This window comes from Pseudomonas sp. CM25 (assembly GCF_013179705.1).
GTDB lineage: Bacteria > Pseudomonadota > Gammaproteobacteria > Pseudomonadales > Pseudomonadaceae > Aquipseudomonas.
Genome location: NZ_JABMCW010000001.1, coordinates 1 through 55,441, shown reverse-complemented (window position 1 = coordinate 55,441; position 55,441 = coordinate 1). Strand labels below are relative to the sequence as shown.

52 protein-coding genes and 1 pseudogene are annotated in these 55,441 nt (G+C 64.2%); 31 read left to right on the top strand and 22 right to left on the bottom strand.

Translation table 11 applies throughout. The annotated features are described in order from the left end of the window. A partial coding sequence (locus tag HP546_RS00265; protein ID WP_172218536.1) for a CsiV family protein occupies positions 1–446 on the bottom strand: 446 nt, incomplete at its 3' end. Positions 447–455: 9 nt separating this feature from the next. Then, positions 456–3,905 (bottom strand): transcription-repair coupling factor, encoded by a 3,450-nt coding sequence (gene mfd / locus HP546_RS00260; protein WP_172218534.1) that lies wholly within the window; start codon positions 3,903–3,905, stop codon positions 456–458. A gap of 167 nt (positions 3,906–4,072) precedes the next feature. On the opposite strand from mfd, the gene HP546_RS00255 reads away from it, so the two are divergent. From HP546_RS00255 to sthA, 3 genes are all read left to right on the top strand, one after another. Continuing rightward, entirely contained in the window at positions 4,073–5,536 is a 1,464-nt protein-coding gene (locus HP546_RS00255; RefSeq protein ID WP_172218532.1) for a glyceraldehyde-3-phosphate dehydrogenase, read from the top strand. A gap of 209 nt (positions 5,537–5,745) precedes the next feature. Further along, positions 5,746–6,744, top strand: coding sequence for an FAD:protein FMN transferase (locus HP546_RS00250; RefSeq protein ID WP_172218530.1), 999 nt, complete (start codon positions 5,746–5,748; stop codon positions 6,742–6,744). A 204-nt stretch (positions 6,745–6,948) separates the two neighbouring features. Further along, positions 6,949–8,343 (top strand): Si-specific NAD(P)(+) transhydrogenase, encoded by a 1,395-nt coding sequence (sthA, locus tag HP546_RS00245; protein ID WP_172218528.1) that lies wholly within the window; start codon positions 6,949–6,951, stop codon positions 8,341–8,343. 48 nt (positions 8,344–8,391) lie between these two features. Here the strand turns inward: sthA and HP546_RS00240 are convergent, their stop codons facing one another. Further along, positions 8,392–9,108: a glycerophosphodiester phosphodiesterase gene (locus tag HP546_RS00240; protein WP_172218526.1), complete on the bottom strand. Its 717-nt coding sequence runs from the start codon at positions 9,106–9,108 to the stop codon at positions 8,392–8,394. A gap of 31 nt (positions 9,109–9,139) precedes the next feature. Further along, on the bottom strand, positions 9,140–9,724 hold the full coding sequence (locus tag HP546_RS00235; RefSeq protein WP_172218524.1) for a PilZ domain-containing protein: 585 nt from the start codon (positions 9,722–9,724) through the stop codon (positions 9,140–9,142). Between the two features lie 93 nt (positions 9,725–9,817). On the opposite strand from HP546_RS00235, the gene HP546_RS00230 reads away from it, so the two are divergent. Genes HP546_RS00230 through HP546_RS00220 form a run of 3 tightly spaced genes read left to right on the top strand, consistent with a single transcriptional unit; the run spans position 9,818 to position 13,061 of the window. Then, positions 9,818–11,068 carry a lipoprotein-releasing ABC transporter permease subunit gene (locus tag HP546_RS00230; protein WP_172218522.1) on the top strand — a complete coding sequence of 417 codons (1,251 nt, stop codon included), beginning with the start codon at positions 9,818–9,820 and terminating at the stop codon, positions 11,066–11,068. A 7-nt stretch (positions 11,069–11,075) separates the two neighbouring features. Next, on the top strand, positions 11,076–11,759 hold the full coding sequence (gene lolD, locus HP546_RS00225; protein ID WP_172218520.1) for a lipoprotein-releasing ABC transporter ATP-binding protein LolD: 684 nt from the start codon (positions 11,076–11,078) through the stop codon (positions 11,757–11,759). A gap of 60 nt (positions 11,760–11,819) precedes the next feature. Then, entirely contained in the window at positions 11,820–13,061 is a 1,242-nt protein-coding gene (locus HP546_RS00220; protein WP_172218518.1) for a lipoprotein-releasing ABC transporter permease subunit, read from the top strand. Positions 13,062–13,201: 140 nt separating this feature from the next. On the opposite strand, the gene HP546_RS00215 is transcribed toward HP546_RS00220, so the two are convergent. Together HP546_RS00215 and cinR are read right to left on the bottom strand one after the other, a co-directional pair. Next, the gene (locus HP546_RS00215) at positions 13,202–14,551 is read right to left on the bottom strand and encodes a heavy metal sensor histidine kinase (protein ID WP_172218516.1); all 1,350 of its coding nucleotides are present in this window, start codon (positions 14,549–14,551) and stop codon (positions 13,202–13,204) included. Continuing rightward, complete coding sequence (gene cinR / locus HP546_RS00210) at positions 14,548–15,228, bottom strand: two-component system response regulator CinR (RefSeq protein WP_172218514.1); 681 nt, start codon at positions 15,226–15,228, stop codon at positions 14,548–14,550. Before cinR ends, HP546_RS00215 begins: the two co-directional genes overlap by 4 nt. 174 nt (positions 15,229–15,402) lie before the next feature. Between cinR and HP546_RS00205 the strand changes: the two genes are divergently transcribed. Together HP546_RS00205 and queF are read left to right on the top strand one after the other, a co-directional pair. Next, positions 15,403–15,909 carry a plastocyanin/azurin family copper-binding protein gene (locus HP546_RS00205; protein WP_172218512.1) on the top strand — a complete coding sequence of 169 codons (507 nt, stop codon included), beginning with the start codon at positions 15,403–15,405 and terminating at the stop codon, positions 15,907–15,909. Between the two features lie 68 nt (positions 15,910–15,977). After that, positions 15,978–16,808: an NADPH-dependent 7-cyano-7-deazaguanine reductase QueF gene (gene queF / locus HP546_RS00200; protein ID WP_172218510.1), complete on the top strand. Its 831-nt coding sequence runs from the start codon at positions 15,978–15,980 to the stop codon at positions 16,806–16,808. 103 nt (positions 16,809–16,911) lie between these two features. Here the strand turns inward: queF and HP546_RS00195 are convergent, their stop codons facing one another. Together HP546_RS00195 and HP546_RS00190 are read right to left on the bottom strand one after the other, a co-directional pair. After that, on the bottom strand, positions 16,912–17,175 hold the full coding sequence (locus tag HP546_RS00195; protein WP_172218508.1) for a DUF4404 family protein: 264 nt from the start codon (positions 17,173–17,175) through the stop codon (positions 16,912–16,914). Positions 17,176–17,297: 122 nt separating this feature from the next. Next, entirely contained in the window at positions 17,298–17,861 is a 564-nt protein-coding gene (locus tag HP546_RS00190; protein WP_172218506.1) for a phosphonoacetaldehyde phosphonohydrolase-related protein, read from the bottom strand. Positions 17,862–18,062: 201 nt separating this feature from the next. Here HP546_RS00190 and HP546_RS00185 point away from each other — a divergent pair, with 201 nt between their 5' ends. After that, entirely contained in the window at positions 18,063–18,770 is a 708-nt protein-coding gene (locus tag HP546_RS00185; RefSeq protein WP_172218504.1) for a VacJ family lipoprotein, read from the top strand. A gap of 29 nt (positions 18,771–18,799) precedes the next feature. Here HP546_RS00185 and HP546_RS00180 read toward each other — a convergent pair whose 3' ends face one another. Beyond that, entirely contained in the window at positions 18,800–19,099 is a 300-nt protein-coding gene (locus tag HP546_RS00180) for a PilZ domain-containing protein (RefSeq protein ID WP_172218503.1), read from the bottom strand. Positions 19,100–19,369: 270 nt separating this feature from the next. Between HP546_RS00180 and rssB the strand changes: the two genes are divergently transcribed. Together rssB and rssC are read left to right on the top strand one after the other, a co-directional pair. Further along, positions 19,370–20,551: a two-component system response regulator RssB gene (rssB, locus tag HP546_RS00175; RefSeq protein WP_172218540.1), complete on the top strand. Its 1,182-nt coding sequence runs from the start codon at positions 19,370–19,372 to the stop codon at positions 20,549–20,551. Further along, on the top strand, positions 20,548–21,030 hold the full coding sequence (gene rssC, locus HP546_RS00170) for an anti-sigma factor antagonist RssC (protein WP_009686305.1): 483 nt from the start codon (positions 20,548–20,550) through the stop codon (positions 21,028–21,030). Before rssB ends, rssC begins: the two co-directional genes overlap by 4 nt. A 57-nt stretch (positions 21,031–21,087) precedes the next feature. On the opposite strand, the gene HP546_RS00165 is transcribed toward rssC, so the two are convergent. The 3 genes from HP546_RS00165 to dusA all read right to left on the bottom strand — a co-directional run bounded on the left by HP546_RS00165 (position 21,088) and on the right by dusA (position 25,222). Then, complete coding sequence (locus tag HP546_RS00165; protein WP_172218501.1) at positions 21,088–22,938, bottom strand: alkaline phosphatase D family protein; 1,851 nt, start codon at positions 22,936–22,938, stop codon at positions 21,088–21,090. A gap of 185 nt (positions 22,939–23,123) precedes the next feature. Continuing rightward, positions 23,124–24,050: a transaldolase gene (gene tal / locus HP546_RS00160; RefSeq protein ID WP_172218500.1), complete on the bottom strand. Its 927-nt coding sequence runs from the start codon at positions 24,048–24,050 to the stop codon at positions 23,124–23,126. Positions 24,051–24,220: 170 nt separating this feature from the next. Then, the gene (dusA, locus tag HP546_RS00155) at positions 24,221–25,222 is read right to left on the bottom strand and encodes a tRNA dihydrouridine(20/20a) synthase DusA (RefSeq protein ID WP_172218498.1); all 1,002 of its coding nucleotides are present in this window, start codon (positions 25,220–25,222) and stop codon (positions 24,221–24,223) included. A 458-nt stretch (positions 25,223–25,680) separates the two neighbouring features. Between dusA and HP546_RS00150 the strand changes: the two genes are divergently transcribed. From HP546_RS00150 to HP546_RS00105, 10 genes are all read left to right on the top strand, one after another. Next, positions 25,681–26,235, top strand: a complete 555-nt coding sequence (locus tag HP546_RS00150; protein WP_172218496.1) for a helix-turn-helix domain-containing protein — start codon at positions 25,681–25,683, stop codon at positions 26,233–26,235. 27 nt (positions 26,236–26,262) lie between these two features. Next, positions 26,263–27,609 (top strand): glutamine synthetase family protein, encoded by a 1,347-nt coding sequence (locus HP546_RS00145; RefSeq protein ID WP_172218494.1) that lies wholly within the window; start codon positions 26,263–26,265, stop codon positions 27,607–27,609. Between the two features lie 84 nt (positions 27,610–27,693). Further along, a complete protein-coding gene (locus HP546_RS00140) occupies positions 27,694–28,467 on the top strand; it encodes a gamma-glutamyl-gamma-aminobutyrate hydrolase family protein (RefSeq protein WP_172218492.1) in 774 nt (257 codons plus the stop codon). Positions 28,468–28,534: 67 nt separating this feature from the next. Next, positions 28,535–29,893 (top strand): aspartate aminotransferase family protein, encoded by a 1,359-nt coding sequence (locus HP546_RS00135; RefSeq protein ID WP_172218490.1) that lies wholly within the window; start codon positions 28,535–28,537, stop codon positions 29,891–29,893. Between the two features lie 197 nt (positions 29,894–30,090). Then, entirely contained in the window at positions 30,091–30,645 is a 555-nt protein-coding gene (locus HP546_RS00130) for a helix-turn-helix domain-containing protein (RefSeq protein WP_172218488.1), read from the top strand. 116 nt (positions 30,646–30,761) lie between these two features. After that, positions 30,762–31,475: a tellurite resistance TerB family protein gene (locus HP546_RS00125; RefSeq protein ID WP_172218487.1), complete on the top strand. Its 714-nt coding sequence runs from the start codon at positions 30,762–30,764 to the stop codon at positions 31,473–31,475. Positions 31,476–31,868: 393 nt separating this feature from the next. Further along, positions 31,869–32,351, top strand: coding sequence for a formate dehydrogenase subunit gamma (locus HP546_RS00120; RefSeq protein WP_172218485.1), 483 nt, complete (start codon positions 31,869–31,871; stop codon positions 32,349–32,351). After that, complete coding sequence (locus tag HP546_RS00115; RefSeq protein ID WP_172218483.1) at positions 32,345–33,904, top strand: NADH-quinone oxidoreductase subunit NuoF; 1,560 nt, start codon at positions 32,345–32,347, stop codon at positions 33,902–33,904. Before HP546_RS00120 ends, HP546_RS00115 begins: the two co-directional genes overlap by 7 nt. Further along, entirely contained in the window at positions 33,901–36,783 is a 2,883-nt protein-coding gene (gene fdhF / locus HP546_RS00110) for a formate dehydrogenase subunit alpha (RefSeq protein WP_172218481.1), read from the top strand. The genes HP546_RS00115 and fdhF overlap by 4 nt, the downstream gene beginning before the upstream one ends. After that, a complete protein-coding gene (locus tag HP546_RS00105) occupies positions 36,780–36,983 on the top strand; it encodes a formate dehydrogenase subunit delta (protein WP_172218479.1) in 204 nt (67 codons plus the stop codon). The genes fdhF and HP546_RS00105 overlap by 4 nt, the downstream gene beginning before the upstream one ends. A 135-nt stretch (positions 36,984–37,118) precedes the next feature. Here HP546_RS00105 and HP546_RS00100 read toward each other — a convergent pair whose 3' ends face one another. After that, on the bottom strand, positions 37,119–37,982 hold the full coding sequence (locus HP546_RS00100; protein ID WP_172218477.1) for a universal stress protein: 864 nt from the start codon (positions 37,980–37,982) through the stop codon (positions 37,119–37,121). 151 nt (positions 37,983–38,133) lie between these two features. Between HP546_RS00100 and HP546_RS00095 the strand changes: the two genes are divergently transcribed. Next, positions 38,134–38,751, top strand: a complete 618-nt coding sequence (locus HP546_RS00095) for a tRNA-(ms[2]io[6]A)-hydroxylase (protein WP_172218475.1) — start codon at positions 38,134–38,136, stop codon at positions 38,749–38,751. A 21-nt stretch (positions 38,752–38,772) separates the two neighbouring features. Here HP546_RS00095 and HP546_RS00090 read toward each other — a convergent pair whose 3' ends face one another. After that, on the bottom strand, positions 38,773–39,093 hold the full coding sequence (locus HP546_RS00090) for a YqjD family protein (protein ID WP_172218473.1): 321 nt from the start codon (positions 39,091–39,093) through the stop codon (positions 38,773–38,775). A 124-nt stretch (positions 39,094–39,217) separates the two neighbouring features. Here HP546_RS00090 and HP546_RS00085 point away from each other — a divergent pair, with 124 nt between their 5' ends. Beyond that, the gene (locus tag HP546_RS00085; RefSeq protein WP_172218471.1) at positions 39,218–39,481 is read left to right on the top strand and encodes a hypothetical protein; all 264 of its coding nucleotides are present in this window, start codon (positions 39,218–39,220) and stop codon (positions 39,479–39,481) included. Between the two features lie 21 nt (positions 39,482–39,502). Here HP546_RS00085 and HP546_RS00080 read toward each other — a convergent pair whose 3' ends face one another. After that, positions 39,503–39,982: an LEA type 2 family protein gene (locus HP546_RS00080; RefSeq protein ID WP_172218469.1), complete on the bottom strand. Its 480-nt coding sequence runs from the start codon at positions 39,980–39,982 to the stop codon at positions 39,503–39,505. Between the two features lie 133 nt (positions 39,983–40,115). Here HP546_RS00080 and HP546_RS00075 point away from each other — a divergent pair, with 133 nt between their 5' ends. Together HP546_RS00075 and HP546_RS00070 are read left to right on the top strand one after the other, a co-directional pair. Continuing rightward, a complete protein-coding gene (locus HP546_RS00075) occupies positions 40,116–41,240 on the top strand; it encodes a sigma-70 family RNA polymerase sigma factor (protein ID WP_172218467.1) in 1,125 nt (374 codons plus the stop codon). 143 nt (positions 41,241–41,383) lie between these two features. Beyond that, positions 41,384–43,810 carry a TonB-dependent receptor gene (locus tag HP546_RS00070; RefSeq protein WP_172218538.1) on the top strand — a complete coding sequence of 809 codons (2,427 nt, stop codon included), beginning with the start codon at positions 41,384–41,386 and terminating at the stop codon, positions 43,808–43,810. Positions 43,811–43,926: 116 nt separating this feature from the next. Here the strand turns inward: HP546_RS00070 and HP546_RS00065 are convergent, their stop codons facing one another. Next, on the bottom strand, positions 43,927–44,817 hold the full coding sequence (locus HP546_RS00065) for a LysR family transcriptional regulator (protein WP_172218465.1): 891 nt from the start codon (positions 44,815–44,817) through the stop codon (positions 43,927–43,929). Between the two features lie 102 nt (positions 44,818–44,919). Between HP546_RS00065 and HP546_RS00060 the strand changes: the two genes are divergently transcribed. The 6 genes from HP546_RS00060 (at position 44,920) to HP546_RS00035 (ending at position 50,570) form a co-directional block, all read left to right on the top strand. Next, positions 44,920–45,999 (top strand): polyamine ABC transporter substrate-binding protein, encoded by a 1,080-nt coding sequence (locus HP546_RS00060; RefSeq protein WP_172218463.1) that lies wholly within the window; start codon positions 44,920–44,922, stop codon positions 45,997–45,999. A gap of 25 nt (positions 46,000–46,024) precedes the next feature. Beyond that, positions 46,025–46,990, top strand: a complete 966-nt coding sequence (gene speB / locus HP546_RS00055) for an agmatinase (RefSeq protein ID WP_172218461.1) — start codon at positions 46,025–46,027, stop codon at positions 46,988–46,990. A 198-nt stretch (positions 46,991–47,188) separates the two neighbouring features. Beyond that, on the top strand, positions 47,189–47,506 hold the full coding sequence (locus tag HP546_RS00050; protein WP_172218459.1) for a hypothetical protein: 318 nt from the start codon (positions 47,189–47,191) through the stop codon (positions 47,504–47,506). A 23-nt stretch (positions 47,507–47,529) separates the two neighbouring features. After that, the gene (locus HP546_RS00045) at positions 47,530–48,678 is read left to right on the top strand and encodes a PQQ-dependent sugar dehydrogenase (protein WP_172218457.1); all 1,149 of its coding nucleotides are present in this window, start codon (positions 47,530–47,532) and stop codon (positions 48,676–48,678) included. Positions 48,679–48,867: 189 nt separating this feature from the next. Continuing rightward, the gene (gene zapE, locus HP546_RS00040; RefSeq protein WP_172218455.1) at positions 48,868–49,974 is read left to right on the top strand and encodes a cell division protein ZapE; all 1,107 of its coding nucleotides are present in this window, start codon (positions 48,868–48,870) and stop codon (positions 49,972–49,974) included. A 14-nt stretch (positions 49,975–49,988) separates the two neighbouring features. Next, entirely contained in the window at positions 49,989–50,570 is a 582-nt protein-coding gene (locus HP546_RS00035; protein WP_172218453.1) for a DinB family protein, read from the top strand. Between the two features lie 156 nt (positions 50,571–50,726). On the opposite strand, the gene HP546_RS00030 is transcribed toward HP546_RS00035, so the two are convergent. The 6 genes and pseudogenes from HP546_RS00030 to HP546_RS31215 form a co-directional block, all read right to left on the bottom strand. Next, on the bottom strand, positions 50,727–51,725 hold the full coding sequence (locus tag HP546_RS00030) for an alpha/beta fold hydrolase (protein WP_172218451.1): 999 nt from the start codon (positions 51,723–51,725) through the stop codon (positions 50,727–50,729). A 75-nt stretch (positions 51,726–51,800) separates the two neighbouring features. Further along, entirely contained in the window at positions 51,801–52,238 is a 438-nt protein-coding gene (locus tag HP546_RS00025; protein ID WP_172218449.1) for a YqaA family protein, read from the bottom strand. Continuing rightward, on the bottom strand, positions 52,238–52,666 hold the full coding sequence (locus HP546_RS00020) for a DUF411 domain-containing protein (RefSeq protein WP_172218447.1): 429 nt from the start codon (positions 52,664–52,666) through the stop codon (positions 52,238–52,240). Before HP546_RS00020 ends, HP546_RS00025 begins: the two co-directional genes overlap by 1 nt. A 14-nt stretch (positions 52,667–52,680) precedes the next feature. Continuing rightward, positions 52,681–53,544, bottom strand: a complete 864-nt coding sequence (locus HP546_RS00015) for a copper resistance protein B (protein ID WP_172218445.1) — start codon at positions 53,542–53,544, stop codon at positions 52,681–52,683. Further along, the gene (locus HP546_RS00010; RefSeq protein ID WP_372242401.1) at positions 53,537–55,225 is read right to left on the bottom strand and encodes a copper resistance system multicopper oxidase; all 1,689 of its coding nucleotides are present in this window, start codon (positions 55,223–55,225) and stop codon (positions 53,537–53,539) included. Before HP546_RS00010 ends, HP546_RS00015 begins: the two co-directional genes overlap by 8 nt. Before the next feature lie 81 nt (positions 55,226–55,306). Further along, positions 55,307–55,441: pseudogene (locus tag HP546_RS31215) on the bottom strand (U32 family peptidase C-terminal domain-containing protein); the annotation flags it as partial.

Here is a 55,441-nt window from a genome sequence, read left to right as displayed (position 1 = left end):
CTCTGCTTGAACTGCTCGCTTTGCAGCACGTTGCCGTTGCCGTCCAGCTGGTTGACCCAGAAGTTGGCCTCGACGGCGATGAAGCGGCCCTCGGCGATGCTCAGGTTGCCTTCGATGGGGAAGTGGCCGAACTGCTCGGCGCCTTCACCCAGGGCGATACGGCTGGGTTCGCTGCCCACCTGCTGTTGCCAGGCCTTGTGCATCAGCACGGTGTAGTCGGCGGTGGCTTCCAGGCGGGTGGCTTCATCTTCCAGCGCCAGGCGGCGTTCGGCGTCCTTTTCCAGGCGCGGAGCACCGGCGCTCCAGTCTTCCGGGGCGAACTGGCTGGTGATGGCGGGCACACTGTTCTGCCGCACCAGGAGCATTTCTACCTGATACAAGCCTTCGGCGAAGGCGGCTGGCGCAAACAGCACCAGCAGCAGGGTCAGGCAACGGATGGCACGCATGAATCTTCCTTAGGCAGGCTGTGGGGTCAGGCGCTCGAACAGCGCCTCCAGGGTATTGAAGCGCTCGTCGGGGCGTTCCATCGGGACCAGGAAGCGGAACTGGGTAGCGCCTTCGAACTTGTAGCGTTTGGGCTGGCTCTGGATCAGCTTGATCAGGGTCAGCGGGTCGACCGGCGTTTCGGCCTCGAACTCGAGCTTGCCGCCATTGGGGCCGGCGTCGACTTTCTTGATGCCGAGCTTTTCCGCGTGCAGCTTCAGCGAGGTCAGGCGCATCAGGTTCTTGGTCGGCTCGGGCAGCAGGCCGAAGCGGTCGATCATTTCCACCTGCAGGTCTTTCAGGCCTTCTTCGTCGGCTGCCGAGGCAATGCGCTTGTACAGGATCAGCCGCGCGTGCACGTCGGGCAGGTAGTTCTCGGGGATCAGTGCCGGCAGCCGCAGGTTGACTTCCGGGCCGCCGCCCAGCGGCTGCTCCAGGTTCGGCTGAGTGCCCTTGCGGATCGCCTTGACCGCGCGCTCGAGCATTTCCATGTACAGGGTGAAGCCCACGGCCTGGATCTGCCCGCTCTGGCCTTCGCCCAGCAACTCGCCGGCGCCACGGATTTCCAGGTCGTTGGTGGCCAGCACAAAGCCGGCGCCCAGGTCCTGGGTATTGGCGATCGCCTCCAGGCGCTTTTCTGCATCGCCGGTGACTTTCTGTCGGGTGGGCGTGAGCAGGTAGGCGTAGGCCTGGTGGTGACTGCGGCCAACCCGGCCGCGCAGCTGGTGCAGCTGGGCCAGGCCGAACTTGTCGGCGCGCTCGATGACGATGGTGTTGGCGCTGGGCACGTCGATGCCGGTTTCGATGATGGTCGAGGCCACCAGCACGTTGAAGCGCTTGTGATAGAAGTCGCTCATCACCTGTTCCAGCTCGCGCTCGCGCATCTGCCCGTGGCCGATGCCGATACGCGCCTCGGGCACCAGCTCGGCGAGGTCGGCGGCGCATTTCTCGATGGTTTTCACATCGTTGTGCAGGTAGTACACCTGGCCGCCGCGCAGCAGTTCACGCAGCAGCGCCTCTTTGACCGTGCTCTTGTTCTGCTCCATGACGAAGGTGCGCACCGACAGCCGGCGCGCCGGCGGCGTGGCGATGATCGACAGGTCGCGCATGCCGGCCACGGCCATGTTCAATGTGCGCGGGATCGGCGTGGCGGTCAGGGTGAGGATGTCGACCTCGCTGCGCAGGGCCTTGAGCTGCTCTTTCTGGCGCACGCCAAAACGGTGCTCTTCGTCGATGATGGCCAGGCCCAGGTCCTTGAAGCGCACATCGTCCTGCAGCAGCTTGTGGGTGCCGATGAGGATGTCGATCTTGCCTTCGGCCAGGTCGGCGGCAGCGGCGGCGACTTCCTTGGCCGACTTGAAGCGGCTCATCACTTCCACGGTCACCGGCCAGTCGGCGAAGCGGTCGCGGAAGCTGTTGTAGTGCTGCTGGGCGAGCAAGGTGGTGGGCACCAGTACGGCGACCTGGCGGCCGCTGTGCACGGCGATGAACGCAGCACGCATGGCCACTTCGGTCTTGCCGAAGCCCACGTCGCCGCACACCAGGCGGTCCATCGGCTTGGGCGCCAGCATGTCGGCGCGCACGGCTTCGATGGCAGCCTGCTGGTCCGGGGTTTCCTCGAACGGGAAGCCGGCGCTGAAGGTGGCGTAGTCGGCGGACGGGTCGGCAAACGCATAGCCCTTGCGCGCGGCGCGGCGGGCATAGATGTCGAGCAGCTCGGCGGCCACGTCGCGCACCTGTTCGGCGGCTTTGCGCTTGGCCTTCTGCCAGGCTTCCGAGCCCAGCCGGTGCAACGGTGCCAGGGCGTCGTCGCTGCCGGTGTAGCGGGCGATCAGGTGCAGGTTGGCCACCGGCACGTACAGCTTGGCGTTCTCGGCGTATTCCAGGGTCAGGAACTCGGCAGCCTGGCCGTCGATTTCCAGCGTTGCCAGGCCCAGGTAGCGGCCCACGCCATGGTCGATATGCACTACCGGTGCGCCTTCCCGCAGTTCGGTCAGGTTCTTGATGACCGCATCATTGGCGGTTTCGCCGCGCTTGTCGCGGCGCCGACGCTGCATCACCCGCTGGCCGAACAGGGGGCTCTCGGCCACCAGGGCGATGGCCGGGTCATCCAGCACCAGACCGTCGTCCAGCGGGGCGATGGTGATCGCCAGGCGCTCGCTGCCGGTGATGAAGTCGGTCCAGCCTTCGACCGTGTGCGGCCGCAACTTCAGCCGCTCCAGCAGTTCCAGCAGCACTTCACGGCGGCCCGCCGACTCGGCAGTGAACAGCACGCGGCCGGGGAACTGGTCGAGGAAATGGGCCAGTTCGGCCAGCGGCTGATTGGCCTTGGCCTCGATCGCCAGGTTGGGCAGGGCGCGCGCGGGGAAGCGTTCGCGGCCCGCGCCAGGGTCGAGGTCTTCGCTGCTGACCACCACCCGTGGCCATTGCTTGAGCCGGGCGAAGCAGTCTTCCACGGGCAGGAACAGCTCGGCTGGCGGCAGCAGTGGCCGGCTCAGGTCGCCGCGGCGGTCTTCATAACGCCCGCGCACGTCGTTCCAGAAGTGTTCGGCGGCCTGCTCGACGCCGGGCAGCGAGAACACCTGGGTGTCGGCCGGCAGGTAGTCGAACAGGGTCGAGGTTTCTTCGAAGAACAGCGGCAGGTAGTACTCGATGCCGGCGGGGATGATGCCGCTGGCCAGGTCCTGGAAGATCGCGCTGCGGCGGAAGTCGACGTCGAAGCGTTCGCGAAAGCGCGCCTTGAAGCGGGTCACTTCCTCTTTCTGCATCGGGAACTCGCGTGCCGGCAGCAGGCGGATCGAGTCGACCTTGTCGATCGAGCGCTGGGTCTCGGGGTCGAAGGTGCGCAGCGTCTCGATTTCGTCATCGAACAGGTCGATGCGGTAGGGCAGCTTGCTGCCCATCGGGAACAGGTCGATCAGCGCGCCGCGCACGGCGAATTCACCATGCTCATAGACAGTATCGACGCAACGATAGCCACTGGCCTCCAGGCGCGTGCGCATCTGCTCCACGTCGATGGTCTGGCCCACGTCCAGCACCAGGCTGCTGCCCAGCAGGAACCGGGTGGGCGCCAGGCGGTGCAGGGCGGTGGTGACCGGCACTACCAGGATGCCGTGGGTCAGTTCCGGCAGGCGGTACAGGCTGGCGATGCGCTGGGAAATGATGTCCTGGTGCGGCGAGAACAGGTCGTAGGGCAGGGTTTCCCAATCGGGAAACGGCAGCACCGGCAGGTCTGGCGCGAAGAAGCGCAGCTCCTGTTCCAGGCGGTCGGCGGCCTGGCTGTCGGCGGTCAGCAGCAAGGTGAAGCGGCCAGCACTGCTGGCGGCCTCGGCAATGGCCAGGCTGAGGGCGGCACCGGGCAGGTTGCCCCAGGTTTGTTTGCCGGCCGTGGCCGACAGTTTCGGTAGGCGCAGAACTGACACGGGAGATTGCACTCCAAGCGTTGCGGCAAAGACACCGATTGTACCGGTGACGGTGCCGGCTGTCAGGCTCGAAAGGGCATGAACGCTGGCTTGCGTGACCGCGACAGGCGCTCATTGCCGGTTCCGCGTTGGGGCGTCATAATGTAGCCCCTTTTTTCTGTCCCTACATGTGGAAGGTTCCCGTGACTCAGAAGCCCGACCAGTGTCTTGGTGAGTGGATCGATCGTGAAGCCCTGGCTGAAGCGATGATCCCGCTTATCGGTCAGCTCTACCGCAACAACAATGTGGTGAGCTCGATTTATGGCCGCAGCCTGATCAACCGTTCGGTTATCTCGATCCTCAAGGCGCATCGCTTTGCGCGTCACCGTCAAACCGATGAAACCGAACTGTCCGTCCACGAGACATTCCCCCTGCTCAAGGCCATGAGCGAGCTGAAACTGGGCGCCGCTTCGGTCGACCTGGGCAAGCTGGCCAACAAGTTCAAGCAGGAAGGCAATGGCCGCACTGCCGAGCAGTTCGTCCGTGAAGAGCTGGCCGAAGTGGTTGGCCAGCAGAACGCCTCGGCGCGCAAAGGCACCGACGTCGTGCTGTACGGCTTTGGCCGTATCGGCCGCCTGCTGGCGCGCATCCTGATCGAGAAGACCGGTGGTGGCGACGGCCTGCGCCTGCGCGCCATCGTCGTGCGCAAAGGCGCCGAAAACGACCTGGTCAAGCGTGCCAGCCTGCTGCGTCGTGACTCGGTGCACGGCCCGTTCGATGGCACCATCACCATCGACGAAGCCAACAACACCATCACCGCCAACGGTAACCTGATCCAGGTTATCTACGCCAAGAACCCGAGCGAAGTCGACTACACCCAGTACGGCATCGACAACGCGCTGATCGTTGACAACACCGGCGTATGGCGTGATGCCGACGGCCTGGGCCAGCACCTGGCCTGCCCGGGCGCTGCCCGCGTGATCCTCACCGCACCTGGCAAGGGCGCGCTGAAGAACATCGTGCACGGCATCAACCACGGCGATATCGCTGCCGATGACAAGATCATCTCGGCCGCCTCCTGCACCACCAACGCCATTGTGCCGGTGCTCAAGGCTGTCAACGACAAGTACGGCATCGTCAACGGCCACGTCGAAACCGTTCACTCGTTCACCAACGACCAGAACCTGATCGACAACTTCCACAAGGGCAGCCGCCGTGGTCGTGCCGCGCCGCTGAACATGGTAATCACCGAAACCGGCGCCGCCACCGCTGCTGCCAAGGCACTCCCAGTGCTGAAAGGCAAGCTGACCGGCAACGCCATTCGCGTGCCGACGCCGAACGTGTCGATGGCCATCCTGAACCTGAACCTGGAAAAGGCCACCAACCGCGAGGAAATCAACGAGTACCTGCGCCAGACCGCCATGCACTCGGAACTGCACAAGCAGATCGACTACGTGGCCTCGCAGGAAGTGGTTTCGACCGACTTCGTCGGTTCGCGCCACGCCGGTGTGGTGGACGCCGAGGCGACCATCGCCAACGATAACCGCGTTGTCCTGTACGTGTGGTACGACAACGAATTCGGTTACAGCTGCCAGGTGGTTCGCGTGATGGAAGACATGGCCGGTGTGAACCCGCCAGCGTTTCCACGCTGATACGCTTGTAAGGCAATGAAAAAACGGGAACCTTCGGGTTCCCGTTTTTTATGCCTGATGAACTGATCGGGCATCTACTGTGTCTGTACTGGCCTCATCGCCGGCAAGCCAGCTCCCACAGGTACTGCGCAGGCTTCAGCCTCAGCGCTGTACCTGTGGGAGCTGGCTTGCCGGCGATGAGGCCGTGCAGGCAACCGAGAACCTGAACCTTGCGCACAGCCTTACTGTTCATCTTCCTGCTGCTCACCGCCTGCAACCAAGGCCCCACCCTGGAGCGCCTGGGCGGCCCGACCATGGGCAGCAGCTACAGCATCCAGTATGTCCGCGAACCCGGCGGCCCGGCGCCGGCTCAAGTGCAGGCGGCTGTAGAAACCATCCTTCATGACATCGATCAGCACTATTCGACCTATCGCGGCGACTCCACCGTCAGCCGCTTCAACCAGCTGCCCGCCGACCAGTGCCTGGTGCTGCCGGCCGACATGCTCGCGCTGGTCACTCTGGGCCAGTACCTGGCAGAACAGAGTGAAGGCGCCTTCGACCTCACCGTCGAGCCGCTGCTCGACCTGTGGGGCTTCGGCCCGCAGGCCCGCCACGAGCAGGTGCCCGACCCGCACGCCTTGGCCCAGGCCCGCCAGCGCGTGGGCTACCAGCATCTGCACATCAAAGGCCAGGCCCTGTGCAAGGACGCCCCGGTACAGCTCGATCTCAACAGTATCGCGGCCGGGCATGCCGTCGACCTGATTGCCGCACGCCTGCGCGGCATGGGCATAACCAGCTTTGTCGCCGAGGCCACTGGCGAACTCAAGGCGGTCGGCCGCAAGCCCGATGGCAGTCAGTGGCGTATTGCCCTGGAGCTACCCCGTGAAGACCGCCAGATCGCCCGGCAGATCATCCCGGTCAACGGCCTTTCAGTGTCCACTTCGGGTGACTATCGGCACTATTTCGAGCAGAATGGCCGGCGCTATTCGCACACCTTCGACGCCCGCCTCGGGCGCCCGGTCGAGCATGACCTGGCCGCTGTCACAGTGCTCGACAGCTCGGCGCTGCTGGCCGACGGCTACTCGACACTGCTGCTGATCCTGGGCCCGCAGCGCGGCTGGGATTTCGCCCTGGCGCATGGCTTGGCCGCGGTATTGGTGACTCGGGCGGAGGGTGGCTTCGTCTCCCGAGCTACGCCCGCGTTCGAACGGGCGGTGAAAGGCGAGTGAAAGCGCAAGCAGGGATGATTGCCGCCAGGGAATGGGTGAACCATATGTAGTGCGGGCTAAATTGGCCTACGACGCGACCAAGGGTTAATGTGCGCGGCGTTCACGCTTTATTAGACTGCACACGAATTTTCTCATGACGCCCCGGCGGCATGATCGCGCCCCGCAAGCGACCGTGGCTTGCGGGCCAGTTCTGAAGGAGTACGCATGGCTGTCTACAACTACGACGTAGTGGTGCTGGGTTCCGGCCCGGCCGGAGAAGGTGCGGCAATGAACGCCGCCAAAGCAGGGCGCAAGGTGGCGATGGTCGACAGCCGTCGTCAGGTCGGGGGCAACTGCACCCACCTGGGCACCATCCCGTCCAAGGCACTGCGTCACTCGGTGCGGCAGATCATGCAGTTCAACACCAACCCGATGTTCCGTGCCATCGGTGAGCCGCGCTGGTTCTCTTTCCCGGACGTGCTGAAAAGCGCCGAGCGGGTGATTTCCAAACAGGTGGCCTCGCGCACCGGCTACTACGCCCGCAACCGCGTCGACCTGTTCTTCGGCACCGGCAGCTTCGCCGACGAGCAAACCGTCGAGGTGGTGTGCCCGAACGGTGTGGTCGAAAAACTCAACGCCAAGCACATCATCATTGCCACAGGCTCGCGCCCGTACCGCCCGGCCGACATCGATTTCCATCACCCGCGCGTCTACGACAGCGACACCATCCTCAGCCTCAGCCACACCCCGCGCAAGCTGATCGTGTACGGCGCAGGCGTGATCGGTTGCGAATATGCCTCGATCTTCAGCGGCCTGGGTGTGCTGGTGGAGCTGGTCGACAACCGTGGCCAGCTGTTGAGCTTCCTGGACTCGGAAATCTCCCAGGCACTCAGCTACCACTTCAGCAACAACAACATCACCGTGCGCCACAACGAAGAGTACGAGCGTGTCGAAGGCCTGGACAACGGGGTGATCCTGCACCTGAAGTCGGGCAAGAAGATCAAGGCCGACGCCTTGCTGTGGTGCAACGGCCGTACCGGCAACACCGACAAGCTGGGCCTGGAAAACATCGGTATCAAGGTCAACAGCCGCGGCCAGATCGAGGTCGACGAGGCCTACCGCACCTCGGTGCCGAACATCTACGGCGCCGGCGATGTGATTGGCTGGCCGAGCCTGGCCAGTGCTGCCCACGACCAGGGCCGCTCGGCTGCTGGCAGCATCGTCGACAATGGCAGCTGGCGCTTCGTCAATGACGTGCCGACCGGCATCTACACCATTCCGGAGATCAGCTCGATCGGCAAGAACGAGCAGGAGCTGACCCAGGCCAAGGTGCCGTACGAAGTGGGCAAGGCCTTCTTCAAGAGCATGGCGCGTGCGCAGATTGCCGGCGAGCCGCAGGGCATGCTGAAGATCCTGTTCCACCGCGAGACCCTGGAAGTGCTGGGTGTGCACTGCTTCGGCTACCAGGCTTCGGAAATCGTCCATATCGGCCAGGCCGTGATGAACCAGCCGGGCGAGCAGAACAATCTGAAGTACTTCGTCAACACCACGTTCAACTACCCGACCATGGCCGAAGCCTATCGGGTAGCGGCGTACGATGGCCTGAACCGGCTTTTTTGAGCGGCTCCGACCGGTGGCCTGAGCCGGTCGGAGAGACCGATTTCAACCCTACCCGAGGGTGGTCTTGGCCAAACCGGGAAAGTCTGTAATCAGGCTGTCCACGCCAAAGTCAGCGAGCCGGCGCATCAATGCCGGTTCGTTGACCGTCCACACCGACACGTGCAAACCCTGGCCCTGCGCTTTGAGCAGGCGCTCGGGGGTGCACAGCGTCCAGTTCAATGCCAGCATCTCGCAGCCGTAGTTCTGCGCCACCTTCAATGGGTCGAGCCAGGCGTATTCGGCCACCAGCCCGCGTTTCACGTCGGGTACCAGCTCCAGCGCCGCACCCAGCACTTCGCGTGAGCTGGAGGTGATGGTGACCTTGTCCAGCAGGCCATATTGCTGGGCCAGTTCGCGGATCGCCAGCACGGTGGTGGCGGCACGGGTGCGCGAGGCGCTTTTCACTTCCAGCTGCCAGTGCTCGAACGGGCATTTTTCGAACAGTTCTTCCAGTTTCGGGATCGGGCAGGGCTGTACGTGGCCCGGGCCGCCTTTGCGCGCGTCGATCTTTACCAGGTCGGCGGCCGGGTGCTCGATCACTTTGCCGCGCCGGCCGGTAGTGCGTTTCAGGGTGGGGTCGTGGATGACCATCAGCTCGTTGTCGGCCGACAGGTGCAGGTCCAGTTCGCAGCGGCTGACGCCGTGGGACAGGCACTGGCGGAAGCTGGTCAGGGTGTTCTCGGGCGCTTCGCCCTTGGCGCCGCGATGGCCGTAGATCAGGGTCACGTTCGTTCCTTCAAATCAGGGAAAAATGGGCTCAGGAGGCGGGATCGTTCTGGTCCAGCTGCTGACGCCGTTGTTGTTGCTGACGCTGCAGTATGTAGCGGGCCAGCAGTTGACGCTGGGCGTCGGTCATGTCGATGAATTCGGTGCCCACTTCGAAGCCGCCGTCCGGGCGGGGGTCGCAATGGGTGATCTTGCCGCGCAGCAGCAGGCCATGGGCGCGCGGCATCAGCACCATTTTCACTTTGACCCGGGTGCCGGGAGCAATCTGCGTAGCTTGGGCGCACTCGATGCCACCTTCGGAGATGACCACAGGCAGGGGCTGGCCCACTTCGCCAAGCAAGGTATGGGCAACCACCGCGCTCAGCAGGTCGAGGCGCTTGTTCTGCGCACGCAGGAAGGCGGCGAGGGTGCGGTCCTTGTCGCTCAGCTGGCGCAGCAGGTGTTGCGACTCGAAGTCGGACAGGTGCAGCTCGCTGAGCAGGTTGAACAGCGGGGAATCATCTTGCAACACATCTGGGTCAAGGGCTTCGGCCGCGCTGAGGGGGCTGATTTGAAGTGCGATCCGATCTTCGATGCGGTAGTATTCGCGGCGATCTTCTTCGTCTAATGTCGTCATGGCGAACCCAAGGTAGCGGCGGTGGTCCGAGTGTAAAGCCGCCGTAGGCGCCTCGCCACAAGGACGTTCCCTTTCATCCGAACAAGCCCCGACATGTTCAGACCTCTTTTCGCATTTATCGGCACCCGTTATACCCGTGCCAAACGTCGCAATCACTTCGTCTCGTTCATTTCCCTGACCTCGATGATCGGCCTCGCCCTGGGCGTGGTGGTGATGATCGTGGTGCTGTCAGTGATGAACGGTTTCGACCACGAGATGCGCACCCGTGTGCTTGGCATGATTCCCCATGCCACGCTGGAGAGCGGCCAGCCCATTGCCGACTGGCCTGCCCTTGCCCAACAAGTAAAGCAGAATCCGCAGGTGCTGGCGGTAGCGCCGTTCACCCAGATGCAGGGCCTGCTGACCCATGATGGCAAGGTGCAGAAGGTGCTGCTCAACGGCATCGACCCGGCCCGCGAGCGCGAGGTGTCGATCATCGACAACTTCATCCTGCAGGGCCATCTCGACCAGCTGGCGCCAGGCGAGTGGGGCATCATGATCGGCGACAAGGCAGCGGCCAAGCTGGGTGTCGCCGTGGGTGACAAGCTCACCTTCGTCGCCCCGGAGGTCAGCGTGACCCCGGCCGGCATGTTCCCGCGCATGAAACGCTTCACCGTGGTCGGCACATTCCACGTGGGCGCGGGCGAGATCGACGGCTATCTGGGCCTGACCAATATCAGCGACCTGTCCCGCCTGCACCGCTGGAAACCCGACCAGGTGCAGGGCCTGCGCCTGAAGTTCGACGATCTGTTCCAGGCGCCGCGGGTGGCCTGGAGCATCGCACAGCAGCTGGGCGAGCAGGAGTACTACAGTCGCGACTGGACCCGTACCCACGGCAACCTGTACCAGGCGATCCGCATGGAAAAGGCCATGATCGGCCTGCTGTTGCTGCTGATCGTGGCAGTGGCGGCGTTCAACATCATTTCCACCCTGGTGATGGTGGTGAACGACAAGCGCGGTGATATTGCCATCCTGCGTACGCTGGGCGCCACGCCTGGGCAGATCATGCTCATCTTCATGGTCCAGGGCACGGTGATCGGCGTGATCGGCACCTTGATCGGCGCCGTGGTCGGCATTCTGGCTGCGCTGAACGTCAGTGCCGCAATCGCCGGCATCGAGAAACTGATCGGGCACAAGTTCCTCAACGCCGACGTCTATTTCATCGATTACCTGCCGTCGCAGATCCAGGCCCAGGATGTGTACATGGTCTGCGCTGCGGCGTTGGTCCTGAGTTTCTTCGCCACCCTGTACCCGGCCTGGCGTGCGGCGCGCACCCAGCCTGCAGAGGCGCTACGTTATGAGTGAGTCGCGCATGAGTGATAAAGCCGTCCTGAGCTGCCGCAACCTGGGCAAGTCCTACGACGAGGGCCCGGAGTCGGTAAAGGTATTGTCCGGGCTCAACCTCGAGCTGCACGCCGGTGAGCGCATTGCCATCGTCGGCAGCTCCGGCTCGGGCAAGAGTACCCTGCTCAACCTGCTGGGCGGCCTCGACCGGCCGAGCCAGGGCAGTGTGTGGCTGGCTGGCGAAGAGCTGTCGGCGCTGGGCGAGCGCGCCCGTGGCCTGCTGCGCAACCGCGAGCTGGGCTTTGTCTACCAGTTCCACCACCTGTTGCCGGAATTCACCGCCATCGAGAACGTGTGCATGCCGCTGCTGATCGGCCGCACACCCATCCCCGAGGCCCGTGAACGTGCCGAGGCGCTGCTCAAGCGTGTGGGCCTGGGCCACCGCCTCAACCACAAACCGGCCGAGTTGTCCGGCGGTGAGCGCCAGCGTGTGGCGATTGCCCGGGCGCTGGTCAACCGGCCCGGCCTGGTAATGCTCGACGAGCCGACCGGCAACCTCGACCACCATACCGCCCAAGGCATCCAGGAGCTGATGCAGGAGCTGTCCAGTGCCTCGCGCACGGCGTTCCTGGTGGTCACCCACGACCTTGTCCTGGCGCGCAAGATGGACCGTGTGCTGAAGCTCGACGACGGCCACCTGGTCGCCATCTGATCGACTGCACGGGGCAGCAGTTGCCGCCCCGTTTTCCTGTTTTCATTGGGTGTTTCGTACATGTTCAGACCCTTGCCCATCTTCATCGGCGCGCGCTACACCCGAGCCAAGCGCCGCAACCACTTCATCTCGTTCATCTCGATGACCTCGATGATCGGCCTGTCGCTGGGCGTGCTGGCGATGATCGTGGTGCTGTCGGTAATGAACGGCTTCCAGCGTGAAATGAGCTCGCGCATTCTCGGCCTGGTGCCGCATGCCGCCATCCTTGGCGCGCAGCCGCTGGACGACTGGCGCAAAGTGGCCGAGCAGGCCATGCGCAACCCGGCGGTGATGGCGGCAGCGCCGATTACCGAAATGGAAGGCATGCTGTCTTACAAAGGTGCGATGCAGCCGATTCAGGTGAGCGGTATCGACCCGGACGAGGAGGGCAAGGTCTCGATCGTCGGCCAGCACATTGTCCAGGGTCGCCTGCAGGCCCTGCAGCCGGGTGAGTTCGGCGTGGTCATCGGCGAGCTGACGGCACGGCGCTTCCGCCTCAACACCGGCGACAAGCTGACCCTTATCGTGCCCGAAATCAGCAAGGAGCCGGGCGGCATTACCCCGCGCATGCAGCGCCTGACCGTGGTCGGCATTTTCAAGGTGGGGGCCGAGCTGGATGGCTCGCAAGCCTACATCCACATGGCCGATGCCGGTGAGATGCAGCGCTGGGCGCCGGGCCAGGTGCAGGGCGTGCGCCTGAAGCTGCACGACCTTTACGCCGCGCCGCAGGTGTCCAAAGCGATTGTCGCCGGGTTGGGTGACGCCTACCGCGCTGACGACTGGTCGCACACCCAGGGCAGCCTGTTCAGCGCGATGAAAATGGAAAAGACCATGATCGGCCTGCTGCTGATGATGATCATCGCGGTGGCGGCGTTCAACATCATCGCCACCCTGGTGATGGTGGTGAACGACAAGGGGCCGGACATTGCCATTCTGCGTACCCTGGGCGCCACACCGGCGCAGATCATGGGCACGTTCATGGTCCAGGGCAGCCTGATCGGTGTTGTCGGCACGCTGATTGGCGGGGTGCTGGGGGTGATTGCGGCGTTCAACGTCAGCCAGATCGTCGGTTGGCTGGAGCGGGTGAGCGGGCAGCACATCTTCACTTCGGATGTGTACTTCATCAGCAGCCTGCCGTCGCAGTTGCAGTGGGGCGATGTGGCAATTATCTGCAGTGCTGGCCTGGTGATGAGTTTCCTGGCGACCATTTACCCGGCCTACCGGGCGTCGCAGGTGCAGCCGGCGATTGGCCTGGCGGTCTGATGTTTACCTGAGATTTTGGGGGCGCTTTGCGCCCCTTTCGCGACACAAGGCCGCTCCTACAGGAATCGCGCAAGTCTGCAAATACGCGGCCCCTTGTAGGAGCGGCCTTGTGTCGCGATGGGCTGCGAAGCAGCCCCGATTCACCGATCCTGGCTGAACCCGATCACAAACCGCGTCCAGCCACCCTCACACTCCGCCCGAATGCTCCCGCCATGCGCCTGCACGATCGACCGGGTGATCGCCAGCCCCAGCCCCGCATGCTCGCTGCTACCTTCCCGTCGCGCAGGGTCGACCCGGTAGAAGCGGTCGAACAATCGCGGTAACGCCGCCGCTTCAATGGACCCCCCGGTATTGGCCACGCTGATCTTCGGCCCCGCCTCCAGCGTCACCCGTATCTGCCCACCGGCCGGTGTGAACCGCAAGGCATTGTCGAGCAGATTGGACAGCGCACGGCGCAGCATATGCCGGTCGCCCTGCAGCAGGGCCTCACCCTCGCGGAGCATCTGCACATCGCTGTCCTCGGCCAGCGGCGCGTAATATTCAAGCAGTGCATCCACCTCTTCATGCAATGCCAGTGGCGCTTGACCAGGCACCAGCAGGCCATGGTCGGCCTTGGCCAGGAACAGCATGTCGTTGATCATCTGTGCCATCCACTGCAGCTCTTCGAGGTTGCCATGCAGTGCCTCGCGGTATTCCTCGAGGCTGCGCGGGCGGGTGAGGGTGACCTGGGTGTGGGTCAGCAGGTTGGACAGCGGCGTGCGCAGTTCGTGGGCGATGTCGGCCGAGAATGCCGAAAGCCGCTGGAAGGCGTCGTCCAGACGCTGCAGCATGGCATTCATGCTGGTCGCCAGCTCGGCAAGCTCTTCGGGCATCTGCGCCACCGGCAGGCGGGTAGTGAGCGAGCGGGCCGACACGCTGGCAGCCACCTGGCCCATCTGTCGCAAAGGGCGCAGCCCGCTGCGCACGGCCCAGGCCCCGAGCAGCGCCGTGGCCAGCGCCGACAGGCCGACGGTCAGCCAGATCAGGCGCTGCATGCCTTGCAGGAAGTGCTGATGGTGGGTGATATCGAGGTACAGGGTCAGCTGCGGTGACTGCGGGCTATCCTGTGCCAGGCGTACGGCCAGGCTGCGGTAGTCGGTACCAGGGGTGTGCAAGGTGGCAAGCCCGGCGGCTGGCGCCGGCGGCAGACCGCTGCGGCTTTCGAACCAGGTGGCGCCGTCGCTGCCACTGATGCGCAGCGCCAGGTCGGCCTGGTGGCTGAGCTCATTGCGCAGGGCAGGCAAGCGGGCCTGCAGCTCGGTGACGGCGGCAAGGCCGGCCAATTGAGTGCGAAACAGCGACAGACGCGAGTCCAGCAGTTGCTGGTCCAGTTCGACGAAGTGCTGCTCGCTGGCCCGGTTGAACAACAGACCGGCGCCCAGCGAGACGGCGGCGGTGCAGGCGGCGAACAGCAGCGCCAGGCGGCTGCCGAGGGACACCCGGCGTATCATTCGGTGCGCTCTTCGAGCACGTAGCCCATGCCGCGCACGGTGTGGATCAGCTTGTCGGGGTGTGGGTCGTCGATCTTCAGGCGCAGGCGGCGGATGGCAACCTCGATCACATTGGTGTCGCTGTCGAAGTTCATGTCCCACACCTGCGAAGCGATCAACGATTTCGGCAGCACCTCGCCCTGGCGGCGGAGCAGCAATTCGAGCAGGGCGAATTCCTTGGCGGTCAGGTCGATGCGCTGCCCGGCACGCTCTGCGCGGCGCCGGATCAGGTCCAGGCGCAGGTCGGCCAGGCCCAGGAGGGTGTCCTGGCTGGGGCTGGCGCCGCGGCGCAGCAGGCTGCGTACCCGCGCCAGCAATTCGGAGAAGGCGAACGGTTTGACCAGGTAATCGTCGGCGCCCAGCTCCAGGCCATGCACCCGATCCTGGACGGCGTCGCGGGCAGTTAGGAACAACACGGGTGTGTCCAGGCCGGCCTGGCGCACGGCCTGGAGGATCTGCCAGCCGTCACGGCCGGGCAGCATCACGTCGAGAATCAGCAGGTCGTGGTCGCCGCTCAGGGCCAGGAACTGACCGGTTTCGCCATCGGCGGCCAGTTCGGTGGCAAAGCCAGCTTCGCTCAGGCCCTGGCTCAGGTACTGCCCGGTGCGGGCCTGGTCTTCGACGATCAGCAGTTTCATGCGCTGTCCACTATCCGAGGGTTTGCTCCCACAGGGGGCGATTTGATGCTTGAAATGATACGTGACTATCCCGCGCCTCGCCCAAGCTGACAAAGTTGTAATCTGCCTGTCAGGTAGCTGCCAGTCGCCCGTGACTAAGGTGGCCTCATCCCGTTGTCTATTCCCGGAGTCATCATGAAACGCCTGTTCATCGCCGCCACCCTGGCCCTGGCCAGCCTGCCGACTGTTGCCAGCGAGGCGCAAACCTTCGCCTTTGGCGAGCCGGCCCCGGCGGCCAAGGCCACCCGCACTGTCGAAGTGCTGCTCAAGGACATTGCCTTCGAGCCCGGCAACTTGCAGGTAAAAGCCGGTGAAACGGTGCGTTTCGTGCTGATCAACGAGGGCAAGCTGCCCCACGAATTCAACCTGGGCGACAAGGCCATGCACGCCGAGCACCAGAAGGAAATGATTGCCATGCAAGGCAAGCTGTTCACTGCCGGCATGAACAACGACGGCATGGATCACGGCCAGATGAACCACGGCGGTGGCCATGCCCACGCGGGCGGCAACACCGTGCTGGTGATGCCTGGCCAGCGCGCCGAGCTGACCTGGACCTTCCGCAAGTCAGCGCCCATCGAGTTTGCCTGCAACGTGCCGGGGCATTACCAGGCCGGCATGGTCGGGGCCATGACCATCGAGTGACTTGCCCTGCAAGGCAGCGGGCAAAACCGGTAGACTAAGGGCAATTTCGAACCTTCAGGTCAGTTTCCATGCATCCCGCTGCCGAACACTCCCCGCTGGGCAAATCCAGCGAATACATTGCCACCTACTCCCCGGAGCAGCTGTTCCCTATACCGCGTGCTGCCAAGTGGGCCGAACTGGGCGTCAGTGCCCAGACCTTGCCCTGGCAGGGTGTGGATTACTGGAACTGCTTCGAACTGAGCTGGCTGCTGCCGTCGGGCAAGCCGGTGGTAGCGATCGGCGAGTTCGCCATCCCGGCCGACTCGCCGAACATCATCGAGTCCAAGTCGTTCAAGCTGTACCTCAATTCGCTGAACCAGACGGTGTTCGCCTCGCTGGGCGAGTTGCAGGCCTGCCTGGAGAAAGACCTGTCTGCCGCCGCTGGCAAGCCGGTGGGTGTGAAGGTGCGCACGTTGGCCGAGGTCGAGGCCCAGGGGGTCGAGGCATTGCCGGGGCTGAGCATCGATGAACTGGACGTTGCCATCAGCAACTACGAACAGCCGCAGCCTGAGTTGCTGCGCTGCGACCCGGAGCGGGTGGTGGAAGAGGTGTTACACAGCCATCTGTTGAAATCCAACTGCCCGGTTACCGGCCAGCCGGACTGGGGGAGCGTGGTGGTCGAGTACAAGGGCAGGGCGCTGGACCACGCCAGCCTGCTGACCTACCTGATCAGCTTCCGTCAGCATGCCGATTTCCATGAGCAGTGCGTGGAGCGGATCTACCTGGACTTGAAGAACCTGCTGCAGCCGGAGCACCTGACCGTGTACGCGCGTTATGTGCGCCGTGGCGGGCTGGATATCAACCCGTATCGCAGCACAGGTGCGATCAGCCCGCAAAACAAACGCCTGGTTCGCCAGTAACGTTCAGTAGACCCTGTGGGAGCGGGTTCACCCGCGAATTCGTCGGTGGCACCACCGCGGCATTCGCGGGTGAACCCGCTCCCACAGAGTAAGTTGGGCTGCTTTAAATGCCCATGCTGTGCAGCGAGTTGGCAATGCTGCGCAGGGTGGCGGTGAGGTCGGGGTGATCGGCTTCGAAGCGTTCCACCGCCAGGTTCACCCCGTCTACCAGGTTGTTGTCCGGGGTGGCTTTTTCAAGTTTCAGTTGCGCTTCGATCTGGCGCGCTTCTTCGTGCAGCGCGGCCAGCTCTTCTTCCGAAAGCGGTACGTTGCGGTCCAGTTGCTCGCGCAAGCTGTTCAGGCGCTCTTGCAATTCGCGGGCAGGCATTGGCTGTTCTCCATCAATGGCTTGGCTAGCCATGGACCTCAGCGAAGCGGCAAAGGTTCTGGCTTGTCTTCAGCGTAATCCACCTGCCGCTGCTTTGCATGATCCGCGTCAACAGTGCTGTATCAGGGTTTTTCACCTTTGCGCCGGCGCAGGGCGATGTCCTGCAGGCAGGTGTCCAGGGCTTCCAGGTGGTCGATCACCGAGTGCACGCCCAGGCCGAACAGCTGTAGCGTCGCCTTGCCGCGGGCCAGGTCTTGTTCCTGTGTGGTCATGGTTCGCCATTGCTGCGAGCTGCGGTCACAGAATGGGCTGCAGGCGGCCAGGCCCACTGTCCACAACCCTGCGTTAAGGCCCGACTGCAGCAGCTGCGGGTCGCCGCTGACCAGTACGCAGCCGTCGAGGCGTTCGCTGTCCAGGCTCATAAGGGCCTGCCAGCAGGCGTTCGGCGCGGGCCAGCGCACGCCGTTGACCGAGTGCCCAGGCAGCCAGTCGGGCAGTACGTGGGCCAGCCGCTTGCTCTGGCTGGTAGTGAGGTCATCCAGCCAGATGCACGGTACCTGGCGCTGACGCAGGCCGGCGAGGGCGGCCAGGGCGCCGGGGGCAGGCGAGGGGTTGCCATTGGCGGCCTGCACCAGGCAGCCGCGCAAGCCGAACAGCACAGCGGTGAAGGCGGGTGCAGCGTCCATGGCAACGTCCCCCAAATAGTCCGCAGGCTATTCGGTGATTGTTACCGCTCTGTGACAGCGGGCCGGGTGCAACAGTTGTTCACAAAATATTGAGCAAAGTTGTGTAAAGCTGTTTATCAGCCCGCAAGCCTCTATACTGCGGCCTTACCAGCAGCGCGACCCGTTGCGCTTGCGGCCTAGAAATTCGATGGAGAAACACCTATGCGTAGGATCGGTGCCAGTGTGATCGAACGAGTCACCCAGGCCTGTGTCTGCGCCAGCATGCTGCTGGCGCCCGTGGCAGCCACCCAGGCAGCCACCGAGGAAGATCCCTGGGAAGCGGTCAACCGCCCGATCTTCCGCTTCAACGACACCGTCGACACGTATGCCCTCAAGCCATTGGCCAAGGGCTACCAGGCGGTTACCCCGCAGTTCCTCGAAGATGGCATCCACAACATCTTCCGCAACCTCGGTGACGTCACCAACCTGGCCAACAACGTGCTGCAGCTCAAACCCCATGCGGCGGGCGTTGACACTGCGCGGCTGATCGTCAACACCACGTTCGGCCTGGGCGGCTTCTTCGATGTGGGCACCAAGATGGGCCTGCAGCGTAGTGACGAAGACTTTGGACAGACCTTGGGCTACTGGGGTGTGCCAAGCGGCCCGTACGTGGTCATCCCGCTGCTGGGCCCAAGTACGGTGCGTGACGGCGTGGCGAAGTACCCGGACAGCTACACCAGACCTTACCGCTACATCGACCATGTGCCGACCCGCAACTCGATCTTTGCACTGGACGTGATCGACACCCGCGCCAGCCTGTTGTCGGCCGAGAAGCTGATTCAGGGTGACAAGTACATCTTCATTCGCAATGCCTACCTGCAGAACCGCGAGTTCAAGGTCAAGGATGGCGAGGTCGAAGACGACTTCTGATCATGCGCCTGGGGGCTGCGGCCCCAGGCTTAATGCATCGCCAGGATGCGCAAGCCGAATTTCTGCTGCCCGCCCGGCTGGTCGGCAATCCACACCACCTCGGTGCTGGCATGCAGCCCCTTGAGTGCCGGGTGGTCGGAATCGATCCGCACCTCTACCTGATCCCCTATCTGAAAACGCAGCGGCGCCTGCACCTGCATGCCACCGCTGGACAGGTCCAGGCACACCGCTGCGATCACCTGGCCTTCGTGCAACAGGCTGACCTCGGTGTCGATGCGCATGCGGATGAAATCGCGTTTCTCGCTATGGCGGGAGGGCGTGTTGGGCATGCTGCATCCTTCTCATCGGGTTGCGCTGGTCGACTTTCTTATAACTCCCGGTGATTTGCCCTGTAAAGAGCGGCGAGGTCGACCCTTGCATGCTTGAAACGCCTGGCGGATGGGAGTACCGTCTGCGCCTTACAAGGTCGCTCTCACAGTTGCCGGGCAGGTGTTCTTGTCCTACAACTCAAGTAGAGTGTGACCCTAGAGAATTCCCGTAGCTGGCCGTCTGCCTTGCCGACACCGCTGCACCAACCCAAATCGGCGCCGTTCGCCCACATGCAGAAAACCAGTGCAACGCTGCTGATCATCGATGACGACGACGTGGTCCGTGCGAGCCTCGCCGCGTATCTTGAAGACAGTGGCTTCAGCGTCCTCCAGGCCGGTAACGGCCAGCAGGGCCTTCAGGTCTTCGACGAACACCAGCCTGACCTCGTGATCTGCGATCTGCGCATGCCGCAGATGGGCGGCCTCGAACTGATCCGCCAGGTCAGCGAGCGTGCGCCGCAGTTGCCGGTGATCGTGGTGTCTGGTGCCGGCGTCATGAGTGATGCGGTGGAAGCGTTGCGCCTGGGCGCCGCCGATTACCTGATCAAGCCGCTGGAAGACCTGGCCGTGCTCGAGCATTCGGTACGCCGCGCCCTCGACCGTTCGCGCCTGGTGCTGGAAAACCAGCGCTACCGCGACAAGCTCGAAACTGCCAACCGTGAACTGGAAGCCAGCCTGCACCTGTTGCAGGAGGACCAGACCGCCGGTCGCCAGGTGCAGATCAACATGCTGCCCGAAAGCCCCTGGATGGCAGGTGATTTCGCCTTCGAGCACCAGATCATCCCGTCGTTGTATCTATCCGGTGATTTTGTCGATTACTTCCGCGTGGACGAGCGGCGCATTGCTTTCTATCTCGCCGATGTTTCCGGGCATGGCGCGTCGTCGGCCTTTGTCACCGTGCTGTTGAAATTCATGACCACGCGCCTCATGTTTGATCTCAAGCGCAGCAAGATGCGCGAGTTCAAGCCGTCGGAAGTGCTCAGCCACATCAACCGCGGCCTGATCAACAGCAAGCTGGGCAAGCACGTCACCATGGTCGGCGGGGTGATCGACGAAGAGTCTGGTCTATTGACCTACGCCGTTGGCGGCCACCTGCCGTTGCCGGTGCTGCACACCCCCGAGCACACCCGCTACCTTGAAGGCCGCGGCCTGCCGGTAGGGTTGTTCGATGAGGCCACCTACCAGGACCTGGTGGTGGAGCTGCCGCCGCAGTTCAGCCTCAGCCTGATGTCCGATGGCATTCTGGACCTTTTGCCGGGTGCCACGCTCAAAGATAAAGAAGCCGCCTTGCCGGAAATCGTCAGGGCAGCAGGTGGCAGCCTGGATGGGCTGCGTCAACGATTCGGATTGGCTACGCTTGGGGAGATGCCGGATGATATCGCCCTATTGGTGTTGAGCAGGAACCTTCAATGAGTACCGGTAGAATCCAGTTCGCCGAACAGAGTGGTACCTTCGTACTGAAGTTTGTCGGTGAAGTGCGCCTGACCCTGTGTTCGGCGCTGGATGCGACGATCGAGAAGATATTCACTGCGCTGAATTTCTCGGCGATTGTCATCGACCTGACCGAAACCGAGAGTATCGATAGCACTACTTTGGGCCTGCTGGCCAAGCTGTCGATCCTGTCGCGGCAGAAGGTAGGGCTGCTGCCTACGGTTGTCACCACCAACCCGGACATTTCCCGGTTGCTGCAGTCGATGGGCTTCGACCAGGTGTTCAATATCGTTGATCGCCCGATACCGTGCCCGGAATGCCTGACCGATCTGCCGTCTCAGGACCAGAACGAAGATGTCGTGCGGTCCAAGGTGCTCGAAGCGCACAAGATTCTCATGGGCCTGAACGATTCCAACCGTGAAGCCTTCCATGACCTGGTCAATGCGCTGGAACGGAGCTGATCGCTAGCCTGTGCCTGCATTGTTGCGGGCACAGGCAATCTGATTTTCCGCGCCTGGCTAGTCCCGAGCAACAAACTCGGTCGCCTCACGTCCCCCCGCGTCCAGCTGGTAAACCCGTGCCGGTCGCCCCTGTTCGTCGAAGAACACCTGCCCCAACCCCGCACCATTCCACAACCGCTCCCCGGCCTTGCTGTGGCTGGGCGTACGCGGCAGCACCTGCATTTCGCGCCGCTTGGTAAACCAGTTCAGCGGCGAGCGCGGTGAATAGAGCCAGCGGTTGAGCCGATCCAGTACATCCAGCAGCCGGCGCGGGAATTCGTTCTTGATCCCGCTACTGGTCACCTGCCACAAGTGCGGGCTGCGCTGGCGATGACGGATCAGCACCTCGTAGACGAACGAATAGTGCACATCCCCGGACAACACCACGTAGTGCCCTGGCGTACGAGAGTGGCGGAAGATATTGAGGATTACCTGCGCCGCTCCCCGGTGCGCCATCCAGTTTTCGGCATCCACCAGCAGCGGGTAGCCCAGCCAGCTGAACGCTTTCTGCACCGTTTCGATGAGTTTTACCCCAAAAATCGGTGCGGGCGACACGATGATCGCCGACGGATGGTCCAGCAGCGCTTGCTGCAGCTCGCTCAGCGCCTCCCAGTCCAACAGCCCGGACGGCTTGGCCAGGCTGCTTTCGCTGCGCCAGCGGCGGGTGCGGGTGTCCAGCACCAGCAGCGGCGGCTCAGTGGGCAGGCTGAACTGCCAGCCCTGAAAACGGAGCAGCTCGCCGATCAGTGCGTCCTGAGACTGGCTGTTCAGCGTCTGGCACTGTTCGACTAGTGGCTTGCAGCCGTCGGGGTCATTGCCCCAGGCCTGACAAAGCAGGTAGCCGAGCAGGGCATTGCCGATGATCCGCCGAGAGAACGGGTGGCCGTAGGCGGTTTCCTCCCACTGTGCCGAGAGGTTCCAGTCGTCGGTGATGTCATGGTCGTCGAAGATCATCAGGCTGGGCAGGTGAGCCATCACCCGTGCCACCTGGTCGAGGTTGTCGGCAAAGCCCTGGATCAGCGGCAGTTCCTGCTGATATCGGGCCTGGCGCTGGTCGTTGAGGCCGATGGGCATCTGCAGGTCCACCAGCTGCCAAGGCACAGGCGACCACACCAGCAGGTACATGGCCATCACTTCGGCGAAGGTCACCAGGTGGTTGTCGGCGTTGCTGGACGAGAAGATCGGCTTGCGCTTGCCACCAAAAAAGCGCTCGCGCAGGTTGTCGTTGACGGCCTGCGCCGGCAGCAGGTCGGCGCGGTGATAGTAGCTGGCGGGGTGCTGGTACAGCGCCTGGCTGTCGGGCACCACTGCCCCCTCCAGTGCTTCGTCGAACAGGCCCAGGCGCCCGATCAGGCTGTGGATGGCGCGCAGCATGGGGCCGGCGACATCGTCGGCGTATACCTGGTCGCCGGTCATCAGCAGCACGGCCGGGCGGTCTTCGGGTTTTGCACAAGTCTGCAGCAGGCGATCGGCGCACAGCAGGCCGTCGGTGGCGGGGTGGTGCGGCTTGCGGCAAGAGCCGTGCAGCAGCTGGTCAAGTCGCTCGCGCAGCACCAGGCTGGGGCGCTGAGTGCCGGGGTAGAGCATGTGCGGCGCCCAGCTGGCGATGCCTTGGCCGTTGAGCAACAGGTCATAATCGAGCAGCTGGTTGCAGGGCAGCGGCCGCGCGAAGTGGATATCCAGCAGGTGGATGAAGGCGTGCCGGCCGACCGGGACGATCTGGCAATCGACCCGGGCCTCGCCTGCCGAGCAGGTGAATGCCGGTTGCAGCGGCTGGCTGGCGACCAGCCAGATGGCCAGGCGTTGGGGTTCCAGGCGGCGCAAGACCGGGCCGGCGAGTACAAGGGGGAGTGGGGCAGAGGGAGTCATCGAAAGCTCGGGTGGCTTATCGGGCCTCTTCGCGGGTAGATACGCCCTGCAGGGGCTTTCTCAGGCCTGTGGGAGCGGGTTCGCCCGCGAAGAGGCCCGGGATTCAAAACACGACTAAGGCCGGCGAAACAAAACGGGCGGAAAATGCTGAACATTTCCCGCCCGCCAGGCAAACCCGAAATGTATCAGGTTTTTTCAGCCATCAACTTCTCCAGCTTCTCCTGGTCCCGCGCAAACTGGCGGATACCCTCGGCCAGCTTGTCGGTGCCCATGGCATCTTCGTTCATCGCCCAGCGGAACTGGCTTTCGTTCAGCTGCTGTCTCGCCTCGCCGGCATTGCCCGGCTTGAGCACCCGTGGCAATTCACCCTGGTCATCGCTCAGTTGCTGCAGCAGCTCGGGGCTGATGGTCAGGCGATCACAGCCTGCCAGTTGCTCGATCTGGCCAATATTGCGGAAGCTGGCGCCCATGACCACGGTGTCGTAGCCATTGGCCTTGTAGTAGTTGTAGATACGCGTGACCGACTGCACGCCTGGGTCCTCGGCGCCCACGTATTCCTTGCCGGTGCTTTTCTTGTACCAGTCGTAGATACGGCCGACGAAGGGCGAAATCAGGAATACCCCGGCATCCGCGCAGGCCTGCGCCTGGGCGAAGGAGAACAGCAGCGTGAGGTTGGTCTGGATGCCTTCCTTTTCCAGTTTCTCGGCGGCGCGGATGCCTTCCCAGGTGGACGCCAGCTTGATCAGTACGCGGTCGCGGCCAACGCCGGCCGCTTCGTACAGCTCGATCAGCTTGCGCGCCTTGGCCAGCAGGGCAGGCTCATCGAACGACAGGCGGGCATCCACCTCGGTGGAAATACGCCCCGGGATGACCTTGAGAATGCCCGAGCCCACGGCTACCGCAAACTTGTCGCAGGCCAGGTCGACATCACCCTTGGCATCGCTTTTCACCTGCTTGAGCAGGTCGGCGTAGCCGGGGATGGCGGCGGCCTTCAGCAGCAGCGACGGGTTGGTGGTGGCATCCACCGGCTTCAGCCGGGTGATGGCATCCAGGTCCCCGGTGTCGGCGACCACGGTGGTGAACTGCTTCAGTTGTTCCAGCTTGGAAGTCATGGGCGTGCTCTGTCCTGTGCATTTACTCGACATTACCCGAGCCCCGACGGCCGCTCAAGGGCCTGCGGAACAGGGCTGGCCGGCGACGGCCGTTGCGAGAGGTGAACATTCGAGTCACAAGCTGCCACGAGGTTCCGCCGTCCATCCACCGCGTCGCCTGGCAAGCGTGATTACCGCCCCTGCAACAACTCCACCGCCTCGTCAAACACCGCCAGCGGCTGCGCCGCCTTGTGGATGTCCGCCGACAGCAGCTGGCGGAACCGCCGCGCGCCCTTGAACCCCTGGGCCAGCCCGAGGATATGCCGGGTAACGTGATGCATCGCGCCACCGCTTTCCATGTGCGCAACGATGTAAGGCCGCAACTGCGCCAGCACCTCGCTGCGGCTGACCACCGCCGCCCCGCTGCCGAACAGCTGCTGGTCCACTTCGGCCAGCAGGTAAGGGTTGTGGTATGCCTCGCGCCCCAGCATCACGCCGTCGAAGGTTTCAAGGTGCGCCTGGCATTCGGCCAAGGTCTTGATACCGCCGTTGAGCACCAGCTCCAGGTCCGGAAAGTCAGCTTTCAGCTGCGCCGCCACGTCATAACGCAGTGGCGGCACCTCGCGGTTCTCCTTTGGCGACAGCCCCTCCAGGATCGCGATGCGCGCATGCACGGTAAAGCTCCGGCAACCGGCCTCGCGTACCTGGCCAACGAAGTCGCACAGCTCGGCATAGCTGTCGCGGCCATTGATGCCGATGCGATGCTTGACCGTGACCGGCGTCGACACCGCATCCCGCATGGCTTTCACGCAATCGGCAACGAGGCCTGGGTGAGCCATCAGGCAAGCGCCGATCATGTTGTTCTGCACCCGGTCACTCGGGCAGCCGACATTAAGGTTGACCTCGTCGTAGCCGGCTTCTTGCGCAAGGCGCGCACAAGCGGCCAGGTCGGCCGGGACGCTACCGCCCAGCTGCAGGGCCAGCGGGTGCTCGGATATATCGTGGCGCAGGAAACGGTGGGCGTCGTTGTGCAGCAGGGCACCGGTGGTGACCATTTCGGTGTAGAGCAGGGTGTGTTTGGAGAGCAGGCGCAGGAAGAACCGGCAATGGCGGTCTGTCCAGTCCATCATCGGTGCAACGGAAAACCGGCGGGACGGTTCCGCGCCTTGAATTACAGCGGATTCTTGGGGCATCTGGGGCACATATCTGATACCCGGCCGGGTACTGCGCAGCCGGGTGGATTTGGGGAATGCGCATAGTCTACCAACTTGGCCTGCCATGCGTCTGGGCCGGTGATGGCTGGCTGTGCCATACCTGATCGTTCAGTGTATGGCTTGAGACAGGTGATGCTGCAGAGTGGCCAACCGAGAAATCCAGTCAAGCCAACAAGGCTGACAACCATGGCCTGACAGGTTTGGTACGTTGCAACAAATGTGGGAGCGGCGGTGCGGCGATCCGATTCACCCGCGAAGCGCCGCGCGGGCGGCGCTCGATCTCACAGGCGCTGAAACTGCCATGTCGATCACCTATCAGCCCAACGTGCTTGACTGACTGGTACTTGGGTAATCAGGCCCCCCTCACTTGACTCGTGAAAATTTTAGTGTATTTTTTCATGAAAAATAACTCTAAAAATTTCACGGCAGTCCGAATCATGAAGATGCACGAAGAGCTTGAAGCCCTCGCAATCCTTGTTCACGACCTGCGCAAATTCAAGAACCTGACCCTGGGCGAGCTGGCCGAGCGGATCAACCGCTCGGTCGGCTTTCTCTCCCAGGTTGAACGCGGTGTCTCGCGCCCTACGGTTGCAGACCTCACCGCCATCAGCGAAGCGCTCGGTGTGTCCACCGCGTACTTCTACAACCTCAGCAAGCCCCGCAGCGTCAGCTGGGTCACGCGCCCCCACGAGCGGCGCACGCTGTATCTGGAATCGGGCATCACCGATGTGCTGGCGTCGCCCACCATCGCCGGCGCCTTCTCCATGCTCGACAGCCATCTCGAGCCAGGCGCCAGCAGTGGCGAGCCGTACCTCAGTGACCGTTCCGAGCAGGGCTGTTTCGTGCTTGAAGGCGAGCTCACGGTGTGGCTGGACCAGGGCGATGCCGTGACCCTGCAAGCCAACGACTGCTTCCAGCTGCACCCGCATGCGCAGTTTCGCTACGCCAACCTGACGGACAAACCCACCCGTGTGCTCTGGGTCTTCAACTGAATTCGTTCACCTCACAAGGACAAGAAGATGAGTGTCATCTTTCCGGATCTGCTGACTGAAGTGCGCTCGTTCCGGGCGCAGTACCCGGCCATACGTTATGTCGACCTGATTGCGCTGGATATCCCCGGGCACTTCTACGGCAAGCGCTACCCCATGGACATGCTGGAAAAAGTCGCCGCCGGCACGCCACTGAAGTTGCCGCAGAACTGTGTGCTGCTGGGTACCCAGGGTGGCCTGTACCCGATTGGTGACTACTGCTTCGCCGACGGCGACCCGGATGCTACACGGCGCCTGGTGCCGGGTACCCTGAAGCCGGTGCGCTGGGAGCAGGAAATGATCGCCCAGATGCTTATCACCTCCGACGGCACCGCCAAACCTATCGAGTTCGAGCCCCGTGAAGTGCTGGCCCGCGTCATCCAGCGCCTGGCCAGGCGTGGTATCCGCCCGGTAGTGGCTTTCGAGCTGGAGTTCTACCTGTTCGACCGCAAGCTCGCCAACGGCCAGCCGCAATACCCACGCGACACCGCGAGCGAAGACCCGGACGACCAGCCGAACATGCACATCGAGCGCTTGTCGCGGTTCTCGTCGGTGCTGCACGAAATGGTCGATGGCGCCAACGAGCAGGGCGTGCCGGCCAACGTCATCACGGCGGAGCTGGGCCCAGGCCAGTTCGAGATCAATTTCTCCCACAGCGACGATGCCCTCAGTGCGGCGGACTGGTCGGCGCTGTTCTGCCGCAGTACCCGTGGCATCGCCCTGAAGCACGGCTACCGTGCCAGCTTCATGAGCAAGCCGTACCTGCACGCACCGGGCAGCGGCATGCATGTACACGTAAGCCTGTACGACGACGCCGGCAACAACATTCTGGCCGGCGCCGAACAGCGCAAGCTGCGCCATGCGGTGGCCGGGTGCCTGGAACTGCTGCCCCACTGCATGCCGATCTTCGCCCCCAACCACAACGCCTACCGCCGTTATGGCGCCATGGTCAACGCGGCGAGCAAGGCCAGCTGGGGCTTCGAAGACCGCGATGCGTGCATTCGCATACCCGAGTCCGACCCGCGCAACCTGCGCATCGAGCACCGCCTCGCTGGCGCCGATGCCAACCCGTACCTGGTGCTGGCCGCCATCCTCACCGGCATGGAGCATGGCCTGGATCGCGGCGTCGAACCTATCGCCCCGCTGAACGACAACCGCCAGAGCGGCATCGATTTCCCCAAGGATGCCCTCAGCGCCCTGGCCGCCATGCGGCACCACCCGGTCCTGAACGAGGGCCTGGGCAGTGAGTTCGTGATGGTCTATTGCGAAAACAAATACCAGGAACAACTGGACTTCATGCAGCACATCGATGCCCGCGAGTACCGCTGGTTCTTGTAGGTGCCGGCGCTCGAACAGCGACGCTGCGCCCTTTCTTTCTAGCGTTTCAATACAACGCGCAATATGGATTTGCCGGAGGAAGATATGCCCCGTGTGCCCGTTATCGGCATTACCGCATGCACCAGCATGATTGAACAGCATGCAACCCAGACCATCAGCGAGAAGTACGCGCGTGCGGCAGCCAAGGCCGCGTCCGGCTTGCCGATCGTGATTCCCAGCCTGGCAGAGCTGATGGACAGCGCCGATATCCTCGACGTGGTGGATGGGCTGATCTTCACCGGTTCGCCGTCCAACATCGAACCGTTCCACTACAACGGGCCGGCGAGTGCCGCAGGCACCCATCACGACCCTTTGCGTGATGCCACCACCTTGCCGCTGATGCGTGCGGCCATTGCCGCCGGGGTGCCGGTGCTGGGCATTTGCCGTGGGTTTCAGGAAATGAACGTGGCGCTGGGCGGCACCCTGCACCAGAACGTTCACCAGACCGGCGTGTTCATGGACCACCGCGAAGGCAAGGACGAGCCCATCGACAAGCAATATGGCCCGCGTCACGCCTTGCATATCGAGCCGGGCGGCATGCTCGAGCGCATGGGCTTGCCGGCGATCATCGAGGTCAATTCCATTCATGCCCAGGGCATCGACGTATTGGCGCACGGGCTGCGGGTGGAGGCGCTGGCGCCCGATGGCCTGGTCGAAGCAATTTCGGTACGCAACAGCAAGGGTTTTGCCCTGGCCGTGCAATGGCACCCCGAGTTTCAGGTGATGGACAACCCCCATTACCTGGCCATCTTCCAGGCCTTCGGCAAGGCCTGTCGGCATCGTTCGGTACTGCGCCAGACGCTGTTGAAGTCGGCCTGAATACCGACCGTCCCCACTGCAAAAATACCCGCGCAGCACGGCTGCGCAACTTGATGGAGTGAAGTCAATGCGTGAACAGAATTCGCAAACCCTCGCCTGGCAGGCCATGAGCCGTGACCATCACCTGGCCCCGTTCAGCGACGTGAAGCAACTGGCCGAGAAAGGCCCGCGCATCATCACCTCGGCCAAGGGCGTATACCTCTGGGACAGCGAGGGCAACAAGATCCTCGATGGCATGGCCGGCCTGTGGTGCGTGGCGGTCGGCTATGGTCGCGATGAGCTGGCCGAGGTTGCCAGTCAGCAGATGAAACAGTTGCCGTACTACAACCTGTTTTTCCAGACCGCGCACCCACCGGCGCTGGAGCTGGCCAAGGCCATCGCCGATGTGGCGCCGCAAGGCATGAACCATGTGTTTTTCACCGGCTCCGGCTCGGAAGGTAACGACACCGTGCTGCGCATGGTCCGCCACTACTGGGCGATCAAGGGCCAGAGCAGCAAGAAGGTCATCATCGGCCGCATCAACGGCTACCACGGCTCCACCGTGGCAGGCGCGGCCCTGGGCGGCATGAGCGGCATGCACCAGCAGGGGGGGGTGATCCCGGATATCGTGCACATCCCGCAGCCCTACTGGTATGGCGAAGGCGGCGACATGACCGAGGCCGACTTCGGCGTGTGGGCGGCCGAGCAGCTGGAGAAAAAGATCCTGGAAGTGGGCGTGGACAATGTCGCCGCGTTTATCGCCGAACCCATCCAGGGCGCCGGTGGCGTGATCATCCCGCCGCAGACCTACTGGCCGAAGATCAAGGAAATCCTCGCCAGATACGACATCCTGTTCGTCGCCGATGAAGTGATCTGCGGCTTCGGCCGTACCGGGGAGTGGTTCGGTACCGATTACTACGACCTCAAGCCCGACCTGATGACCATCGCCAAGGGCCTTACCTCTGGCTACATTCCCATGGGCGGTGTGATCGTGCGGGACGACGTGGCCAAGGTCATCAGCGAAGGCGGCGATTTCAACCACGGCTTCACCTATTCCGGGCACCCGGTGGCGGCTGCGGTGGGCCTGGAGAACCTGCGGATCCTGCGGGACGAGCAGATCATCGAGCAGGTCCGGGAAAAAACCGCGCCTTATCTGCAACAACGCCTGCGCGAGCTGGCCGACCACCCGCTGGTAGGCGAAGTGCGCGGCCTGGGCATGCTCGGTGCGATCGAGCTGGTGAAAGACAAGGCCACCCGTGCCCGTCATGAAGGCAAAGGTGTCGGCATGATCTGTCGCCAGCACTGCTTCGACAACGGCCTGATCATGCGCGCCGTGGGCGACACCATGATCATCGCGCCGCCGCTGGTGATCAGCATCGAGGAAATCGACGAACTGGTGGCAAAAGCGCGCACGTGCCTGGATTTGACGTACGAGGCGGTTCGTTAAGGATAGAGGGCCTGGCTGTCCATATTCAGCGCCTGTGAGATCGAGCGCCGCCCGCGCGGCGCTTCGCAGCACAAGGCTGCTACATTTGTTTCGGGACAATTATTCCTGAGGCAGCCGCGCCAAGGCATTTTGCTTTGTCAGGTGAATCATGTACTTTTCAGGGCATCAATTTCCCGTCCGAAAGTCGCGATTCAACTATGAAAGTGCATGAAGAAGTCGAAGGCCTGGCAGTACTGATTCGCGACCTGCGCAAGTTCAAAGGCCTCACCTTGGGCGAACTGGCCCAGCGCATCGGCCGTTCGGTGGGCTTTCTGTCCCAGGTCGAGCGCGGCGTATCGCGCCCGACCGTGGCCGACCTCACGGCCATCAGTGAAGAGCTTGGCGTGTCGACGGCCTATTTCTACAAGCTGGAAAAGCCCCGCGAACTCGACTGGGTCACCCGCCCTCACGAGCGTCGCACGCTGCACCTGGCCGGCGGTATCACCGATGTGCTGGCATCGCCCAGCATATCCGGCGCCTTCTCCATGCTTGACAGCCACCTGCAGCCGGGCGCCAGCAGCGGCGAGGCGTACCTGGACGACAGTTCGGAACAAGGCTGTTTCGTGCTTGAAGGCGAGCTGACCGTCTGGCTGGATGGCGGCGAGCCGGTAACGCTGCAGGCCAGTGACAGTTTCCAGCTGCAACCTCACGCAAGGTTTCGCTACGCCAACCTCACCGACAAGCCCACCCGGGTGCTCTGGGTGTTCAGCTGAGGCGAGGGCGCACCACAGTCATCCGCGTGGCTATCGCGCCAGACGGTCATGGCGTATCGCTTTGAGGGGACTATCGTTGCTTGTCTGGGCAACGACTACCAGCCGAGGGCGGAGCCATGAACACCAGTGATCTGCTTGAACAGTTACTCAGGGCCGGGCAAGGCTCGCAAGCGCAACAAGGAAGTGCCGGCCCGTCATCGCAGGACACCCTGGGCGGGTTGCTTGGCGGCTTGCTCGGTGGCGGCGGTGCCACGCGCGGCGGTGGCGGCCTTGGTGGTCTGCTGGGCGGTCTGTTGGGTGGCAGTGGCGGCAGCGCTGGCGGCTTTGCCCAGGGGCGCTCCGCGGGTGGCAGCAACTACGCGGCCTTGGCATCGTTGGGGATGATGGCGTTCCAGGCCTATCAAAGCTGGCAGCGCAGTCAGGCGGCAGCCCCGCAGGCGGCACTTCGTACGGTCGATCAATTGTCCGGCCCCGAGGCCGAGGGCCACAGCCATGCAATCCTGCGTGCGCTGATTGCGGCAGCCAAGGCTGACGGCCGTGTCGACGAGCAGGAACAACAGTTGATCTACGCAGAGATCAAACGGCAAACCAGCGACCCGCAACTGCAGCAATGGCTGGATGAGGAAGTCGGCAAGCCACTCGATGCTGCCGAGGTGGCCCGGTCGGCCCAGGACCCGGCCATGGCTGCGGAAATGTACCTGGCCAGCGTAATGCTGGTGGACGACCAGCAGGACGCAGAGCGCGCCTACCTGGACGAACTGGCCGCCGCACTGCAGCTCGATCCGGCATTGCAACTGCAGCTGGAACAGCAGGCCAAAGGCGCCGCTTGAACGGGCCAGAGGTTGATGTCGGCATGCGTTGAAACCGGGGAAACCGGGTTCTCTAGGTCCACGGGCCGCTCTGTTTCCTCGATGGTGCAGGCTTTTGCCGCGCTGCCAGGGCAGGGCACCTGCTACTGCAACCCCTGTACATGCCCCTCCCGCAGCCAGAACCACCGCAGGTCGGTTTCAGAATGCGCCTGGTCGCTCGCACGCAACCCTCAAACGCTACAAGTGCCATGCTTGCAGGATGCCTAGGGACCAGTGCGCGCAGACGCGCGGCCGTGGGCGAGGAGGCCGCCAGCACCACGCAACCGTGACGTGGCCGGCGCGCCGCAGCAGAACACGCCGGATACCTGCCCTTACAACAATTCAGGCGGGGTCCGTGATTCCGAGGTCCGCTGTATGCCTGATGAATTGCTCCACCTGCCCGTGATCCAGCGCATCCTGGCGCGCGACAAGGATACCCCTGGCGCGCTGCTGCCGATCCTGCACGCCATCCAGCACGACATCGGTTTCATCCCGGAAGCCGCCATTCCCGAAATCGCCCATGCCTTGAACCTCAGCCTGGCCGAGGTGCACGGGGTAATCAGCTTCTACCACGACTTCCGCACCGCTGCGCCAGCACGCCACACCCTGCGCCTGTGCCGCGCCGAGTCGTGCCAGAGCCGTGGCGCCGAGGCCCTGGCCGCGCAGCTGCGCGAGCAGCTGGCACTGGACGACCACGGCACCAGCGCCGACGGCGCCATCAGCCTGCGCCCGGTGTACTGCCTGGGCGCCTGCGCCTGCTCGCCGGCGCTGGAACTGGACGGCCAGGTGCACGCACGGCTCACCCCGGAGCGCTTGCGCGCCCTGGTGAACGGTTGCCGGGAGGACGCAGCATGCTGAAGGTGTACATCCCTTGTGATTCGATCGCCCGTGCCGTCGGCGCCGATCAGGTTGCCGATGCCTTGCAGCGCGAGGCTGCGCGCCGCCAGTTGCCGGTGGAGATCCAGCGCACCAGTTCGCGCGGGCTCTACTGGCTGGAGCCGCTGCTGGAGTGCGACAGCGTCCAGGGTCGCCTGGGTTTCGGCCCGGTCACCCCGCAGGACGTGCCATCGTTGCTCGATGCTTTAGCCGGCGAACCCGGCGGCCACTCGCTGGCGCTGGGGCCAGTCGAGGCAATACCTTATCTCAAGACCCAGCAACGCCTGCTGTTCGCCCGAGCCGGCATTACCCGGCCACTGTCGCTGGACGACTACCGCGCCAACGGCGGCTTTGCCGGTCTTGCAGCGGCGGTGGCCCTGGACGGGGCCGAAGTGGTCGCTGCCGTGCTCGATTCCGGTCTGCGCGGCCGGGGCGGCGCAGCGTTCCCGGCCGGCATCAAGTGGCGTACGGTGCGGGACGCGGGGGCCGGGCAGAAGTACGTGGTCTGCAACGCCGACGAAGGCGATTCCGGCACCTTCGCCGACCGCATGCTGATGGAAGGCGACCCCTTCCTGCTGATCGAAGGCATGATCATCGCCGGCCTGGCAGTGGGCGCCGACAAGGGCTACATCTATGTGCGCTCTGAATACCCCGACGCCATTCGCGTGCTGAACCAGGCCTTCGCCCTGGCGCGTGATGCCGGCTACCTGGGCAGCGATGTCGCCGGCAGCGGCCAGGCGTTCGACCTGGAAGTGCGGGTGGGGGCGGGCGCCTATATCTGTGGCGAAGAAACCGCGCTGCTCGAATCCATCGAAGGCAAGCGCGGCATTGTCCGCGCCAAACCACCGCTGCCGGCACTGCAGGGGGTGTTTGGGCTGCCGACGCTGGTGCACAACGTGCTCACCCTGGCTTCGGTGCCCATCATCCTGGCCAAAGGCGCAGCGTTCTATCGTGATTTCGGCATGGGCCGTTCGCTGGGCACCATGCCGTTCCAGCTGGCCGGCAACATCCGCCAGGGTGGCCTGGTGGAACGCGCCTTCGGCCTGACCCTGCGTGAGCTGGTCGAAGGCTACGGCGGCGGCACTGCCAGTGGCCGGCCGCTGAAGGCTGCGCAGGTCGGCGGCCCGCTGGGTGCCTGGGTGCCGCCCAGCCACTTTGATACGCCCCTGGACTACGAAGCCTTCGCGGCCATGGGCGCGATGCTCGGTCACGGCGGCGTGGTGGTGGCCGACGACACCCTGAACATGGCCAGCATGGCGCGCTTCGCCCTGCAGTTCTGCGCCGAAGAGTCCTGCGGTAAATGCACCCCGTGCCGCATCGGCTCCACCCGCGGCATGGAAGTGGTCGACCGGCTGATCGCCAGCAGCGATTTCACCGAGCGCCACGACCAGGCGCTGTTGCTGCGCGACCTGTGCGACACCCTGCAATATGGCTCGCTGTGCGCCATGGGCGGCATGACCGCGTACCCTGTGGCCAGCGCCCTCAAGTACTTCCCCGCCGATTTTGGGCTGACCACCACGGAGGCCGCGCAGTGATCAATTACTTCGACCCCGATTTTGATAAAAGCAGCGACCTCGGCACCCCGGCCCGTGACAGCGAGGTACAGGTCAGCCTGCACATCGATGGCCGCGCCATCAGCGTGCCCGCCGGCACGTCGGTAATGCGCGCCGCAGCCATGCTCGGCACCAGCATTCCCAAGCTGTGCGCCACAGACAGCCTTGAAGCCTTCGGCTCATGCCGCATGTGCATGGTGGAAATCGAGGGCATGCGCGGCTACCCGGCGTCCTGCACCACCCCGGTCAGCGAAGGCATGCAGGTGCGTACCGAAACCCCGCGCCTGGCGGGCCTGCGCCGCAACGTGATGGAGTTGTACATCTCCGACCACCCGCTGGACTGCCTGACCTGCTCGGCCAACGGCAACTGCGAGCTGCAGACCGTGGCCGGCCAGGTCGGCCTGCGCGAGGTGCGCTACGGCTATGACGGGGCCAACCACCTGGCCGAAAAAAAGGACGTCTCCAACCCGTATTTCGACTATGAGCCGAGCAAGTGCATCGTCTGCAGCCGCTGTGTACGCGCCTGCGAGGACATCCAGGGTACCTTTGCCCTGACCATCACCGGGCGTGGCTTCGAGTCGCGGGTGGCGGCTGCGGGTGGTGAAAATTTCCTGGCCTCGGAGTGCGTGTCCTGCGGCGCCTGCGTGCAGGCCTGCCCGACCGCAACCCTGACCGAAAAGAGCCTGGTCCAGCTTGGCCAGCCTGAGCGTTCGGTCATCACTACCTGCGCGTACTGCGGTGTCGGCTGCTCGTTCCGCGCTGAAATGAAGGGTGACACGCTGGTGCGCATGGTCCCCGACAAGAACGGCGGTGCCAACCACGGCCACGCCTGCGTCAAGGGCCGCTTCGCCTGGGGCTACGCCACCCACCCGGACCGCATCACCAGACCGATGATCCGCAAGCGGCTGGAAGACCCGTGGCAGGAGGTCAGCTGGGACGAGGCGGTGAATTACGCCGCCAGCGAGTTCCGTCGCATTCAGCTCAAGTACGGGCGCGACTCCATCGGTGGTATCACCTCCAGCCGCTGCACCAACGAAGAAGCCTACCTGGTGCAGAAACTGGTGCGCACTGCCTTCGGTAACAACAATGTCGATACCTGCGCGCGGGTGTGCCATTCACCCACCGGCTATGGCCTGAAGCAGACCCTCGGCGAATCGGCCGGCACGCAAAGCTTCGATTCGGTGATGCAGGCCGACGTGGTGCTGGTGATCGGCGCCAACCCTACCGACGCCCATCCGGTGTTCGGCTCGCAGCTCAAGCGCCGCCTGCGCCAGGGCGCACGGCTGATCGTGATCGACCCCCGGCGCATCGACCTGGTCGATTCGCCGCACGCCCGTGCAGACCTGCACCTGCAACTGCGCCCGGGCACCAACGTGGCCATGCTCAACGCGTTGGCCCATGTGATCGTCACCGAGGGCCTGCTGGCCCAGCGCTTCATCGATGCCCGCTGCGAAACCGCAGACTTCGCCCGCTGGCGCGATTTCGTCAGCCTGGCGGACAACGCCCCCGAGCTGCTCGGCCCGGTCTGCGGCGTACCCGCCGAGCAGATTCGCGCCGCTGCCCGGCTCTACGCCACCGGCGGCAACGCGGCCATCTATTACGGGCTGGGCGTGACCGAGCACAGCCAGGGCAGTACCGCCGTCATGGGCATCGCCAACCTGGCCATGGCCACCGGCAACATCGGCCGCGAAGGGGTAGGGGTAAACCCGTTGCGCGGGCAGAACAACGTGCAGGGATCGTGTGACATGGGCTCGTTCCCCCACGAACTGCCCGGTTACCGGCATATTTCCAACGAAGGGGTACGCGCCGAGTTCGAGCGGGCCTGGGGCGTGACCTTGCAGCCTGACCCGGGGCTGCGCATTCCCAACATGTTCGAGGCGGCGCTGGACGGTAGCTTCAAGGCCCTGTACTGCCAGGGCGAGGACATCGCCCAGAGCGACCCCAATACCCAGCACGTCACTGCTGCCTTGCGCGCCATGGAGTGCGTGGTGGTGCAGGATATCTTCCTGAATGAAACCGCCAAGTTCGCCCATGTGTTCCTGCCGGGCAGTTCGTTCCTGGAAAAGGACGGCACCTTCACCAACGCCGAGCGGCGTATCTCGCGGGTGCGCAAGGTCATGGAGCCGCTGGCCGGCAAGGCCGACTGGGAGGCCACCGTGGCCCTGGCCAACGCGCTGGGCTATCCGATGAACTACCAGCATCCGTCCCAGATCATGGAGGAAATCGCCCGCCTGACGCCCACCTTCCGCCGCGTCAGCTACGCCGAAATCGACCGCCAGGGCAGCCTGCAATGGCCCTGCAACGACGCCGCGCCGGACGGCACGCCGACCATGCACATCGACCAGTTCGTGCGCGGCAAGGGGCGCTTCATGCTGACCGGCTATGTGCCCACCGACGAGAAGGTCAACAACCGTTACCCACTGCTGCTGACCACCGGGCGCATCCTCAGCCAGTACAACGTCGGCGCCCAGACCCGGCGTACCGGCAACGTCGCCTGGCATGATGCCGACCGCCTCGAAATCCACCCGACCGACGCCGAAAGCCGTGGCATCCAGGACGGTGACTGGGTCGGCATCGGCAGCCGCGCCGGGCAGACCGTGCTACGGGCCAAAGTCAGTGCGCGGGTGGCGCCGGGGGTGGTGTACACCACTTTCCACTTCCCCGAGTCGGGGGCCAACGTGATCACTACCGACAACTCGGACTGGGCCACCAACTGCCCCGAGTACAAGGTCACAGCGGTGGAGGTGGTGAAGGTGTTCCAGCCGTCGCAATGGCAGCAGCGTTACCAGGACTTCAGTGATGAACAGCGGCGCCTGCTGCAGGAACGCCGTACAGCGGAGCAAGCCGAGGTACGCCGATGAGCAGCGACAACCTGGTCAAGATGGCCAACCAGATTGCCCATTACTTCGACAGCGAGCCAGACCGTGCGCTGGCGGTGCAAGGGGTGCGGCAGCATTTGCAGAGCTTCTGGACGCCGGCCATGCGCCAGCAGCTGGCAGCCTGGGTTGCGGCTAACGAAGGGGAGGGGGTGGACCCGAAAGTGCGCGAAGCATTGGCGTAGCGGCTGGTGCTTTTTGGGGCTGCTTCGCAGCCCATCGCCGGCAAGCCAGCTCCCACAGGTGCTGTGCATGGCTTCAGGTCAATGCGGTCGATGTGGGAACTGGCTTGCCGGCGATAGGGCCCTGGCAGGTCGAACTCAGCCGCGGGCCAGTTCGGCCAGGTGGGCGATGGCTTCTTCGCTTTTGAGTACCAGTACATCACCCTCCAGCTTGTCCAGCACCACTTCCGAGGTATTGCCGATCAACGCCCCGGTAATCCCGGTACGGCACACGGTGCCAATCACCGTTACCACCGCATCGAGCTTCTGTGCGGTATGCGGGATCAGCACATCCGCCGGCCCTTCAGCCACATGCAGGCACTCGTCGCTGATGCCGTACTCGGCCTGGAACGCGTTGCATGCTTCGCGGTAGCGCTGTTCGATGGTCTCGCTCAGCTGGTACGTCGGGTCCGAGGCCGACAGCATTGGCGACGGATGGGCACTGATGACGTGCAGCTCACCCTTGGCCAGTTTGGCGATCTCGAAGCCATGGTCGATGATGCTGGCATGCAGGCGGCGGTGGTCTTCGTCCTGGTTGCCCACGTCCACTGCGGCCAGCACCTTGCCCGCGGTCCAGGGCCGCTCGCTCTTGACCATCAGCACCGCACACGGGCACTGGCGCAGCAGCTTCCAGTCACTGGGGGTGAGCAGGGCCTTCTTCAGCGGGTTGTCCGGGCGGTGCTCCTTGATCACCAGCTCGCAGCCTTCGGCCTGCTGCACGGCAATGATGGATTCATGCAGGGTGTCATGCCTGGCCTGTTCATGGGTGACGTTGTCATAACCGTCATCATGCAGCTGGCTGCTCAGCAGGCTCAGCAACGCGCTGTGGTCATGCCGCTTGTCGCACATCAGCAGGTGCAGGCGTGCGCCGGTGACGCCGGCAATCAGCTTGGCCCGGGTCAGCGCCCGGCTGTGGGCGTGGTCGGGGTCGAGGACGACGAGGATGCTGCGGACGGCTTGCATGGGGGCAACTCCCTTCAAAGGTGGCACCGGTGCTTGACTATAGCCGGTGCTACCCTGGCTGGCGCTTGATGTACATCAAGCATAGTCACTGGCGCCGACGGCCGCCGCCGGTATAATCGCCGACCCTGCCTGTTCTGTGTGGTCGCACCCTATGTCCCTGATCCCCGAAATCGACGCCTTTCTTGGCTGCCCGACGCCAGACGCCTGGATCGAAGCGGCGCTCGCCGACCAGGAAACCCTGCTGATCGACCACAAGAACTGCGAATTCAAGGCCGCCAGCACCGCCTTGAGCCTGATGGCCAAGTACAATACCCACCTCGACCTGATCAATATGATGTCGCGCCTGGCCCGCGAAGAGCTGGTGCACCACGAGCAGGTGCTGCGCCTGATGAAGCGCCGCGGCGTGCCACTGCGCCCGGTCTCGGCCGGGCGTTATGCCTCGGGCTTGCGCCGCCTGGTGCGGTCCCACGAGCCGGTCAAGCTGGTGGACACGCTGGTGGTGGGGGCGTTCATCGAGGCGCGCAGCTGCGAGCGTTTCGCCGCACTGGTACCGCACCTGGATGAGGAGCTGGGCCGCTTCTACCACGGCCTGCTGAAAAGCGAAGCGCGCCACTACCAGGGCTACCTGAAACTGGCGCACAACTATGGCGATGAGGCGGACATCGCCTGCCGGGTGGAGCTGGTTCGTGCAGCAGAAGTGGAGCTGATCCAGTCACCGGACCAGGAGCTGCGCTTTCACAGTGGCATACCCTTGGCGCAGGCCGCCTGATCGCACCAGGCGGCCCGGCGTTCAGTTGCGCCGCCCCAGCAGCAGGCCGACCACCAGGCCGAAACCTGCAGAAATGGCCACCGTCTGCCACGGGTGGCCACCAATGTAGTCCTGGGTGGCGTCCACCACTGGCTGCGCCTTGTCACGCATGTTACCGGCGGCCTGGCGCGCCTGCTTGAGCTTGAGGCTGACCTGCGCGCGCAGGTTATCTGCCTCTTCGCCAACCAGGGCGGCGCTCTCGGTCAGCAGCTTCTCCGATTCTTCGATCAGCGACTGCAACTCGCTGAATACCTGGTCCTTGATCTGATCGCTGTCAGCCTGTGCGGCGTTTTTGCGGGCCATGAACTCGTCCTCGTCGATGGGGTGGTTTGAACAATGGATACTTGTGCACCGGAAAAGTTGCGTCGGCGTGACGGCGGCACGCTGGTGTAAGATAGCCGCCATTTACGGATCAGGCAGGTGAGTCATGAGTTTCAATCTGGCCAACATGAGCTTCGAGGAACGGGCGCAGATCGAGGCTGAAAAGGCCCGGCTGTTCGCGATGTGGCAGAGCAACCTGGGCAAGGCCAAGGGCGACGCTGCCCGGCTGATTGCCGAAAAACCGCGGCGCAAGGGCAAATGGGCCGAGTGGGTGCGCGCCGAGCTGGAGGGCATGACCCCGCCCGAATACGCCAGCATGGTGCGCAGCGAAGTCAACAAGCTGATGGCTGCCGCCAGCGCCAGCCGCTGATTGCAACCCGTCGGGCGCTTGTCAGTACGTGCCCTTGGGCAAGTCCAGCTTGCCCTCGTCGGTAAAGCGTACGGTGCCCAGCGGCCCACCGGCCAGCTTGCCGCGAAGCTTGTACGGCAGGCCCTGCAGCGAGTTCACCTGGCCCAGCCCATAGGCCTGGCGCAGGAAGGAAAATGCCGTGATGCTTACCGGCACCACAATTACTGCTTCGTCGTAACGGCCAATATGGCCTTGCTGGTCACTGACCCCGGCGGCCAGCGGTTGGCCGTTAACCTCCAGGTTCAGGGCGATGCCGTTGTAGTCGATGGCGGCCTCGTTGGGGTTTTGCACCCGCATTTTCACTGCCATGCGCATTTCCAGCTCCTGCCCGGGCAGCGGCTCGATGCCGATCACGCTGATGTTCAGCGGGTCGCGTGGCTGTAAAAGTGCACAGGCCCCAAGGCCGTAAGCCATCAACAGGACCAGAAGCCAGCGGGTAGAGCGGTGCAGAAGGGCAGTCATGGGGGCGGCCTTGCCAGAGAAAACACGCTGGCAGTGTGGCAAATACGGGTCGGCGTTGAAAGTGATCGTCGAGATGAAAGATACTGTTTCTCATTAACGCCCGATAATTTCTCCTACTGGCCTTTCCCAACCCATGCTGACGTCTCCCGTGTCGAGCCTGCTGGCGAGTTTCCAGGAGCACTACGACGACCTGCTGCAGTTTCTGACCCGGCGCATGAGCGACCGCCAGCGTGCGGCCGACGTGGCACAGGAAACCTACCTGAAACTGCTGCACATCGATGAGCAGGCGGTGCCGGTGCTGCATGCGCGCAGTTTCATCTTCCGTGTGGCTGGCAACCTGGCCATCGATACCTTGCGCCGCGAACGGCGCATTGCCGCCAGCCACGACGACAGCGACGGGGCAAGCGAGCTGGCGTGCCCGGCGCCGGCACCTGAGGCGGCACTGCTGGCTCGCGAGCGGCTGCAGATTCTTGATCAAGCGCTGTTGCAACTGCCTGCCAATGCCCGCCAAGCGCTGTTGCTCAACCGCATCGAGGGCCTGACCCAGGCGCAGATCGCACTGCGCCTGGGCGTTTCCGAGAGCATGGTGGCCAAATACATTGGCCAGGCCCTGCGCCATTGCCGCGGCTGGCTGAAACAGGCGGGCGTGGCGGCCTCGGTAGTCTTGCTGGTCGCGGCAGTAGCGGGCTGGCAGCAGGCGCCGATGCTGTTGGCCGATTACCACACCGGAGTGGGTGAGCGGCGGGTGATTACCTTGGCCGATGGCACACGCGTCACGTTGAACAGCGCCAGTGCCTTGAGCGTCACATACACTGACCGTGAGCGGCGGGTGGTGCTGGCGTCTGGTGAGGCCCTGTTCGAGACCGCTGATGATGCACGGCCTTTCGTGGTCGATAGCGCGGGTGAGCGGGTGCAGGGCAGTGCCGCCACCTTCAGCGTGCGCCGCGATGGCCGCGTGGTATTGGCGCAAGGCGAAGCCAAGGTCGGCGAGCATGAACTGGCGATAGCGGCCGATGCCAGCGTGCAGATGGCCTGGCAACGCGGCAAGCTGATCTTCAATGGCAAGCCGCTGGGCCAGGTGCTGGCCGAGCTTGAGCGCTACCGGCACGGGCATATCGTGCTGTCCGACCGCCAGCTGGCGGCGATGGAGGTGAGCGGGGTGTTCGACCTGGATGAACCTGAGGCCTTGCTGCGTACTTTGGAGCAGCGTTATGGCCTGAAGGTCACCTACCTGCCGTGGTTGGCCGTGGTGCATTGATCGGCATGTAGAAGCCGCAAAGAGGCCGAAGCGAAAAAAATTCATCCAGCACTGCAAGTTCCTGCAAGCCAGATCGTCGTAGTGGGACTGATCAGCAACCCATTCTCATCTACGACTTGTCTGGAAGCTCATTCGTGCCTCTGATGCTCAAGCCCTTGCACCACCGCCGCAGCCCTGTCCACCATGCCCTGATGTCCTGCAGTGCCCTGGCCATGCTGGCCGGCCCGCTGCCGACCTGGGCCGCCCCGGCGGCCGAGCCGGCCCAGGTTCAGGCCCGCCAGGTCCAGCTCGACCTGCCAGCCCAGCCCCTGGACCAGGCCCTGACCGCGTTTGCCGACCAGGCTGGGCTGCACCTGCTGTACACCACCGGCGATGTCGCCGGCCAGGTCAGCCCCGCCTTGCAAGGCAGCTACAGCATCGAGCAGGCGCTGCAGCAGCTGCTGGCCGGCAGTGGCATGCGCTGGCATTTCAGCGACGCCCGCACGGTCACCCTGCGCACGGCCCAGCCAGCGCCGCAGGCGGTCAACCTAAAGCCGATTCAGGTCAGCGTCGCCTCGCGTACCAGCACCGCGATCAGCGAAATCCCCGGCACGGTCTGGGTGGTCGACCAGCAGCAGCTGCGTGAGCAGATCGACAGCGGCGTCAGCCTGAAGGAAGCTATCGGCAAGCTGGTGCCGGGCCTCGACCTGGCCCCGGAAGGACGTACCAACTACGGCCAGAACATGCGCGGGCGCAACGTGCTGGTGATGATCGACGGGGTCAGCCAGAACAGCTCGCGCGGCCTGTCGCGCCAGTTCGACAGCATTTCGCCGTTCAACGTCGAGCGGGTTGAGGTGCTGTCCGGCGCGAGTGCCATTTATGGCGGCGGCGCCACCGGCGGCATCATCAATATCGTGACTAAAAAGGGCGAGCCTGGCCCGGCGCGCTTCGAGACCCAGCTAGGCGCCAGCAGCGGCTTCAACAACAGCGACGACCTGGCCACGCGCTTTGCCCAGTCGATCAGTGGCGGCAACGAGCGGGTCAATGCCCGCCTGGGTATCTCCGGCGAGCAGAACGAAGCCTTCTACGACGGTGCTGGCGACCAGATCTTCATCGACAATACCCAGACCGACCTGCAGTACAACCGCACCATCGACGTACTGGGCACCCTGGGCTTGCAGCTGAACGACCAGCAGAGCCTCGACCTGCTGGCCCAGTACTATGACTCGGGCAACCATGGCAGCACCGGCATCTACTTCCCCAACCTGAACTACAACGCGCCGTCTGACCTGGAAGACGCTGAGCTGCGCAGTGGTTATTCGTCCGACCTGGAGCCGCGTACCCGTCGCCTGCTGCTGAACGCCAACTACCACCACACCGATGTGCTGGGCCAGGACTTCTACCTGCAGGCGTCCTACCGCAAGGAAGACGACAACTTCTACCCGTTCCCGTACTACAACCGCGCCACGCCCACCGGCTCGCGCGGCGTGTACTTCGCCGCCTCGCAGCAGAACTTCGAGGTCACCAGCCTCAAGGGCCTGTTCGCCAAGCAGTGGGACACGCTGAAGCTGACCTACGGCGTCGATCTGGACCGCGAGCGCTTCAACGCCGAGCAGACCACCTTCAACGCCCTGACCTCGTCGGCGTCGGGTGGCCTTGACATGGAAAAGGAGAGCAAGGCCGCGCGTTACCCAAGCTACCGGGTCGACGGCGTGTCGGTGTACGCCCAGCTCGATTGGCATGCCAGCGACAACCTGACTCTGTCCGGCGGTGCCCGGCGCCAGCAGATGGACGTAGACGTCAGCGACTTCAAGGGCGTGCCCGGCGGCAGCAACGATTACCAGGTCAACCTGTTCAACCTCGGCGCCATCTACGACTTCAAGAACGGCCACCAGGTCTGGACCAACTACGGCGAAGGCTTCGACCTGCCGGACCCGGCCAAGTACTACGGCAAGCCAGGCTTGAGCGTGGCCGACAACCCGCTGACCGGCATCAAGAGTCGCCAGGTGGAACTGGGCTGGCGCTATGCTGACCTGGACTGGGATGCCCAGGCGGCGCTGTACTACATCTGGTCGGACAAGATCATCAACGTCGATTCGCAGACCCTGACCATCAACGTGGAAGAGCAGAAAAGCCGCGACTTCGGCTTTGAAGGGGCGCTGACCCGGCATTTCCAGACCGGTTGGGAAGCCGGTGGCACGCTGCACCTGACCCGCTCCGAGGAAGAGGCTGTGGATGGCGGCTGGATCAAGCGTGACGCCCGCTATGCGTCGCTGTCCAAAGCCACCGCGTTCGTCGGCTGGAAGGGCGATGGCCGCAGCGCGCGGCTGCAGGCCAACCACGCATTCAGCCTGAAGGACGATGCCGACCACGAGATCGACGGCTATACCACCTTCGACCTGCTGGCCAGCCAGGACACCGGCTTCGGCACCCTCAGCGCCGGCGTCCAGAACCTGCTGGACAAGCAATACAGCACGGTCTGGGGGCAGCGCGCGACGCTGTTCTATGCCCCGACATATGGGCCGGCGTACCTGTATGACTACCAAGGCCGCGGGCGTACCTACACGCTGACCTGGAGCATGGCTTACTGATGGTTGCTGCCTGACCCGGCCACTGGCGCCGTCACTGTGGGAGCAACTGTCTCGCGCAAAATTTTTGAAGCGTGCGCGATCCCTGTGGGAGCGGGTTTACCCGCGAAGAGGCCGGTTCAGGCAAACGCTGCCAGCAAATCCTGCGCAAACGCCTGTTGCGCTTCGCCGACCACCTGCGCCCGGTGCCGGGCGAGGGTGAACGGCACGACAAAGTCCAGTCCCGCATCCAGCGCCCACAACAGCCCGTCGGCCTCCCACGCGCGTGCGCAATGACACGGCAGATAGCCGATATGCCGCCCCGACAGAATCAACGTCAGCACGCTCTCGATCTGTTCCGCCACCGCCATGCTGCGCCGGCTCTGGAACGGCTCGCCGCTTTTCAGAAGCCGGTAGGGATGGCGCACCTGGTCGAGCTCCAGCAAGCGCTCAAGCTCAACGTCCGCCTCGCCAAACAGCACGTGCCCCTTGCCGCAAAACAGCCGCTGCCGCTCCTCGAACAGCGGCTGGTAGTCGAAGGCGGCCTGGCTGCCGGAAAAGTAGCTGATGGCGTAATCCAGCCGCTGCTCCAGCAGTAGTCGCTCCAGCTCCGCCGGCGGTGCACTGATCAGCTCCAGCTGCACCGACTCTTGCCGCGAGCGAAACGCGGCAATGGCCGCTGCCAGCTTCAGGCTCACCGTCTTGTCCTGGTTTTCCGCCATGCCGATACGCACGGTCCCCAGCAACCGCCCGGCAGCACCATTGGCCTGCTGGCGAAACTGCTCGATGTTGAGCAGCAGCGCGCGGGCCGCGTCCAGCAACAGCCCGCCTTTTTCCGTCAGGCGAAACCCGCCCTTGCCGCGGCTGCACAGGCGGTAGCCCAGGCGCGCCTCCAGCTGTGCCATGCGCTGGCTGATGGTGGGCTGGGCAAGGCCCAGCACACCTTGCGCAGCGCTGAAGCCACCGGCCTCGACTACAGTGACGAACAGCCGCAGCAGGTGCAGGTCGGGATCGTGCACTTGTCCGAGCATTACATTGCTCCTGATGAATGTCAGCTTTGCAAACTTGCCATTCCTGCAATGTAACCCGGCTGGCATGCTGGCGGCATCCACCCATTTGCCGAGGTGTCCGTCATGCGTCGATCGTTGTGCCTGTTGTCCCTGGTCCTGGCCTTGCCGCTGCAAGCCGAAGAAAAGGTCGTCAACCTCTACAGCTGGGCCGACTATGTCGCCCCGCAAACCCTGCAGCAGTTCGAACGGGAAACCGGTTACAAGGTGCGCTACGACACCTTCGATACCACCGAAGTGCTGGAAACCAAGCTGCTGACGGGCGGCAGTGGCTACGACGTGGTGGTGCCGTCATCGACCGTGCTGGCCCGGGCGCTCAAGGCCAATGCCCTGCAGCCGCTGGACGCCCAGGGCATGCCTGGCTACGCCAACCTCGACAAGGACCTGCTAGCCAAGCTGGCCGAGGCCGACCCGGGCAACCGCCATGCGGTGCCGTACACCTGGGGTACCCTGGGCTTGGGGGTGAATGTGGAGGCGGTGCGCCAGCGCCTGGGCGATGTGCCGCTGGACAGCCTTGACCTGTTGTTCAAGCCTGAGTACGCCAGCCGCTTGAAGGACTGCGGCATCGCCATGCCCGACTCGCCACAGGAGGTGATCGGGGTGGCCCTGAATTACCTGGGCAAGGATCCTTACAGCCAGGACAAGGACGACCTGGCCGCAGCGCAGAACCTGCTGAACCAGTTGCAGCCGTCGATCAGCTACGTCGCCAACGGCCGGCAGATCAGCGACCTGGCCAACGGCAGCGTGTGCCTGGCGCTGACCTACAACGGCGATGCCGCGATGGCCGCCGATCAGGCGCGCCGGGCCGGCAAGCCGTTCGACCTGATCTATCGCATCCCCCGCGAGGGTACGCTGGTGTGGCAGGACAACCTGGTCATCCCCAAGGACGCCCCGCACCCCGAAGCGGCGCGGGCATTCATCGCCTTCATGCTCAAGCCCGAATCGGTGGCGGCGCTGACCAACACGCTGTTCTTCGCCAATGCCAACCAGGCGGCCACACCGTTGGTGGACGAGGCGGTGCGCAATGACCCGGACATCTACCCGCCTGCCGAGGTACGCCAGCGGCTGTACGCCGACCGCAGCATGGCCCTGGCCGACCTGCGTCAGCGCAACCGCCTGTGGACCGCCTTCCGCAGCCGTCAGTAACCCATAACGACAAAGGAGCCCGACCGTGGAGCAAGCCGCAAACAACGACCAGGCCATGACCCGCGACAGCCTGTATGGCACCGCCGCAGAAAGTACCTACGCCGGCATTACCAGTTTCGCCCGCCGCCGCTACAGCCGCGACCTGCGCGGCGTCGATGTGGTGGTCAGCGGTGTGCCGTTCGATACCGCCACCAGCAACCGCCCCGGCGCGCGCTTCGGCCCGCGGGCGATCCGCGCGGCCTCGGTGCAGCAGGCCTGGGCCCGCCACTGGCCGTGGGCGTTCGACCCCTTCGACCACCTGGCGGTGATCGACTACGGCGACTGCGCCTTCGACAGCGGCACCCCGCAGTCGGTGCCGGACAGCATCGAGGCACACGCCACGCACATACTGGAGGCGGGTTGCGCGATGCTCACCCTGGGCGGCGACCACTTCATCAGCTACCCGTTGCTCAAGGCCCACGCCCGGCGCCATGGCCCGCTGGCGCTGATCCACTTCGATGCCCACAGCGACACCTGGCCGGACGAGGAGGGCAAGCGCATCGATCACGGCACGATGTTCTGGCATGCCGCCCGCGAAGGCCTGGTGGACCCGGCCTGCTCGGTGCAGATCGGCCTGCGCACCACTAACGACGACAGCCAGGGCTTCGCCATCTTCGACGCCCGCCAGGTGCACCGCCAGGGCAGCGAGGCGGTAATCGCAGCGATTCGCCAGCGGGTGGGTGAGCGGCCGGTGTACCTGACGTTCGATATCGACTGCCTCGACCCCGCCTATGCGCCTGGCACCGGCACACCAGTATGCGGCGGGCTGAGCACGTTGCAGGCGCTGGAGATCCTCGGCGGGCTGCGTGGCATCAACCTGGTGGGCATGGACCTGGTGGAGGTGGCGCCAGCCTATGACCATGCCGATATCACTGCGCTGGCCGGGGCGACCCTGGCGATGGAGATGCTGTGCCTGTACGCGGCGCGGCACAAGGTGGACAAAGCTCGGTAACCTGCGCCCCAACGTCGAGGCTGCTGCGTGTTCATGCAGCAGCCACCTTGTGTCGCGAAGGGCTTCACAGCGGCCCCCTGGGCCCATACTGAAACATCAGGAATTATCTCCACGCGCATTCACACTTTTGCCGCGAACCCTTCGCGCCTTAGGCTATCAAACCCACCAGGCGCGGCATTTTCGTACAGGAGGTGAAGCATGACCCGGACACTGCCCATCCTGGCCCTCGGCCTGGCCTTGTGCCTGCCCGCGCAAGCTGCTTTCGCTCAACCGTTGCAGCTCGCTGCCGACCGGAACAACCCCTACAACAGCCCGATCCAGCGCGCCAACCCCAACAGCCGCCAGGGCAGCATGCCGGCCACGCCGCCAGTGCGCGGCCCGTCCACCGACCCCTACCAGCGCCCGCCGACCCTGGACAACCGCGGTATCGGCAACGGCGACAACCTGCGTCGCCAGCAGCAAACCCCGAACCTGGAACCGACCCGGCCACCGCGTGACAACCCGCGTGCGCCGTGACCTCTGTACGAAAGGAATCCTGCATGCTCCGAGCACACTGGCTAGCCACCCTGACCGCCGCCGTCCTCATGCCCGTGCTGGCACAGGCGGCATCCGAGCAAAAGTTTCGCAGTGAACAAGGCACGTTGACCGTCAGCACCGTGGCCGACGGCTTGCGCAACCCCTGGGCGCTGGCGTTCCTGCCCGGTGGCAAGGACATGCTGGTCACCGAGCGCATGGGCAACCTGCGGGTGGTCAACGCCGAGGGCAAGGTCGGCCCGCCGATCAGCGGCGTACCCAAGGTCTGGGCCGAGGGGCAAGGTGGCCTGTTGGATGTGCTGCTGTCGCCGGCGTTTGCCAAGGATCGCACGGTTTACCTGTCGTATGCAGAGGAAGGCAGTGACGGCAAGGCCGGCACAGCGGTTGGCCGTGGCCAGTTGTCCGAAGACCGCGCCCGGCTGGAGAACTTCACGGTGATCTTCCGTCAGCAGCCCAAGCTTTCGGTGGGCAACCACTTCGGTTCGCGCCTGGTGTTCGACCGCGACGGCTACCTGTTCATTGCCCTGGGCGAGAACAACCAGCGCCCCACCGCCCAGGACCTGGACAAGCTGCAGGGCAAGATCGTGCGCATTCTCCCGGACGGTGAAGTGCCCAAGGACAACCCGTTCGTCGGCAGGGACAAGGTGCGGCCGGAAATCTGGTCGTTCGGCCACCGCAACCAGCAAGGCGCTGCGCTGAACCCCTGGACCGGCAAGCTCTGGACCCACGAGCACGGCCCGCGTGGCGGTGACGAAATCAACATCCCCGAGCCCGGCAAGAACTACGGCTGGCCCATTGCGACCCATGGCATCAACTACTCGATGCTGCCCATCCCCGAAGCCAAGGGCAAGCATGTGGACGGCATGGTCGAACCGCACCATGTATGGGAAAAATCACCGGGCATCAGTGGCATGGCGTTCTATGACAGCCCGACATTCAAAGCCTGGGACCACAACCTGTTCATTGGCGCGCTGGCGAGCCAGGAGCTGATTCGTTTGCAGCTGGAGGGTGACAAAGTGGTGCATGAGGAGCGCCTGCTGGGCGACCTGAAGGCACGTATTCGCGATGTGCGGGTGGGGCCGGACGGTTTTTTGTATGTGCTGACCGATGACAAGGACGGCGCGCTGCTGAAGGTTGGATTGGGCGAGGGCTGAGGTGATGTGGGGGATCGCATCGGGCTGATAGGTGATTGCCGCTAGATATGCATCGTCTGTGAGATCGAGCGCCGCCCGCGCGGCGCTCGATCTCACAGGCGCTGAATATATTGTGGCAAACACCTGCCAGCCCTGACGCAACCCCCATGCTCTGCTTGCCGGCAATAAGCCCGGTGCAGATAATGACGCATGTCTATCGACCCCCAATCCTTGTATCAACAAGCCCTTACCACCCAAGGCTATGCCGCCGACCCCGCGCAAGCTTGTGCTGTCGAGGCCTTGCAAGCCTGCTTCCAGGCCATCGAACAGGCCTGCCCCACCCAGGGCATCTACCTTTGGGGCCCGGTCGGCCGTGGCAAGACCTGGCTGATGGACCAATTCCACCGCTGCTTGCGCGTGCCGAGCCGGCGCCAGCACTTTCACCACTTCATGGCCTGGGTGCACCAGCGCCTGTTCCAGCTCAACGGCACCGCCGACCCGTTGCTGGCCCTGGCCCGGGAACTGGCGGGCGAGATCCGCGTGCTGTGCTTCGATGAGCTGTTCGTCAACGATATCGGCGACGCGATCATTCTCGGCCGCCTGTTCCAGGTGCTGTTCGACCAGGGCGTGGTGATCGTGGCCACCTCCAACCAGCCACCCGAGCTGCTTTACCGCGACGGCTTCAACCGCGATCGGTTCCTGCCCGCCATTGCTGCCATCCAGCGGCACATGCAGGTGCTGCCCGTAGCGGGTGAACAGGACCATCGCCTGCACCCTGGCGCCGAGCGGCAACGCTATTGGGTACAGCAAGCGGGGCAGCCCAGCCCGCTTGGCGAGGTGTTTGCCCAGCTCAGCCCGGACCACACTGGCACTGCTGAGCCGTTGCTCATCGGTTCCAGGCAGGTGCAGGTAGTGCGGCGCAGTGAACAGGCGATCTGGTGCCGTTTCACCGACCTGTGCGAGCAACCCCTCGCCGCCATGGAGTTCATGGCCTTGTGCGACCGTTTCCCTGCGATCCTGGTATCCGGCATTCCTGCACTGGGTGGCGAGCAGCGCGCCGGGCGCATCGCTCGCGGTACCGAGGATGGTGCAGCCAGGGTAGTGGCGGGTGATCGCCAACTACCTGCACTGTCACCCAAGGACGATGCGGTGCGCCGTTTCATTGCCCTGGTCGACGAATGCTATGACCGCCGGGTGGCGCTGTACCTTGAGGCGCAGGTGCCGCTCGATGACCTCTACACTCAAGGGTATCTGGCGTTCCCGTACCAACGGACCCTGAGCCGGCTACGGGAGATGCAACTGCAACGCTTCGCCTGAAAAGGAGCCAAGCCATGGAGCCGTTGTCGCATCACCTGCTGACCCAGGCCTACAACAATGGCTGGGCCAACCACCGTCTGTACAAGGCCTGCCTGCAACTTACCCAGGACGAATTCGTCGCGCCGCGCTGCAGCTTCTTCCCTTCGATCAAGGCCACTCTCAATCACCTGCTGACGGTGGACTGGTTCTATCTGCACATGCTGGAGTGTGAGCAGCGGGGGGAGCAGCCTGATACGGACAGCGAGCGCTTTTTTGACCCCGAGCAACCGTTTGCCACCAGTACACAGCTGCATGCCGAGCAAACTCAGGCCGATCACCGGCTGATTGCCTATTGCCGTGGGCTGCGCGATGGTGAGCTGGGGCGCTATGTGAGCATCGTGCGACCCGAGCGGGTGCAGCGCGAGCAGCGGCTGCGGTTGCTGGCGCACCTGTTCGAGCACCAGGTGCATCACCGAGGGCAGGTGCATGCGATGCTGAGCGACACGGCGGTGAGGCCGCCTCAGCTGGATGAGTTTTTCTGCGAGGAAGAAGCGGGGTTGCGGGCGCTTGATTTTGCCGAGCTGGGCTGGACGGAGCAGCAGGTCTGGAAAGTGTAGCGATTCCTGTCGGAGCAACTGCCGTGCTCAAAATCTGGAAGCTGGCGCGTACCCTGTGAGGGCGGGTTTACCCGCGAAGAATCCCACACGGTCATGGCACCGGCTTTGCCGGTGTTCGCGGGCAAGCCCGCGCCCACTGGGATCGCGCACGCTTGCTCAGTTGCCCAGCCACTCGACCAGCGTGCGGTTGAACCTTACCGGCTCTTCGATCTGCGGCGCATGCCCCATGCCTTCGAAGGTGATCAGCTCGCCCTTGGGAATCATCTTGGCCACCTGCGGCCCGAGCACCGCATAGTTGCCCAGCCGGGCCTTGACCTCCGGCGGGGCGATGTCGCTGCCGATGGCCGTGCTGTCCTTGTCGCCGATCAGCAACAGGGTCGGCATCTGCAGGTCCTTGAACTCGTGGTACACCGGCTGGGTGAAGATCATGTCGTAGATCAGCGCCGAGTTCCACGCCACCGCTTCATGCCCCGGCCCTTGGTTCAGGCCCACCAGCATTTGTACCCAGCGCTCGTACTCCGGCTTCCAGCGCCCGGCGTAATAGGTCTTGCGCTCATACTCGCGCACGCCTTCGGCGCTCAGCTTGAGCTCACGGGCGTACCACTGGTCCACACTGCGGTAGGGCACGCCCAGGGCTTTCCAGTCTTCCAGGCCGATGGGGTTGACCATCGCCAGGCGCTCCACCTGCTGCGGGTACATCAACGCGTAGCGGGTGGCGAGCATGCCGCCGGTAGAGTGGCCAAGCACAATGGTTTGCCTGACGCCCAGGTGTTCCAGCAGGGCATGGGTGTTGTCTGCCAGTTGCTGGAAGCTGTATTGGTAATACGCCGGCTTGCTGGAGGTGCAGAACCCGATCTGGTCCGGGGCGATGACCCGGTAGCCTGCTTTGCTCAGGGCGTCGACGGTGGTTTCCCAGGTCGCGGCACAGAAGTTCTTGCCATGCATCAGCACCACGCTGCGGCCGTTGGCCTGGCCTTGGGCGGGCACGTCCATGTAGCCCATCTGCAGGGCCTGGCCCTGGGACTTGAAGTCGAAATGCTTGAGCGGGTGCGGGTAGCTGAAGCCTTCGAGCTGGGGGCCGTAGGTGGCCGACTCGGCGGCGATGGCCGGGCTGCCGGCGAGGCAGGCCAGGACCAGGGCGGTTGCGCGCAGCATGGGGGAACTCCGTGTAGGACCATGTAGGAAACGGCGACTTTACCAGCCACTGGACCACGCGGAGCGTGAAAGGTGTTACCAGGCGTGATGCCAGCCCAGGGTGATCATCGCCAGTACCGCATAGCGGCCCGCCTTGGCCAGGGTCACCAGCAGCAGAAAGCGCCAGAACGGTTCACGCATGATCCCGGCGATCAAGGTCAGCGGGTCGCCGATCACCGGCATCCAGCTGAGCAGCAGCGACCACTGCCCCCAGCGCTGGTAGCGCTGCTGTGCACGTTCCAGTTGCGCGGCGCTGAACGGGAACCAGCGCTTGTCACGCAGGTGCTCGATGGCCCGGCCCAGCAGCCAGTTGACCACCGAGCCCAGCACATTGCCCAGGGTTGCCACCAGCAGCAGGGCTGCCCAGGCTTCAGGCTGGCGCAGCAGCAGGCCGACCAGCACGGCTTCCGATTGCAGCGGCAGCAGCGTGGCGGCGCCGAAGGCGCTGAGGAACAGCGCCCACAGGCTGAGCATCAGAAGTTGGCGACCACGGTGTCCTGGTCATCCTCAGTCACGCCGATAACCTGATAGGCGTCTTTGTGATCACCCATTTCCATCCCGGGCGAGCCCATGGGCATGCCCGGTACGGCCAGGCCCTTGAGGTCGCTGCGCTTGGCCAGCAGGCGCACTTGCTCGGCGGGCACGTGACCTTCGACGAACTTGCCGTCGATCACACCGGTGTGGCACGACGACAGGCGCGGCGCCACGCCCAGGCGTTGCTTGACCGCGCTCATGTTCGGCTCGACGTGGTCGTTGACGGTAAACCCGTTGTCGCGCAGGTGGCTGATCCAGGCCTTGCAGCAGCCGCAGTTGGGGTCGCGGTAGACATCGATGGTCTCGGCGGCCTGGGCCAGGCCGGTGACAGCCAGCAGGCCGAGGGTCAGCAGGTGTTTGCGCAGCATGGTGAAGCACTCCTTTAGAAACGCAGGCGAATACCGGCGACCAGGCGGGTCTGGCCAAGGTCCTCGCCGTCTTCGCGGGCCTGGTCGGCACGGTTACCGTGCAGGCGATTGAAACTGACCCCCAGATACGGCGCAAAGCCGCGGGTGACCTCGTAGCGCAGGCGCAGGCCGACCTCACTGTCGGCCAGCCCCGCGCCTTGCTCGCGCCCGGCATCGTTGCGGCCGTAGAGGTTGGCTTCCAGGGTCGGTTCCAGTATCCAGCGGTTGGTCAGCAGCATAGCGTAAGCGGCTTCCAGGCGCAGCGCGGTCTGTTGCCGCTCGCCAGCGTAGGCGGTGGCTTGGAGCTCCAGGCCATACAGCGGCGTGCCCTGGATGCCGAAGCCGGCCCAGGTTTGGCCACTGGCGGGCTTTAAGTCCTGGCGCACGCCCGCCACCAGCTCCCACCACGGGCTGACGGCATGCCCCCACAGTGCCTGAAGCTCGGCCTTGTGGGTCTTGCCCTGCTCGCGTTCGCCTTCGCTGCGTAGCCACAGCCGGTCGATATCGCCGCCGACCCAGGCCGTGGCATTCCAGTTCAGGGCATGGCTGTTTTCGAAGTTCTGGTATTCGAGCTTGTCCACGGTCACGGCCCAGTTCATTGCCCGGTCGTGTACCTGATGCCCAGGCAGCAGCGGGAAGGCGGCACGGCGGTCGGCGTCGGTGAGGGCGGGCAGGGGCGTGCGTGGCCGGACGGGGGGGACTGGCGCATGGCCCATGCCTTGATGGTTCATCTGGCCATGATTCATGTGCTGCATGCCGGCGGCCAGTGCGCGTTCGCTGGCCAACAGGGCCAGCAGCGTCGCGCCTGCCACAAGGCTGCGGTTGCGGGTGTCATTCATCGACGCGTACCTCGCGGAACATGCCGGTCTCCATGTGGTAGAGCAGGTGGCAGTGATAGGCCCAGCGGCCCAGGGCATCGGCGCTCACCCGGTACGAGCGGCGGCTGCCAGGCGGGATGTCGATGGTGTGCTTGCGCACCAGGAACTGCCCATGTTCGTCCTCCAGGTCGCTCCACATGCCGTGCAGGTGGATGGGGTGGGTCATCATGGTGTCGTTGACCAGGGTGATGCGTACCCGCTCGCCGTAGGTCAGGCGCAGCGGCTCGGCATCGCTGAACTTGATGCCGTCGAACGACCAGGCGAACCGCTCCATGTGGCCGGTCAGGTGCAGCTCGATGTCGCGGGAGGGGGCGCGGCCGTCCGGGTCGGGGTAGGGGCTGCGCAGGTCGGCGTAGGTCAGCACCCGGCGGCCATTGTTGCGCAGGCCGATGCCCGGGTCGGCCAGGTTGGGGCGCGGGGCCATGGTCTGCATGTCCACCAGCGGGTTGCCGGTTTCGCTGGCAGGGTGTTGCTGCATCGCCGGCATGGCCGCGTGGTCCATGCCGGCCATGTTGCTATGGTCCATGCCTGCCATGCCGCCGTGGCCCATGTCGTCCATGCTCAGCACCGGCCGTGGGTCAGGTACAGGCACGGCTGCCTGCAACCCGGCAGTGCGGGCCAGGGTGCCACGGGCGAAGCCGGTGCGGTCCATGCTCTGGGCGAACAAGGTATAGGCGGGCAGGTCGCCCACGGTCACCAGCACGTCGTAGGTCTCGGCCACGGCAATGCGCAGCTCATCCACGCTCACCGGCGTCACCGGCAGGCCGTCGGCAGCGATCACCGTCAGTTTCAGCCCCGGGATACGGAAGTCGAAGTAGGTCATGGCCGAGGCATTGATCAGCCGCAGGCGCACGGTTTCGCCCGGCTGGAACAGGCAGGTGAAGTTGCCCTCCGGCGGCTGGCCGTTGAGCAGGTAGGTATAGGTGGCGGCGCTGATATCGGCCAGGTCGGTGGGGCTCATGCGCATGCGCGCCCAGGCCGTGCGCTCGGCAACGGTCTGCCGCCAACCGTCGTCGGCCACCTCATCGATGAAATCGCCGACCGTGCGCTTGTGGTAGTTGTACGCATCGGACTGTTTCTTCAGCGTGGCCATCAGCTGCTCCGGCGCCTGGTCCGACCAGTCGCTGAACAGCAGCACATGGTCGCGCTGGTAGCGGTGTGGTTCAGGTTCGCGCGGCTCGATGACAATCGCCCCGTAGACCCCGGCCTGCTCCTGCAGCGCTGAATGGCTGTGGTACCAGTAGGTGCCGCTCTGGCGCAGGGTGAACTGGTACAAATAGTCGCCGCCGGGTTCGATGCCGGCAAAACTCAGGCCAGGTACGCCGTCCATGTTGGCCGGCAGGATGATGCCGTGCCAGTGGATCGAGGTATCCTGCGCCAGGCGGTTGCGCACACGCAGAGTCACGCTGTCGCCTTCACGCCAGCGCAGCAGCGGGCCGGGCAGGCTGTTGTTGATGGTCAGTGCGGTGCGCGGGCGACCGGTGATGTTCACCGGTGTCAGGCCGATGAACAACTCGAAGTGCTGGCCGGCCAGGTCCTGGCCGGCTGCGGCCTGGGCCAGCGGGCGCCACAGCCCCAGGCCCGTCAGCGTGGTGGCGGCGCCCAGGCCTTTGACAAAAGTACGGCGGGAGGGGTTGCGCAACATGGCGTAGCCTCATGCGGGTGAGCCGCGATGTTCGCCGCTGGCGCCTGTCAGGCAGCTGAGGTGCACATTACAGCGTTGTCAGCTGGCGGCTTCGCTGGCACCGATGTCGCGCATCAGCAGGGCGTACTCCAGGGCAACCTGCTCGGGGATCGGCAGGTACACCACATGGCCGTCACCTGGCGCCACCTCGATGGCCTGCTGCTGGCGGTTGCA

Excerpts from the sequence above, each read along its gene's own strand:
- HP546_RS00075 (WP_172218467.1), top strand. The coding sequence starts at position 40,116 with ATGCTGACGTCTCCCGTGTCGAGCCTGCTGGCGAGTTTCCAGGAGCAC.
- cinR (WP_172218514.1), bottom strand. The coding sequence starts at position 15,228 with ATGAAACTGCTGATCGTCGAAGACCAGGCCCGCACCGGGCAGTACCTG.
- HP546_RS00130 (WP_172218488.1), top strand. The coding sequence starts at position 30,091 with ATGAAAGTGCATGAAGAAGTCGAAGGCCTGGCAGTACTGATTCGCGAC.
- HP546_RS00095 (WP_172218475.1), top strand. The coding sequence starts at position 38,134 with ATGTCCCTGATCCCCGAAATCGACGCCTTTCTTGGCTGCCCGACGCCA.
- HP546_RS00220 (WP_172218518.1), top strand. The coding sequence starts at position 11,820 with ATGTTCAGACCCTTGCCCATCTTCATCGGCGCGCGCTACACCCGAGCC.
- HP546_RS00205 (WP_172218512.1), top strand. The coding sequence starts at position 15,403 with ATGAAACGCCTGTTCATCGCCGCCACCCTGGCCCTGGCCAGCCTGCCG.
- HP546_RS00065 (WP_172218465.1), bottom strand. The coding sequence starts at position 44,817 with ATGCTCGGACAAGTGCACGATCCCGACCTGCACCTGCTGCGGCTGTTC.
- HP546_RS00195 (WP_172218508.1), bottom strand. The coding sequence starts at position 17,175 with ATGCCTGCCCGCGAATTGCAAGAGCGCCTGAACAGCTTGCGCGAGCAA.
- HP546_RS00235 (WP_172218524.1), bottom strand. The coding sequence starts at position 9,724 with ATGACGACATTAGACGAAGAAGATCGCCGCGAATACTACCGCATCGAA.
- HP546_RS00020 (WP_172218447.1), bottom strand. The coding sequence starts at position 52,666 with ATGCTGCGCAAACACCTGCTGACCCTCGGCCTGCTGGCTGTCACCGGC.
- lolD (WP_172218520.1), top strand. The coding sequence starts at position 11,076 with ATGAGTGATAAAGCCGTCCTGAGCTGCCGCAACCTGGGCAAGTCCTAC.
- zapE (WP_172218455.1), top strand. The coding sequence starts at position 48,868 with ATGTCTATCGACCCCCAATCCTTGTATCAACAAGCCCTTACCACCCAA.
- HP546_RS00015 (WP_172218445.1), bottom strand. The coding sequence starts at position 53,544 with ATGAATGACACCCGCAACCGCAGCCTTGTGGCAGGCGCGACGCTGCTG.
- HP546_RS00140 (WP_172218492.1), top strand. The coding sequence starts at position 27,694 with ATGCCCCGTGTGCCCGTTATCGGCATTACCGCATGCACCAGCATGATT.
- HP546_RS00030 (WP_172218451.1), bottom strand. The coding sequence starts at position 51,725 with ATGCTGCGCGCAACCGCCCTGGTCCTGGCCTGCCTCGCCGGCAGCCCG.
- HP546_RS00215 (WP_172218516.1), bottom strand. The coding sequence starts at position 14,551 with ATGATACGCCGGGTGTCCCTCGGCAGCCGCCTGGCGCTGCTGTTCGCC.
- dusA (WP_172218498.1), bottom strand. The coding sequence starts at position 25,222 with ATGCCCCAAGAATCCGCTGTAATTCAAGGCGCGGAACCGTCCCGCCGG.
- HP546_RS00135 (WP_172218490.1), top strand. The coding sequence starts at position 28,535 with ATGCGTGAACAGAATTCGCAAACCCTCGCCTGGCAGGCCATGAGCCGT.
- tal (WP_172218500.1), bottom strand. The coding sequence starts at position 24,050 with ATGACTTCCAAGCTGGAACAACTGAAGCAGTTCACCACCGTGGTCGCC.
- rssB (WP_172218540.1), top strand. The coding sequence starts at position 19,370 with ATGCAGAAAACCAGTGCAACGCTGCTGATCATCGATGACGACGACGTG.
- HP546_RS00180 (WP_172218503.1), bottom strand. The coding sequence starts at position 19,099 with ATGCCCAACACGCCCTCCCGCCATAGCGAGAAACGCGATTTCATCCGC.
- HP546_RS00025 (WP_172218449.1), bottom strand. The coding sequence starts at position 52,238 with ATGCTCAGCCTGTGGGCGCTGTTCCTCAGCGCCTTCGGCGCCGCCACG.
- HP546_RS00255 (WP_172218532.1), top strand. The coding sequence starts at position 4,073 with ATGTGGAAGGTTCCCGTGACTCAGAAGCCCGACCAGTGTCTTGGTGAG.
- HP546_RS00190 (WP_172218506.1), bottom strand. The coding sequence starts at position 17,861 with ATGGACGCTGCACCCGCCTTCACCGCTGTGCTGTTCGGCTTGCGCGGC.
- queF (WP_172218510.1), top strand. The coding sequence starts at position 15,978 with ATGCATCCCGCTGCCGAACACTCCCCGCTGGGCAAATCCAGCGAATAC.
- HP546_RS00100 (WP_172218477.1), bottom strand. The coding sequence starts at position 37,982 with ATGCAAGCCGTCCGCAGCATCCTCGTCGTCCTCGACCCCGACCACGCC.
- HP546_RS00090 (WP_172218473.1), bottom strand. The coding sequence starts at position 39,093 with ATGGCCCGCAAAAACGCCGCACAGGCTGACAGCGATCAGATCAAGGAC.
- HP546_RS00115 (WP_172218483.1), top strand. The coding sequence starts at position 32,345 with ATGCTGAAGGTGTACATCCCTTGTGATTCGATCGCCCGTGCCGTCGGC.
- HP546_RS00145 (WP_172218494.1), top strand. The coding sequence starts at position 26,263 with ATGAGTGTCATCTTTCCGGATCTGCTGACTGAAGTGCGCTCGTTCCGG.
- HP546_RS00165 (WP_172218501.1), bottom strand. The coding sequence starts at position 22,938 with ATGACTCCCTCTGCCCCACTCCCCCTTGTACTCGCCGGCCCGGTCTTG.
- HP546_RS00120 (WP_172218485.1), top strand. The coding sequence starts at position 31,869 with ATGCCTGATGAATTGCTCCACCTGCCCGTGATCCAGCGCATCCTGGCG.
- HP546_RS00045 (WP_172218457.1), top strand. The coding sequence starts at position 47,530 with ATGCTCCGAGCACACTGGCTAGCCACCCTGACCGCCGCCGTCCTCATG.
- HP546_RS00085 (WP_172218471.1), top strand. The coding sequence starts at position 39,218 with ATGAGTTTCAATCTGGCCAACATGAGCTTCGAGGAACGGGCGCAGATC.
- HP546_RS00185 (WP_172218504.1), top strand. The coding sequence starts at position 18,063 with ATGCGTAGGATCGGTGCCAGTGTGATCGAACGAGTCACCCAGGCCTGT.
- HP546_RS00230 (WP_172218522.1), top strand. The coding sequence starts at position 9,818 with ATGTTCAGACCTCTTTTCGCATTTATCGGCACCCGTTATACCCGTGCC.
- rssC (WP_009686305.1), top strand. The coding sequence starts at position 20,548 with ATGAGTACCGGTAGAATCCAGTTCGCCGAACAGAGTGGTACCTTCGTA.
- HP546_RS00070 (WP_172218538.1), top strand. The coding sequence starts at position 41,384 with ATGCTCAAGCCCTTGCACCACCGCCGCAGCCCTGTCCACCATGCCCTG.
- HP546_RS00080 (WP_172218469.1), bottom strand. The coding sequence starts at position 39,982 with ATGACTGCCCTTCTGCACCGCTCTACCCGCTGGCTTCTGGTCCTGTTG.
- HP546_RS00105 (WP_172218479.1), top strand. The coding sequence starts at position 36,780 with ATGAGCAGCGACAACCTGGTCAAGATGGCCAACCAGATTGCCCATTAC.
- HP546_RS00060 (WP_172218463.1), top strand. The coding sequence starts at position 44,920 with ATGCGTCGATCGTTGTGCCTGTTGTCCCTGGTCCTGGCCTTGCCGCTG.
- HP546_RS00125 (WP_172218487.1), top strand. The coding sequence starts at position 30,762 with ATGAACACCAGTGATCTGCTTGAACAGTTACTCAGGGCCGGGCAAGGC.
- sthA (WP_172218528.1), top strand. The coding sequence starts at position 6,949 with ATGGCTGTCTACAACTACGACGTAGTGGTGCTGGGTTCCGGCCCGGCC.
- HP546_RS00150 (WP_172218496.1), top strand. The coding sequence starts at position 25,681 with ATGAAGATGCACGAAGAGCTTGAAGCCCTCGCAATCCTTGTTCACGAC.
- HP546_RS00035 (WP_172218453.1), top strand. The coding sequence starts at position 49,989 with ATGGAGCCGTTGTCGCATCACCTGCTGACCCAGGCCTACAACAATGGC.
- HP546_RS00050 (WP_172218459.1), top strand. The coding sequence starts at position 47,189 with ATGACCCGGACACTGCCCATCCTGGCCCTCGGCCTGGCCTTGTGCCTG.